Source organism: Pinisolibacter sp. DMC100 (assembly GCF_056313705.1).
This window is the reverse complement of record NZ_JBQUZT010000001.1, coordinates 760085-815697: the sequence shown is the minus strand read 5'-3', so window position 1 is coordinate 815697 and position 55613 is coordinate 760085. Positions and strand designations below refer to the sequence as shown.

The window sequence follows — 55613 nt, the reverse complement described above, 5'->3', positions numbered from 1 at the left end:
CCTCTGCCCCGGTTGTCGGAGCGCGGGCACGGCGTCGAGACGACCTTCCGGCAGAGCCGGGCACGCCCGCCGCAGACGCGACCGGTGCGTCCCGAGGGCCCGTTCGACCGGCTGCGGCGCTCCCCCCTGCCGCCGCCCCGGTCGAACGGGCCGCCGGATCGCCCGGCCGACGCCCCGCCGTCACGGCCGGGTGACGCCGCTCCGGGCAAGGTGACGGACCCGCGGCGCGACGCCGGAGGCCGGCCGACGGACGAGACATCGATCGCGCGATCACCGAAAGACCATCGAGGACGAGCATGGCCCGCAACGAGACCGCCCCCGGAACCGCCGGAACCCCGCCGCGACCGACGCACGAGACGATCGTGCCGCCGACGGGCGAGGCCGATGCCGCGTCCCGCCCGGCGAGCGCGACCGGCAAGGCCGGCACCGCCCATCCCGCGACCCGCTTCGCCGCCAACCGCAAGCGCCTGCTCCTCGCCGTCCTCGGCGTGGCGATCGGCGGCTTCGTGATCTGGAAGGTCGGCCATCACGTCATCGAGGGCCGGCACTGGGTCTCGACCGACGACGCCTACGTCAAGGCCGAGACGGTGACGATCGCTCCGCGCGTCACCGGTCACGTCGTCCGCGTCGCCGTCACCGACCTGCAGAAGGTCGCCGCCGGCGAACTGCTGGCCGAGATCGATCCGGGCGACGGACGGCTCGCCGTCCAGGCTGCCGAGGCGAAGCTCGCCACCCAGGACGCGACGCTCGGCCGGCTCGATGCCCAGATCGTCGCGGCGCGCGCCTCGATCGATCAGGCCGAGGCCAATCTCGCCGCCGTGCGCTCCGACGTCGACCGCACCCGCGCCGACTACGATCGCGCCGTGGCGCTCGCCAAGTCGAACGCCGGCACGCAGCAGCAGCTCGATCTCGCCCGTTCCAACCGCGACCGCACCCAGGCCAACGTCGCCGTGGCCGAGGCCGGTCTCGCCGGGGCGAAGGCGGCGCTCGCCGTCACCGAGGGTCAGCGCCGCGAGGCCGCCTCGGCGCGCGACGAACTCGCCGTGGCGCTCGACAAGGCCAAGCGCGATCTCTCCTTCACCGAGGTCCGCGCGCCCTTCGCCGGCACCGTCGGCAACAAGGCGGTGGCGCCGGGCATGTATGTCCAGCCGGGCACCCGCCTGATGGCGCTGGTGCCGCTCGACGAGGTCTATGTCGAGGCGAACTTCAAGGAGACCCAGGTCGCGGCGATCCGCCCCGGCGCGCGGGCGAAGATCTCGGTCGACGGGCTCGGCGGCCGTGTCGTCGAGGGTCGCGTCGTCGGTCTGTCGCCGGCGACGGGCTCGCAGTTCTCGCTGCTGCCGCCGGAGAACGCCACCGGCAACTTCACCAAGATCGTCCAGCGTCTGCCGGTCCGCATCGCGGTGCCGGCCGAGGTGGCGCGCGAGGGCGTGCTGCGCGCCGGCCTGTCGGTCGTCGCCGACGTCGACACCCGCGCGGCCGAGTGACGGCCATGGCGAAGGGCGCGACCACGACGGCGGCACCGGCGGGCGGCGAGAAGCCGCGCCCGAAGACCGTCGAGCCGAATTTCGAGCCGCGGCGCGTCTTCGCCTTCATGGCCATGGTCTTCGGCATGTTCATGGCGATCCTGGACATCCAGATCGTCTCGGCCTCGCTCTCGGAGATCCAGGCGGGTCTGTCGGCCTCGGCCGACGAGGTCGCCTGGGTGCAGACGAGCTATCTCATCGCCGAAGTGGTGATGATCCCGCTGTCGGGGACGCTGTCGCGGGTCTTGTCGACGCGGGTGATGTTCGCGATCTCGGCCGCCGGCTTCACGCTGATGTCCTTCGCCTGCGCCATGTCGTCGTCGATCGAGGAGATGATCGTCTGGCGGGCGCTGCAGGGCTTCATCGGCGGCGGCATGATCCCGACCGTCTTCGCCTCCGCCTACACGATCTTCCCGCGCGACAAGCAGCCGGTGATCTCGCCGATCATCGGCCTCGTGGCGACGCTCGCCCCGACCATCGGCCCGACGCTCGGCGGCTGGCTGACCGAGCTCTTCTCCTGGCACTGGCTGTTCCTGATCAACGTCGTGCCGGGCATCCTCGTCACCACCGCGACCTGGATCATGGTCGACTTCGACGAGCCGGATCATTCGCTCTTCCAGGACTTCGACTGGGCCGGCCTCGCCGGCATGGCGGTGTTCCTCGGCGCGCTGGAATATTTCCTCGAGGAGGGGCCGGCCAAGGGCTGGTTCGACGACGAGCTGATCGTCGCCACGGCGTTCGTCTCGATCGCCGGCGCGGTGCTGTTCTTCTGGCGCGCCTTCACGGCGAAGCGGCCGATCGTCGATCTCGGCGCCTTCCGCGACCGCAACTTCTGGACCGGCTCGCTCTTCAGCTTCGTGATGGGCATCGGTCTCTACGGGCTGACCTATCTCTATCCGGTCTATCTCGCCCGGGTGCGCGGCTATTCGGCGATGCAGATCGGCGAGACCATGGCGGTCACCGGCGTCTGCATGTTCATCGCCGCGCCGATCGTCGGGCGGATGGTGACCAAGGTCGATCCGCGCATCATGATCGCCTGCGGCTTCGCCGGCTTCGCGCTCGGCACGTACCAGGTCTCGCAAGTCACCAAGGACTGGGACTTCTGGGAACTGCTGGTGCCGCAGATGCTGCGCGGCTTCTCGCTGATGACCTGCATGGTGCCGATCAACAATCTGGCGCTCGGCACGCTGCCGCCGGAGCGGATCAAGAACGCCTCGGGCCTCTTCAACCTGACGCGCAACCTCGGCGGCGCGGTCGGCCTCGCGCTCATCAACACCCTGATGAACGACCGCATGGACCTCCACCTCGCGCGTCTGCACGAGCGGGTCGCCTGGGGCAACGTCAAGGCCGAGGAGATGCTCGCCTCGCTGACCGGCGCCATGGCGCCGCTGGGATCGAACGCCAGCCTCGCCGCGACGTCGAAGCTCGCCGGCATCGTGCGGCGCGAGGCGCAGGTCTGGGCGATCGGCGACGTGTTCCTGGCGCTGACCTTCCTCTTCGTGATGCTGGTCCTGCTCGCGCCCCTGATGCGGCGCCCGCGCGGCGCGACGGGGCCTGGCGGCAGCGGGCACTGAGATCGGGCGGAAGAGATACCGATCTCTGACCGTTGTTCGGCTTCACTCTGAGGTGCACGGCTGAAGGCCGTGCCTCGAAGAGCGAAGCCACGACGGGCGGTGCAACTCGGCCCTTCGCACTTCGAGGCCCGGCTACGCCGGGCACCTCAGTATGAAGGGCCTCCGCGAGCCGTCCGACGGAGTGAATCCGGCAAGCCTCGCGGCTCCTCTCACGCCTCCTCGAGCGCCTTCCTGATGCGGCGCATGACGACGGCGCGGGCGCGGTCGTCGGCGGCCTTTCCCAGCCGATGCTCGACGTCGAGCAGCAGCTCCTGCCAGTCGTTGTGCCAGTCGGGCCGGCCCGGACGGGCGCGATCGATGCGCGGCGGACGCGGCGGTGCGCCGAGCGGCACGGCGCGGGCGCCCTCGAGCACGTAGGTCTGGTCGAGTTCCGGCGCGATCACCCGGCCGCGGTCGACGATGCCGTCGAGGCGGTCGGTCAGGCCGGCGATCGCCGGTTCCTCGCCGTGGACGACGAAGACGGCGCCTTCGATCGGCCGGCGATGGCGGATCCACTCGGCGAGTTCGGGTCCGTCGGCATGGCCGGAATAGAGATCCAGCATGCGGATGCGGGCGCGCACCCTGATCGGGTCGCCCTGAATGCGAACCTCGGAGGCGCCGTCGAGCAGGATACGGCCGAGCGTGCCGGCGGCCTGATAGCCGACCATCAGCACCGTCGCCTCCTCGCGCCACAGCCAGTTCTTCAGCCGATGGCGGATGCGACCGGCCTCGCACATGCCGCTCGCCGCGATCACCACGTGGAAACCGCGGACGCGATCGAGCGCCATCGACTGTTCGACCGTCTCGGTGAAGCGGATGTCGCGACGCTCCAGCGCCCGGGTCAGCCGGCCGCCCTCCTCGAGGTCGCGGGCATGGCGGCGGAAGACCTGCGTCGCCTTCTCGGCGAGCGGGCTGTCGATGTGGATCGGGATCGAGGGAATGTCGCCGCGCTCCATCAGCAAGGCGAAGTCGGCCAGCAACTCCTGAGTCCGTTCGACGGCGAAGGAGGGGATGAGCAACACGCCGTCGGGCCGCATCGCCGCCTTGACCTCGGCCTTCAGCCGGGCGCGGCGGACCTCCTCGGAGACCTCGTCGCGCTCGGTGTCGCCGTAGGTCGCCTCGCAGATCACGTGGTCGAAGCCCTTGGGGGCGACGGGGTCGTGCTGCAGCAGCTTGTGGGCCGGGCCGATGTCGCCGGAGAAGAGCAGCCTTGTCGGGCGGTCGTCGGAGGCGTCGAGCGCGGCGATCTCCATCTCGACCGAGGCCGAGCCGAGCAGGTGGCCGGCGTTCCAGAAGCGGACGCGGATGCCCGACGCGGCCTCTCCCCAGGTCTCCAGCGGCAGCGGCTCCAGCAGGTCGAGCGCGGCGGCGGCATCGTCGGCGGTGTAGATCGGTTCGACGCGGTCGCGGCCGCGCCGATCGTTGCGGCGGTTGAGACGCTCGACCTCGACCTCCTGGATGTGGCCGCTGTCGGGCAGCATCACCGCGAGGAGGTCGCAGGTCGGCGGCGTCGCCAGGATGCGGCCGGCGAAGCCGTCCTTCGCCAGCTTCGGCAGCAGGCCGGAATGGTCGATGTGGGCGTGGGTCAGGACCACCGCGTCGATCGTCTTGGGATCGAAGGGGAAGGGGCGATAGTTCAGCTCCTTCTCCGTCTTCGAACCCTGGAACAGGCCGCAGTCGACCAGGACGCGCGCACCGCCGGCCTCCACCAGATGGCAGGAGCCGGTGACGGTGCGGGCGGCGCCGTGGAAGGTCAGGGTCGGGTGGTGATCGCGATCGGCCGGCATGGGACACCTCGCGCCGATCGGTCGCCCCCCGTCGCCGCCGGCTCTTCCCTGAAGCTAGGTCGCCCGACCGCTCCGGTCATCCCCGACCGAACACCTACCGACCGCGTCACGCCTCCTTCTCCTCCGCCGTCGCCTCGTCGACAGGAACGCGGCGCGAGCGGGTCAGCGGGTCGAGCAGCATGTAGACGACCGGCGTCAGGTAGAGCGTCAGGATCTGCGACACCAGCAGGCCGCCGACCACCGCGAGGCCGAGCGGCCGGCGCAACTCGGCGCCGGCGCCGAGGCCGAGGGCGATCGGCAGCGTGCCGAAGAGCGCGGCGAAGGTCGTCATCATGATCGGGCGGAAGCGCAGCAGACAGGCCTCGTGCACCGCATCGAGCGCCGAGGCACCGTTCGCCCGCCGCTCGACCGCGAAGTCGATGATCATGATGGCGTTCTTCTTGACGATGCCGATCAGCATGACGATGCCGATCATCGCGATGACCGACAGGTCGAGGCCGAAGAGCCGCAGCGTCAGCAGCGCACCGATGCCGGCGGCCGGGAGCCCCGAAAGGATCGTCAGCGGGTGGACGAAGCTCTCGTAGAGGATGCCGAGCACGATGTAGATCACCAGAACCGCGGCGAAGATCAGCACGCCCTGGCCGGCGACCGCGTCCTGGAACACCTGCGCCGAACCGGAGAAGCCGGTCTGCACCGTCGCCGGCAGGCCGATCTGCCGCTCGATCCCCTCGATCGCCGTGACCGCCTCCGACAGCGCCTTGCCGGGCGTCAGGTTGAAGGAGATCGTCACCGCCGGCAGCTGGCCCTTGTGGTTGACCAGCGTCGGCGCCGGCGCCTCGCGGATCGTCGCCACGGCGTCGAGCGGTACCGTCGTGCCCGACGGTGTGCGGATGGTGAGACGACGAAGTTTCTCGGCGTCGGTGGTGAATTCCTCCGCTGCCTCGAGGATCACCGAATAGGCGGCGGTGTCGGTGTAGATGGTCGAGACGATGCGCGAGCCGTAGGCCGAATAGAGCCGCGAGCGCAGCTGGTCGACGGTCAGGCCGACGCGGGCGGCGCGGTCGCGGTCGATGTCGACGATCGCCTGGCGGCCGCGGACCTGCAGGTCGGAGGAGACGTCGACGACACCGGGGATCTTGCGGATCTCGGCCTCGAGCTTGGGGGCGACGTCCTGCAGCTCGGCGAAGTTCACGGCCTGGACCGTGTACTGCCACTGCGCCCGCGTCGCCATGGTGCCGATGTTGATGTTCTGAACGTTCTGGAAATAGGCGGCGATGCCGGGCACCCGCGCGGTCGCCTTGCGCAGCCGGGCGATCACCTCGTCGGAGGAGACCTTGCGTTCGCCCCGCGGCTTCAGCGTCACGAAGAGGCGGCCGGCCGACGGGTTGGCGGCGACGCCGCCGGAGCCGACGGTGGAGAGCACCGAGGCGACGTCGGGGTCGGCGGCGACGATGGCGGCGATCTGCTTCTGCCGCTCGACCATGGCCGGGAAGGCGATGTCGTCGGGCCCCTGTGTCGAGCCGGTGAGGAAGCCGGTGTCCTCCTGCGGGAAGAAGCCCTTGGGCGCGGCACCGTAGAGATGGACGGTCCAGACGACCGTGCCGACGAGGACGGCGAGCATCAGCCACTTGGCGCGCAGCACCCAGTCGAGGGAGCGCGAATAGAAGGCGGTGACGAGGGCGAAGAGGCGATCGAAGCCACGCACGACGAAGTTCGGGCGGGCGTGGACATGGGCCTCGTCGATGATGCGGGCGGCGAGCATCGGCGTCAGCGTCAGCGACACGACGCCGGAGATCAGGATCGCCATCGCGATCGTCACGCCGAACTCGTAGAACATCCGGCCGACGACGCCGCCCATGAAGAGGACGGGGATGAAGACCGCCACCAGCGAGATCGTCATCGAGACGATGGTGAAGCCGACCTCCTTCGACCCGAGGAAGGCGGCGGTCATCGGTTTCTCGCCCATCTCGACGTGTCGCATGACGTTCTCGAGCATGACGATGGCGTCGTCGACGACGAAGCCGACGGCGAGCGTCAGGGCGAGCAGCGAGATGTTGTCGAGGCTGAAGCCGAAGAGATGCATGCCGGCGAAGGTGCCGATCAGCGACACCGGCAGGGCCAGCGCCGGGATGATGGTCGCCCGCGCCGACTTCAGGAACAGGTAGATCACGCCGATCACCAGCAGCATGGCGATGGCAAGCGAGACCTCGACGTCCTCGATCGAATCGCGGATCGAGCGGGAACGGTCCTGCATCACCTTGAGTTCGATCGTCGGCGGCAGGTCGGCGGAGATCTTGGGCAGCAGATTGCGGATGCGGTCGACCACCTCGACGGTGTTGGCGTCGGGCTGGCGCTGGATCGCCAGCATGATGGCGCGAGTGCCGTCGACCCAGGCGGCGACCTTGTCGTTCTCGACCCCGTCGCGGGCGGTCGCGACGTCGGCGAGGCGGACGGGGGCGCCGTTCTGGAAGGTGACGACCAGCGGCGCGTAGCCGGCGGCGCGGGTGATCGGCCCGGTCGCCTGCAGCGTCACCATGCGTTCGGGACCGGTCAGCGAGCCGACCGGCGAGTTGGTGTTGGCGGCGGAGATCGCGGTCTTGAGATCGTCGACGGTCAGGCCGCGGGCGGCGAGCGCGTCGAGATTGGCGGCGATGCGGACGGCGTATTTCTGGGCGCCGTAGACGTTGACCTGGGCGACGCCGGGCAAGGTCGAGAGGCGCTGGGCGATGTCGGTCTCGGCATAGTCGTCGACCTCCGACAGCGGCAGGACGTCGGACTTCAGCGCCACGAAGAGGATCGGCTGGTCGGCCGGATTGACCTTCCGGAAGCTCGGCGGGGCCGGCATCTCGATCGGCAGCTGGCGCTGCGCCGTGCCGATTGCCGCCTGGACGTCGAGGGCGGCGCCGTCGATGTCGCGGGCGAGGTCGAACTGCAGCGTGACGTTGGTCGAGCCGGTGACCGAGACCGACGACATGGCGGCGACGCCGGCGATGCCGGAGAACTGGCGCTCGAGCACCGCCGCGACCGAACTCGCCATGGTCTCGGGACTGGCGCCGGGCAGCGTCGCCGTCACCGAGATGGTGGGGAAGTCGACGCGCGGCACGGCGGCGACCGGCAGCTGGCGATAGCCGAAGAAGCCGGCGGCGAGAAAGGCGATCATCACCAGGATGGTGGCGACCGGGCGGCGGATGAAGGGCGCGGAGACGTTCATGGCCGTCACTTCGCCGGCTCGGCGGCGGGCTTGTCGCCCCCCTTGCCGCCGGCCTTGTCGGGGGCGGCCGGCAGGATCTCGAGCGGCGCGCCGGCGGCGACCCGCATGGCGCCGTCGGTGACGACGCGATCGCCGGCGGAAAGCCCCGAGGCGACCACGGCGCGGCCGTCGACGACGCGGTCGATCTCGACCGGGCGCATCTCGGCGGTGCCGTCGGCGGCGACGCGCCAGACGAAGGAGCCCTTCTGGCCGAGCTGGACGGCGGCGGTCGGCACCACCAGTGCGTTCGGATCGTCCCGCAGGCGAACGCGGACCTCGACGAACTCGCCAGGCAGCAGGCGCTCGTCGGCATTGGGCAGCAGGGCGACCACCTGCAGCGTGCCGGTGGTGGTGTCGAGCGTGTTCTCGAGGAAGGCGACGCGTCCCTCGATCGCCGGCCCCTTCGAACCCGGCAGTTTGACCTCGACCGGCAGGACGCCGGCGGCGAGCGCCTGCCGCAGACGGCCGACGGACGCCTGGGGCACGGCGAAGGCGACGTGGATCGGGTCGAGCTGGTTGATGGTGGCGAGCAGCGCCGAATCGGCGGCGCGCACCGACGAGCCGGGCTTCAGCGGCAGGGAGCCGACGCGGCCGTCGATCGGGCTCTTGATCTCGTACCAGGTGACCTGGACCTCGAGATTGCGCAGCGCCGCCTCGTCGGCGGCGATCGTCGCGTTCTGCGCGGCGACGAGCGTCTTGGCCGATTCGAGATCGCGCTCCGACTTGGTGCGCGAGGCGACGAGCTGCTTCGTCCGTTCGAGATCGGCTTCGACGAGGACGAGCTGGGCCTGATCGCGGGCGAGCACGGCGCGGGCCTGTTCGGCCTGGGCACGGACGGCGCGGGCATCGAGGGTGAAGATCACCTGCCCCGCCTTCACGCGGTCGCCCTCGGCGACGCCGACGCTCTCGATCTGGCTGTCGACGCGGGTCTTGACCGGGATCGAGGCGGCGGCACGGGTCGAGCCGACGAGGTCGAGCACCACCGGCACGTCGATCGTCCTGGCCTCGACCACACGCACCGGCGCGGGCGGGCGCTTGGGCTGGGTCTGGGCGGGCTCGTCGGCGGCGAAGACCGGAGGCGCGACGGCGAACGAGGCGGCGAACGAGATCAGGGCGACGGCGAAGAAGCGGCCGCGAACGGCCTTGGCCGAGCGAGAGCGCCGGGCCGCGTGGGCGAGCATGTCCATCCTCCGGACGGGGCCACCGACCCTTCGCGGGCGCGGCGGACGATCGCGCCATCAGACAGGAAGTCGGGCGCCGTTTCGAGAGGGCTTCGCTCGAGATTGCGCGAGGTGAACGATATTTAATGCGCGGCCTCGCCGGTCAGCGCCGCGAGGCGGCAGCTCTCCCAACCGAGGATGGTGCGCTTGCGCGGCAAGCCCCAGTGATACCCGGTCAGTGCCCCGGTACTACCGACCACGCGGTGGCAGGGCACCACGAAGGAGATCGGGTTGCGCCCGACCGCGGCGCCGACGGCGCGCGCCGCCTTCGGGCGACCGATCGCGTCGGCAACCTGCGAATAGGTCACGGCGCGGCCGAAGGGGATGGCGAGCAGCGTCCGCCAGACGCGAATCTCGAAGTCGGTGCCGATGAGGACGACCCGGAGCGGTCGATCCGGACACCATTCGGTCTCGTCGAAGATGCGGGCGGCGAGCGGCGCCGTCGCCGCCTGATCGGCGACATGGACCGCCGCCGGCCAACGCCGGACGAGGTCCTCGAGCGCCGCTTCTTCGCCGCCCGGATCGGCGAAGGCGAGACCGGCGATGCCGTGTTCCGTCGCAACGACGATCGCGATGCCGAAGGGCGAGGGATGGAAGCCGTGGCGCATGACGAGGCCGGCACCGCGCGCCTTCCAGGCGCCGGGCGGCATCGCCTCGTGGGCGACGAAGAGGTCGTGCAGCCGGCCGGGGCCGGAGAGCCCGACCTCGAGCGAGGTGTCGAGCACCGAGGCGGCGTCCTCGAGCAGGCGGCGGGCGGCGTCGAGCGTCGCGGCGGCGAGGAACTGCTTCGGTGTGATGCCGGCATGGCGGGCGAAGAGCCGCGTCAGCTGGACCGGCGAAAGCCCGATCGCCCGCGCCACGTCTTCGGTCGAGGGCTGGGCGACACGATTCTCCGAGATGTAGGCGATCGCCTCGCGCACCAGGGCGTAGTCGGCGACGCGATCGTGCGTTTCGGGGGCGTGGATCTCGGGCGAAGGCTGGGCAATGGTCATCGGGCATCCTCGGTCGATGGTGGAAGACTAGCGAGGCGGCGGCGGCGGCGACACCCGATTTCCGACAGGGGGCGCTCGTGATCGCGAACCGGGTGGTTCTGCCCGGTCGAAACATGGTCTAGGGATGGGGCAAGGAGACGATCCATGGCGACGCGACCGAAGACCTCGACCCCGAAGAAGCCCGCCACGAAGGCCCCGGCCAAACCGGCCGCCGGGCGCGTGGCGAAGGCACCCGCCCGCTCACTCTATTCGGCCGCCGAGATCGAGGCGCTGTTCCGCCGCTTCGCCGAGGCCGAGCCGGAGCCGAAGGGCGAGCTCTACGCGCTGAACACCTTCACGCTGCTGGTGGCGGTCGTCCTCTCGGCGCAGGCGACCGACGCCGGCGTCAACAAGGCGACACCGGAACTCTTCCGCCTCGCCGACACGCCCGAAAAGATGGTGGCGCTGGGCGAGGATCGCATCCGCGACCTGGTCAAGACCATCGGCCTCTTCAAGACCAAGGCGAAGAACGTCTTCCTCCTGTCGCAGCTCCTCGTCGAGCGCCACGGCGGCGAGGTGCCGGCCGACCGCGAGGCGCTGCAGGCGCTGCCCGGCGTCGGGCGCAAGACCGCCAACGTGGTGCTCAACATCGCCTTCGGCCAGCCGACGATCGCCGTCGACACCCACATCTTCCGCCTCGCCAACCGACTGGGTCTCGCGCCCGGCAAGACGCCGGAAGAGGTGGAGAAACGGCTCGAGGCGCTGATCCCCGAGCCCTACGTGCGCCATTCGCACCACTGGCTGATCCTGCACGGCCGCTACGTCTGCAAGGCACGCAAGCCGGAGTGCGAACGCTGCCTGATCTCGGACCTCTGCAAGTGGCCGGAGAAGACCGCGCAGGCCCCCGCGATGCCGGTCGCCTTCGGCGCGGCGGCGGTGGGCGAACGGGACGACTGAGGCGGGCGGGGAGATCGGTCGCTCCATGGGAGCCTCGCGGAGGTCCTTCACCCTGAGGTGCTCGCAACGCGAGCCTCGAAGGGCGAAGGGCCGAGTGGCACCGCCCGTCGGCGGCTTCGCACTTCGAGGCCCGGCCATTCGGCCGGGCACCTCAGTGTGAAGCCGAACAGAGATGGGTTCTTCCTACCACCCTCTCCCCTCAGCGGGCCGACCAGCCGCCGTCGACGGAGATCATCGCGCCGGTGATCGAGGCGGCGTCGGGCGAGGCGAGGAAGGCGGCGATGCCGGCGACCTCCTCCGGCTTGACGAAGCGCTTGGTCGGCTGGGCCTCGAGGATGACCTTCTTGATCACCTCTTCCTCGGTCATGTTGCGCGCCTTGGCGGTGTCGGGGATCTGCTTCTCGACCAGCGGCGTCAGCACGTAGCCGGGGCAGATGGCGTTGACCGTGATGCCGGCTTCCGCGACCTCGAGGGCCACCGTCTTGGTCAGGCCGGCGATGCCGTGCTTGGCGGCGACATAGGCCGACTTGAAGGGCGAGGCGATCAGCGCGTGGGCCGAGGCGACGTTGATGATCGTGCCGGCGCCCTTGGCCTTCATCGACGGCAGCGCCGCGCGGATGGTGTGGAACGACGAGGAGAGGTTGATCGCGATGATCGCGTCCCACTTCTCGATCGGGAAATCCTCCACCGGCGACACGAACTGAATGCCGGCGTTGTTGACCAGCACGTCGATGCCGCCGAAGCGGGCGATGGCGCGTTCGACCATGGCGGCGATCTCGGCCGGCTTCGACATGTCGGCGCCGTCGTAGACCACCGTGACGCCGTGAGCCGTCTCGAGGCCGGCGCGGATCTTCTCGATCTCGGCCGGATCACCGAAGCCGTTGATGACGAGGTCGGCGCCGAGCGAGGCGAAGCGGGTGGCGACGGCGAGACCGATGCCGCTGGTGGAACCCGTCACCAGGACGGTCTTGTCTTTGAAGCTCATGACGTTTCCTCGGATGGTCGCGGCGATCGGTCGAGCGGCGCGCGAGCGCGCCGATGGCGGGCGGCGCGGGAACGCGCCTCGGGTCGCGATTGTTCACCCGACACGACATCGGTCAAGACGTGCCTTTGGTCACATCGCCAAGATCGGCGGCCGCGATAGACAGACGAGGCTCCCGCACGGAGCGAGACGAGGTGACGATGTCGAATGTTCCCCTGCTGGGCGTCCCCCTGATGGACCGGGACCACCAGACGCTCGACGCGATGTTCGAGCGGCTCGCCGCGACCGCCGACGGCGACCTGCCGGCGCTCTTCGCCGCGATCGACGCCGAGACGCGGGCCCATTTCGCCCGCGAGGAGACGCTCTTCGCCGAGGTGCCGATCGCCCACTGTCACCTCGCGCAGCACGCGCTGGTGCTCGGCGAGTTCGACGCCGCCGCCGGCCGGATCGGAACGCTCGACGCCGCCGCACTCAGGACACTGATCGGCGTCACCCTGCGCGAGATGATCGCCGGTCACGTCGGCAGCGTCGATCTCGTCACGTCACAGTTCCTCGGCGGGCACATGACGGCGGACGCGACCGCCAACCTGCGCCTGCCCGAACGCGCCGTCTGAGAGATCCCATGGACACCGCCGTCGTCGCCCGGGCGATCCACGTCGCCGCCGTCGTCCATTGGATCGGCGGCGTCTGGTTCGTCACCTTCGTGATCCTGCCGGCGGTCGCCCGCATCGCCGAGCCCGAACGGCGGATCGCCCTGTTCGAGGCGGTCGAGGGACGATTCGCCTTCCAGGCGCGGATCTCGACGCTGGCGGCGGGCGCGGCCGGCTTCTGGCTGACCTGGAAGCTCGACGCCTTCGACCGCTTCCTCGCCCCGCGCGACTTCTGGTTCATGCATGCGATGGTCGGCCTCTGGGCGATCTTCACGCTGATGCTCTTCGTGCTCGAGCCGCTGGTGCTGCATCGCTGGTTCGAGAGGCGCGCGGCGCGCGATCCCGACGGCACCTTCCGCCTCGTCCTGACGCTCCACCGCATCCTGTCGGTCGTCGCGCTGGGCGTGGTCGGCGCTTCCGTCGCCGCGGTCCACGGCGGTTGGTGAGGAGACCCGCATCGCGGGGGAGTGCGGCCGGCGACGGACCGTGGTAAACGGGCCGAACGGGCGAGGCGAGGTGCTTCGCGCCGTCGATATCGGATTGCCGCGATCCATGACCATTCGTTTCCATCACGAAGACCTGCCGGACCTCGCGAACTATCGCGACAGCGTCGCCATCGACACCGAGACCATGGGCCTCATGCCCCACCGCGACCGGCTCTGCGTGGTGCAGCTGTCGCCGGGCGACGGCACCGTCGACGTCGTCAAGATCGCCAAGGGCCAGACGCGCGCGCCGAATCTCGAGCGCCTTCTTTCCGACCCGAAGATCGTCAAGATCTTCCACTATGCTCGGTTCGATCTCGCTGCGCTCGCCCATGCGTTCGGGGTCATGCCGGGACCGATCTTCTGCACCAAGATCGCCTCCAAGCTGGTGCGCACCTACACCGACCGGCACGGTCTCAAGGACCTGTGCCGCGACCTCCTGGGCGTGGAGCTTTCGAAGCAGCAGCAGAGTTCGGACTGGGGCGCGGAGAGCCTGAGCGACGCACAGCTCGCCTATGCCGCCTCCGACGTCCTCCACCTGCATGCGCTCGTCGAGAAGCTGACGCCGATCCTCGAGCGGGAAGGCCGCATGGAAATCGCCAGGGCCTGCTTCGAATTCCTGCCGACGCGGGCGAAGCTGGACCTGATGGGCTGGACCGAGAGCGACATTCTCGATCACTCCTGATCGAGACCGTCGCACGATCGCGGCGCGCCGAGGGTGCCGCCGCCGGGAGGACGCATGGACGAGGCAACGGCGATCGCGCGGCGACCGCGGGGTGACGACGGCGTCGTGCGCCCGCGCGTCGAGATCGCGCGCCCTGCCGCCCAGATCGCCGCCGACCGGCATTCCCGCCGCGTGCGGTTCTTCAAGGTCCTGCTGCCGGCGGTCGGCATCGCGGCACTGCTGCTCGTCGCCGGCCTGACCTGGGTGAAGATGCGGTTCGCCTCGGGCGTCGACGTGCGCAACGTGCTGTTCTCCAAGGACGGCCTGACCATGGTCGAGCCGCGCCTGACCGGCCGGTCGCAGGACCGCACCTACGACGTCACCGCCGCCCGTGCCTTCCAGAACGTCAGCGACCCGAAGGTCGTGCGGATGGAGGGCATCGAAGGGCGGGTTTCGCTCGACGACGGCAGCACGGTGAAGCTCGAATCGCCGCGCGGCACCTACGACGGCAACCGCGAGACGCTGCGGCTCGAGGGCGGGCTGACGCTGTCGTCCTCGAAGGGCTGGCGCGTAGAGGGCGCCACCGCCGACGTGGCGCTGACCGACGGCCGCGTGAACGGCCAGGACGGCGTGCGCATCACCGGTCCCGGTGCGACCATCGCCGCCGACCAGATCGACTTGACCGACAACGGGCATCGTGTCCTGTTCTCGGGCAAGGTCCGTTTGACCATCGTGCCCGGCGTAGCCGGGACGACGGCCGATCCCACCCCGTGAGACACCCGATGACGTCACGCCTCCACGCCTCGCTCGCCGCCGCCGCGCTGGTCTTCGCCTCGAGCGCCTGGGCCGCCACCACCGGCGGCATGTCCGACGCCTTCAAGGGCTTCGGCTCCAACGGCAAGGACCCGATCCAGATCGAGGCCGACAGCCTCGAGGTGCTGGACAAGGATCGCAATGCCGTCTTCAACGGCAACGTCCACGTGGTGCAGAAGGACACGGTGCTGAAGACCCAGCGCCTGCGCGTCTACTACGAGGGCAACGGCGCCACCGATCTCGCCAAGGCGGGGACCACCGGCGACAAGTCGCAGGCCATCCGCCGCTTCGAGGCCGAGGGCAAGGTTCTGATCATCCAGAAGGAGCAGAGCGTCACCGGCGACAGCGGATGGTTCGACATGCGCTCGCAGACCGCCCAGATCAACGGCCACGTCGTGCTCGCCCAGTGCACCAACGTCGCCCGCGGCGATCGGCTGTCGATCGATCTGAAGACCGGCCAGTACAAGCTCGAGAGCTCCGGCCGCGTCCAGCTGATCCTCGAATCGCAGGCCGGCCCCTGCGGCACCGCGACGCCCGCCAAGCCCTGATCCCGGCCCGCCGCCAGCCCCGGAGACCGCCCGTGAGAATCCTGCCGATCGTCCCGCGTTCGCCCGATGCCGCCCACGGCGGCACCATCCGGATCGGCGATACCGACGAGGGGCTGCGGGTCGAGGCGGTGGCCAAGGCCTACAAGAAGCGACGGGTGGTGGAGAGCGTCAGCCTCGACGTCCATCGCGGCGAGGCGGTCGGCCTGCTCGGACCCAACGGCGCCGGCAAGACCACCGTCTTCTACATGATCACCGGCCTGATTCGTCCGGACGCCGGCACCATCCGCCTCGACGGCTACGACATCACGCGGCTGCCGATGTATCGCCGCGCCCGCCTCGGCATCGGCTATCTGCCGCAGGAGGCCTCGATCTTCCGCGGTCTGTCGGTCGAGGACAACATCATGGCGGTGCTCGAGGTGGTCGAGCCCGACCGCGCCCGCCGGCGCGAGGCGCTCGACGAACTGCTCGGCGAGTTCCGCATCGAGCATCTGAGGAAGTCGCCGTCGATCGCGCTGTCGGGTGGTGAACGCCGGCGCTGCGAGATCGCCCGGGCGCTCGCCTCGCGCCCCTCCTTCATGCTGCTCGACGAGCCCTTCGCCGGCATCGACCCGATCGCCGTCGGCGACATCCAGGTGCTGGTGCGCCATCTGACCCAGCGCGGCATCGGCGTGCTGATCACCGACCACAATGTCCGCGAGACGCTGGGTCTGATCGATCGCGCCTTCATCATCGCCTCCGGCCACGTGCTGACGACCGGAAATCCGCGCGAAATCGTCGATCATCCCGACGTCCGCCGGCTGTATCTCGGCGAGCAGTTCAGCTTCTGAGAACGGCGTCCCGCACTTTCCTCCGCGCCCGGACGCTTTTTTGTTTGCCGTCGGCGGGGCTTGGGATAACACTATCGGGGTGAGGCAAGATCCGGACCACTTTGCGTGGACCGGAGATACGAGGGTTGTTGGAGGTCTATGGCGCTCAGCCCGAAACTGGAGCTCAGACAGAGCCAGTCTCTGGTGATGACGCCTCAGCTGATGCAGGCGATCAAGCTGCTGCAGCTGGGCAACCTCGATCTCGTGGCCTACGTCGAAGCCGAACTCGAGAGAAATCCGCTCCTGGAGCGCGACGAGGGCGAGGACCGCCCGGTCGCGGAGGCGAACGGCGCCGAGGCGCCGCGCACCGACACCGCCGGCGGCGACTTCGACGGTGCGGCCGAGGCGGCCTCGGACTTCTCGGACGGCGGCGACGGCGCCGACTTCGCCCCCGCCTCCTCCGGTCCCGACCTCGACACCGCCTTCGAGAACGCCTCGCCGGAGATCGGCGAGCGGCTCGACGCCGACTACACCAACGTCTTCCAGGACGACGGCCCGAGCGAGGCGATCGACCCGACGCGACTGGTCGGCGAGACCTGGAGCCAGACCTCGACCACGGGCAACGGCTCGGGCGGCGAGGACTACAATCTCGAGAGCTTCGTCGCCGCCGAGGTGTCGCTCGCCGATCACCTGACCGAACAGCTGATGCTCGCCGTCACCGACCCGATGCGGCGGATGATCGGCCGCCATCTGATCGACGGGGTCGACGAGGCGGGCTACCTGCGCGTCACCCTCGAGGACGTCGCCGAGAAGCTCGGCGCGCCGATGGCGATGGTCGAGGACGTGCTGGCGCTGCTGCAGAGCTTCGATCCGGCCGGCGTCTGCGCCCGGTCCCTCAGTGAGTGCCTGGCGCTGCAGCTCAAGGACCGCGACCGCTTCGACCCCGCGATGCAGGCGCTGGTCGCCAATCTCGAGCTTCTCGCCAAGCGCGACTTCGCGGCGCTGCGCCGCCTGACGCGGGTCGACGACGACGATCTCGCCGAGATGGTCACCGAGATCCGCGCGCTGAACCCCAAGCCCGGCAACGCCTTCGGCACCACCATGGTGCAGCCGATCGTGCCGGACGTGGTGGTGCGCCCCGGCCCGGACGGCGGCTGGCTGGTCGAACTGAATTCCGAGACCCTGCCGAAGGTCCTGGTCAACCAGACCTATTTCGCCTCGGTGGCGAAGACGGCGAAGGGCGACAAGGACAAGTCCTATCTCTCCGACTGCCTGCAGACCGCCAACTGGCTGGTCAAGAGCCTCGACCAGCGGGCCAAGACGATCCTGAAGGTGTCGAGCGAGATCGTGCGTCAGCAGGACGCCTTCCTGACGCACGGCATCCAGCACCTGAAGCCGCTCAACCTGCGCATGATCGCCGACGCGGTCGGCATGCACGAGAGCACGGTCAGCCGCGTCACCTCCAACAAATACATGGCCACCACCCGGGGCATCTTCGAGCTGAAGTATTTCTTCACCTCCTCGATCGCATCCTCGGAAGGCGGCGAAGCCCATTCCTCCGAGTCGGTGCGTCACCGCATCAAGGAGCTGATCGACAAGGAGACCGCGGACGACGTCCTGTCCGACGACACGATCGTCAAGATGCTCCGGGACACCGGCATCGACATCGCGCGCCGCACGGTCGCGAAGTACCGCGAAGCGATGAACATACCCTCTTCCGTCCAGCGTCGTCGCGAGAAGCAGGCGCTGGCGTGAAGCAGTCCCGCGGGTTTCGGCGCCTCGCCCGGAGCGCCGCCCGAGGGATCGACGAGCGTCCCCGACGGGGGTTGCGGTCCGGTGATCCGGTCCCCACATCCGTCGGAGGCAAGAAGCACAACACGGCCGCGCCGCCTTCGGGGGACGTGGCCCGACCGGGAGGTCGAACTCCATGACCCTCAGGGTTTCCGGCAAGAACGTCGACATCGGCGAATCGCTGCGCGGCCACGCGGAAACGCGCGTCGGCGAGGCTCTCGCCAAGTACTTCAACGGCACCTTCAAGGGCCACGCCACCGTGGAGAAGGAAGGCATCGGCTTCCGTACCGAATGCGCGCTTCATCTGGGCACCGGCATCACCGTTCAGGCGGTGGGAGCGGCGCAGGATCCCTATCTCAGTGTCGATCAGGCGATCGACCGCATCGAAAAGCAGCTCCGTCGCTACAAGCGCCGCCTGCGCGACCACAACAATGCCGCTGGTCGCGCGCACGAGGTGGAAACGGCCTATCGCGTCCTCGAGGCTCCGGCCGAGGACGAGGAGGTTCCGGTCGACTTCCACCCCGCGGTGATCGCGGAGAGCACCCGGCCGTTGAAGACCCTGTCGGTCGGCGACGCGGTCCAGGAACTGGACCTCACCGGCGCCACCTTCGTCATGTTCCGCAACACCACCAATGGTGGACTGAACGTGGTCTATCGTCGCGACGACGGCAACATCGGCTGGGTCGATCCGACCCTCGCCGCCGACGCCTGATCGCGCGTCCACGGAGGCGGGCGCCTCCGTAATGAACACCGGTTGCGCCGAGGGGCGGTTTGCACCACCTTCGGCGCAATTCCATGGGAGAGGTCCGCGGGAGCGTGACCTCGTGGGAATCGGGACGACCCGACGATGGACCTCGGCGATCTGATCGGCTTCGACGCCGTCATGCCGGCCTTGCGCCCGGCCAACAAGAAGCAGGTTCTCCAGGAGCTTGCGGCACGGGCGGCCCGGATCACCGGGCTCGACGAACGCGACGTGTTCGAACGCCTGGTGCAGCGCGAACGCCTCGGCTCGACCGGCGTCGGCCACGGCGTCGCCATTCCCCATGCCATGCTCGACGAGGTCGACCACACCATCGGCGTCTTCGCCCGGTTGGAGCGACCGATCGACTTCGAGGCGACCGACGGTCAGCCGGTCGATCTGGTGGTGACGTTGTTCTCGCCGACGCGGGCCGGGGCCGATCACCTGAAGGCGCTGGCGCGGGTCGCCCGTGCCATGCGCGACGCGCCCTTTGCCGCCAAACTGCGCGGCAGCCGCGATCCGCACGCGCTCTATGCGCTGCTCGCCCATTCGGTCGAGCCGTCGGCGGCCTGAGCGGCCGCCGCTTCTCTCCTCAGTGCAGCGACACCGGAACGAGGTCGTTCTCGAAGGCCGATTCGAGCGCGAGGCGCAGGTCGTCGGCGACCATGATCGGCTGGCCGGCGGCGCCGATCAGCGCCCAGAGCTTCAGGCCGGGCGGCAGTTCTGGACCGCCGGGGAAGGCGCGCGCGAGGTCTTCGGACGACATCTCGCGGACATAGGCGACGACGCCCTCGCCGAGATGGGCGAGCGCCTCGGGGGCGATGGTGAAGGGGTTTGAACGGGTCATGACGTCCTCCTCGACGGGCACGTCGGCACCCGTCCTCGATCGTTCCTTCGTGAAAGGCTCTCGGCTTTCGCCGTCTCACTCGCTGGCGGCGATGTCGATCCGGCGGATCACCCGTTCGGGCTCCGGGCGGGCGAGATCGATCGCCAGCAGGCCGTCCTTGAGCTCGGCACCCGCCACCTCGATGCCGTCGGCCAGCACGAAGACGCGCTGGAACTGACGCGCGGCGATGCCGCGATGGAGGTATTGGCGATTTCGGTCGTCGTCGGTCTGGCGACCGCGGATGACGAGCTGGCTGTCCTCGATCGTCACGTCGAGCTGGTCGCGGGTGAAGCCGGCGACGGCGAGCGTGATGCGCAGGACTTCGCGACCGCCGTCGCGCGCCGGTTCGAGGCGCTCGATGTTGTAGGGCGGATAACCGTCGTTGGTGGCCTTTGAGACGCGGTCGAGCACGCGCTCGATCTCGTCGAAGCCGAGGAGGAAGGGGCTGGAGAAGCCCGGAAAACGCGACATGTTCAGGCCCTTCTCGAGCGACCCATCGACCACCCGCGGGCCCCTGTCAGGAGAGGCGACCCGCGGCGACGGACCGAGCCCGTCCCGCCCAATATGGGGGGCCGACGATGGGCGTTCAAGTCGGGCGAAGCGACCGGTCGCTCAGCCCGCCGCCGCGATCAGCGCCAGCGCCTCTTTCGGGTCGAGGCGGCCGTCGTAGAGGGCGCGGCCGGTGATGGCGCCTTCCAGGATGCGGGCCTCCGGCGCCAGCATCGCACGGACGTCGTCGATCGAGGCGAGGCCGCCGGAGGCGATGACGGGGATCGACACGGCGCGGGCGAGTTCCAGCGTCGAGGGCATGTTGAGGCCCTTGAGGATGCCGTCGCGGTCGATGTCGGTGTAGACGATCGCCGCGACGCCGGCGTCCTCGAACTTCTTCGCCAGATCGATCGCCGTCAGTTCCGAACCCTCGGCCCAGCCCTCGACCGCGACGCGGCCGCCCTTGGCGTCGATGCCGACGACGACGCGGCCGGGGAAGAGCCGGCAGGCCTCCTTGACGAGGGCGGGATCACGCACCGCCACGGTGCCGAGGATGACGCGGGAGAGCCCCTTGGCGAGCCAGCCCTCGATCGCGGCGAGATCGCGGATGCCGCCGCCGAGCTGCACCTTCATGCGACCGGAGACCGCGGCGAGGATCGCCTCGACCGCCGCGCCGTTGACCGAGCGGCCGGCGAAGGCGCCGTTGAGGTCGACGACGTGGAGCCAGGGGAAGCCGAGGTCGGCGAAGGCGGTCGCCTGGGCGGCCGGATCGTCGTTGTAGACCGTCGCCTGATCCATCTCGCCGAGCTTCAGGCGAACGCACTGACCGTCCTTCAGGTCGATGGCGGGAAAGAGAATCATCTGTGCCTCGGAACCCGGCGCGGGAGCGCCATTACGTTGGAAGAGCGCCGCGCGGCGCCTGAAACGGGGAAAGGGCGCCTCAGGGCGCCCACTTCAGGAAGTTGGCGAGCAGCGCGAGACCGAGCGTCTGGCTCTTCTCGGGATGGAACTGGGTGCCCACCACGTTGTCCTTCGCCACGATCGCGGTGACCGGGCCGCCGTAGTCGGCGGTCGCCACCAGGTCGGCGCGATCGGCGACGTGGAAGGCGAAGGAGTGCAGGAAATAGGCGTGGAGCCCGTCGGCGCCGAGCCGGATGCCGTCGAGCACCGGGTGCGGATTGACGAGATCCATGGTGTTCCAGCCCATGTGCGGCACCTTGAGGTGGGCAGCGCCGGGCTCGATCGCCCGCACCTCGCCGCCGATCCAGCCGAAGCCGTCGGTCGTCTCGTGTTCGAGGCCGCGGGTGGCCAAGAGCTGCATGCCGACGCAGATGCCGAGGAAGGGGCGGCCCCTGACCTCGACGAACTCGGTGAGTGCTTCCTCCATGCCGTCGATCGCGGCGACGCCGCGGCGGCAGAAGGGGAAGGCGCCGTCGCCGGGAAGCACGACGCGGTCGGCGCGTGCCACGACGTCGGGATCGCGGGTCAGCACCACCTGCTGGCCGCGGCCGACTTCGGCGGCGACCCGTTCGAGGCCCTTTTCGGCGGAGCGCAGGTTGCCGGCGCCGTAGTCGATGAGCGCGACGGTCATTTCGCTTCTCTCCGGAGCACGCCCCAGCCGACCACGGCCGGCAGATCGGGCGTCATGATGGGACGAGTGGTCGAGGGCGCGGGCGCCGCGGCGGCGGCCGGCTCGACCACGTCGCCGAAGCGCGGACGGCGCGGATCGGCGAGACGGGCGACGAAACGGACGAGCGCCTCCTCGGCGTCGCGGGCCTCGACGACGCCGACGAGACGGGCGCCGCGACGCTCCCAGGTCCAGCGGGCGAGGTCGTTGGCGGCGAGCGCGAACCAGACGGCGAAGCCGACCGAGACGATCGTGGCGAGCGAGGCGGAGACGTGGCCGGCGACCACTTCGATCGCCACCGTCACGACGATCCAGCCGGCGAAGACCCACCACAGCCGCTTCCACGGCGCCCACAGGAAGGGCACGAAGAAGGCGGTGAAGGACGCCTTTTCCGGCAGCAGGACCAGACGATCGGCGCGAGCGTCCGCTTCCGCGTCGCCCGTCGGCGCATGCACCGTGAAGGTGGTCATGTCAGTCTCCCAGCGAACCCTTGGTCGAGGGGATGGTGCCGGCGCGGCGCGGATCGACGGCGAAGGCCGCCTCGAAGGCGCGGGCCGTGGCCTTGAAGGCGCTTTCGATCATGTGGTGGTTGTTGACGCCGTAGAGCGTCTCGACGTGCAGCGTCAGCCCGGCGTTGAAGGCGAGCGCGCGGAAGAACTCCTCGAAGAGCTCGGTGTCGAAGTCGCCGATCTTGTCGCGCGAGAACGGGATCCGGAACACCAGGAACGGCCGGCCGGAGACGTCGAGCGCGGCGCGCGTCAGCGTCTCGTCCATCGGCAGATGGACGTCCGAGTAGCGGCGGATGCCCTTGAGGTCGCCGAGCGCCTTGCGGATGGCGAGGCCGAGCGCGATGCCGACGTCCTCCACCGTGTGGTGCTGGTCGATGTGGAGATCGCCCGAGGCGCGGATCGTCATGTCGATCAGCGAGTGGCGCGAGAGCTGCTCCAGCATGTGGTCGAAGAAGCCGACGCCGGTGGAGACGTCGTAGGTGCCGGAACCATCGAGGTTCACGGTCACGGAGACGTCGGTTTCCTTCGTCTTGCGCTCGACGGAGGCGGTGCGCATGGGGATGCCCTCGGCTGGCTTGTCGGTGCCCGCCTTTTAGCAGGCGAAACGGCCGAGGTCCAAGCCCAAGCCGGAAAATGGTGGACGACCGCACCCGTGCCCGCACTCAGGCTTCCGGGCCGTAGCCGTGGAGCCCGGCGCCATGGAGCTTCAGCCAGCGGCGGCCGGCGTCCATCTCGGGGCAGGTGTCGCGCACCAGCCGCCAGAAACGGCGGGAATGGTTCATCTCGCGCAGATGCGCCACCTCGTGGGCGGCGAGATAGTCGAGCACGAAGGGCGGCGCCATCACCACCCGCCAGGAGAAGGACAACTCGCCGTCCGCGGTGCAGGAGCCCCAGCGCGAGCGGGTGTCCTTGATGCGGATGCGCGGATTGCGGATCTCGATCGAAAGCCGCGCCGCATGGGTCGCGACCGCCGGGGTCAGATCGGCCTTGGCGGTGCGGACGAGGAAGTCGCGCAGGCGGCGGGGGAGATGCTCGGCGCCGCCGGCGACGACGAGGCGCGGCTCGCCCTCCGTCTCCGCCTCGCGCCACACCGTGCCGCGCGCCTCGGCGCGATGATCGACGCGGTGCATCTCGCCGCGGAAGGGCAGGAGCACGCCGGGAGCGAAGGCGACGCGATCGGGCCGTCGCGCCAGCCGTTCGGCGAGCCAGCCGCGATGGCGCTCGAGGAAGGCCTCGGCATCGGGAAGCCGCGTCCCCTCCGGCACCGTCATCACCGGCGCGCCGACGCCGAGCCGCAGGGTGAAGCGCGTCGCCCGCGGCGAGACGCGCAGGTCGACGGCGACGGTGCGGTCGGGGAGCGACACCGTCAGGCTGTCGGGCAGTGCGGGCAGGCGGCGGCGCGGCGCGAAGAACAAGGGGTGGGCTCCGCGTCAGGCGGTCGGCACGTCGGCGCCGCCCTCGGGGCGGCCGGCGCGGTCGGCGGCGCGATCGGCCCCGCGATCGGAATTCGGCGCGGCGCAGGAGGCGTCGTGGCGGGTGTCGTAGTACCAGGCGGCCGGCCCGCAGCAGCAGGCGCCGCCCTTGCCGAGCCCGTTCGAGAGCCCCTCGAAGAAGGCATCGGCCCGGACGCGCCAGCCGAGCCGCTCGCCATAGAGGGCGAAGACCGCCATCGCCACGCCGAAGGGCCAGGCGAAGGCGAAACCGGCGATCGTCAGCACGACGACCAGCGGCCGCAGGTCGACGCCGGCGGCGCGCAGGCGGGCGGCGAGACGGGAGGTGGAGATGCGATCGGCCATGCGTCTCTCCCCGTCGGTCGAATCGATGCCGGAGCGGCATCGCGGTCGGTGGTCGATCGGGCGAGATTGCCCGATCGCGCGCGACATGCAAGGGCCGCCATCCTCGTGCGGGGGGTGTCAGCCCTCGGCGGCCGAACGAACCGGCTTCTCGGCCAGCACGGCGTCGAAGGTGGCGCGGTCGGGGGCGGTGCGCAGGCGCGACAGCCAGACGGCATGGGCGCGGCGCTCGGCCTCGAAGCGGCGGATCTCGGCGTCGGTGCGGTCGAGGACCGACGCACGATAGGCCTCGAAGGCGGGATCGCCGGACTGGGCGTAGGAGGCGAAGCCGGTGAAGCGCGAGAAGGCCTGCGGATCGAAGCGGACGCCGGCGCGAGCGAGCCCGTCGCGCAGGCCGGACATGAAGCTCTCGACGCGGGCGCGCCAGCCGAAGCGTTCGCCCCACAACGCGTAGGCGAGCACCAGCAGGCCGAGCGGCCAGGCGATCAGGAAGCCGATCACCATGGCGGCGATCGTCGCGGGCGTGAAGCCGGTGGTCGAGGTCGAGCCGAAGTTCATTCCAACCCTCCGAACGACCCGCGTCCCGCGCCGCCGAAGGGCGCGCGCGATCGGGTCATGGTCGGGAGATGGCCCCTCGGCCCCCGCGTTTCAAGCGCGGGGGATCAGCTCTTCCTGGCGCGGCGTGTCGGCTTGGCGTCGGTGGCCGGTGCGACACCGACCGCGCCGCGGGCGTGGCGGCGGACGAAGTCGGCCATGCGCGGCTGGATGTTGGCGCGGAACTTCGAACCGTTGAAGACGCCGTAGTGGCCGACGCCGGGCTGGACATAGTCCGTCTGCTTGTCGGCGGCGAGGTTGGAGCACAGCGTGTGCGCCGCCTGGGTCTGGCCCATGCCGGTGATGTCGTCGAGCTCGCCCTCGACCGTCAGCAGCGCGGTGTTGCGGATCGCCGACGGCCGGACCGGCCGGCCGCGATGCATCATCTTGCCCTCGGGCAGGTCGTGGTCGAGGAAGACGGTGCGGATGGTCTGGAGATAGAACTCCTTGGTGAGGTCCATCACCGCCATGTACTCGTCGTAGAAGTCGCGGTGCTTCTCGGCGCTCTCGCCGTCGCCCTCGACGAGGTGCTGGAAGAACTCCTTGTGGGCGGAGACGTGGCGGTCGAGGTTCATCGACATGAAGCCGCCGAGCTGCAGGAAGCCCGGATAGACCTCGCGGAAGGCGCCGGCATGCGGGAAGGGCACCCGCATGATGACGTTGCGCTCGAACCAGCCGAGGCCCTTGTCGTGGGCGACCTTGTTGACCGCGGTCGGCGAGATGCGGGTGTCGATCGGCCCGCCCATCAGGATCATCGTCGCCGGCGACAGCGGATCGCCGTCCTCCTCCATCAGCGACACGGCGGCGAGCACCGGCACCGAGGGCTGGCAGACGGCGACGATGTTCACCCCGGCGCCGAGGTGGTGGATCATCTCGATCACGTAGTCGATGTAGTCGTCGAGATCGAAGGTACCGGCGGCGAGCGGCACCATGCGGGCGTCGATCCAGTCGGTGATGTAGACCTCGTGGGCCGGCAGCATGGCCTCGACGGTGCCGCGCAGCAGCGTGGCGTAGTGGCCCGACATCGGCGCGACGATCAGCACCTTGGGATCGGCGGCGCGCCCCTCCGGCAGCTCGCGGCGGAAGTGCAGCAGGTTGCAGAAGGGCTTCGACCAGACGAACTCTTCCGTGACCGGGACTTCCGCCCCGTCGACCACGGTGGTCGGCAGATCGAAGGCGGGCTTGCCGTAGCGCCGGGTCGAGCGTTCGAAGACCTCGAAGCCGGCGGCGAGCGAGCGGCCGAGCGCGGTGCCGGCGAGCGGATTGAAGGGGCTGCGGAAGGCCCAGCGGCCGACCTCGGCCGCGACGCGCATCGGTCGGAGCGCGGCGTGGTTCAACTCGTAGAGCTGGTAGAACATCGGTTCGGTTTCCGTCCCCTCGGACCGATCGGAGGTTCCGTCGGCCTCTCGTATTCTTTCGGTCGATCACTATGCGGCCGAGAACCGCGCGCACCAAGGCCGGCGCGGTCGGCAATTGGTCTTAGCGGTATCTGACCCAACGTCAGCCGACGACGGTCTCGTCATTCGCCCTGCTGCACCAGCGATCCGGCGCGGCGCGCGCTGTCGAGCAGGCGCGAGAAGGCGAGGATGCCGGCGGCGAGCCACAGCAGGTTCAGCCCTATCGCCGAGGCGAGCAGGTCGGCGCGGAAGGTGTGGTCGACCAGGACGGCGCGCAGGCCCTCGAAGACGTGGGTCGGCGGCAGCGCCCAGGCGACCGGCTGCAGCCAGACCGGCAGGGTGGAGACCGGATAGTAGACGCAGGTGATCGGCATCAGCACGAACATCAGCGACCAGGACAGCGCCTCCGCCCCCAGACCGTGGCGCAGCAGGATGCCGACGATGACGAAGGCGAGCGCCCAGCCGGTCGCCACCAGATTGGCGAAGAAGCCGACCAGCGCCAGGCCGAGGCCCCAGATGTTGAAGCCGAAGAAGGGGATGGCGATCAGCGTCACCGGGATCATGCCGATCGCCAGCCGGATCATCGACACGACCATCAGCGCGACGACGAATTCCGAGGTCTTGAGCGGGCTCATCAGCAGGTTGCCGAGATTGCGCGACCACATCTCCTCGAGAAAGGCGAAGGCGAAGCCCTGCTGAGACCTCAGCAGCACGTCCCACAGCAGCAGCGCCGCGACGAAGAGACCGCCGGCGCCGGCGAAATAGGGCGACTTCGACGTGACGTAGGACTGGACGAAGCCCCAGGTCAGCATCTGCACCGTCGGCCAGTAGATCAGCTCCACCGTACGCGGCCAGGAGTTGGAGATGAGGTACCACGAGCGCAGCACCAGCGCGCCGACGCGGGAGACCGAAAAACCCGAAGCCGCACTCATGGCGTCTCCTCCACGATACCGGCGCGGGCGCGCTCCTCGGCCGTGCCGCGACCGCGGGCGACGTCGAGGAAGACCTCCTCCAGCCGATCGCGACCGAATCGCTCCATCAGTTCGGCCGGCGTGCCGCGCGCCGCGATCTTGCCGGCCGAGAGGATGACGACGTCGTCGCAGAGCCGTTCGACCTCGTCCATGTTGTGCGAGGCGAGCAGCAGCGAGGCGCCGGTCTCGGCACGGAAGGCCTCGAGGCGCGAGCGCACCCAGTCGGCGGTGTCGGGGTCGAGCGAGGCGGTCGGCTCGTCGAGGAGCAGCAGGCTCGGCCGGTTGAGCAGCGCCTTGGCGAGCGCGACGCGGGTCTTCTGCCCGGCCGAGAGCGCGCCGGCGCGGCGGTCGAGAAAGGGATCGAGGGCGAAGGCCTCTGCCAGTTCGGCGATGCGGCCCTCGGCATCGGCGACGCCGTAGAGCCGGGCGAAGACCCTGAGGTTCTGTCGGACGGTGAGCCGGTGGGGCATGTCGACATAAGGACTCTCGAAGTTCATCCGCGCGAGCAGGCCGGAACGGTCCTCGGCGAGTTCGGAGCCGAGCACGCGGATGGTGCCGCCGTCGGGGCGCACCAGACCCATGATCATGCCGATCGTCGTCGTCTTGCCGGCGCCGTTGCCGCCGAGCAGGCCGAGCGTGCGGCCGGCGGGCAGGCGAAAGGAGATGCCGTCGACCGCGCGGACCGGGCCGAAGGTCTTCACGAGGTCGACGACTTCGAGGGCCGGGGGAACGGGAGAGGATGTTGCGGATTCGGACAACGCAAATTCGATCCTTCGTACGCTTCTCGGGTTGCCGTACGATCGTATAGGCTGACGACGGCGTACGTAAGACGCCTTGTCGGAGAAGACGGGAATGTTGGGGGTACTGGCCGATTTCGGCGACAGTTCGGTGCGCTCGCTCAGGCTCGACACGCTGGTCAGGCTGCGCTGGCTGGCGGTGGCGGGCCAGACCGTGGCGATCCTCTTCGTGCGCTTCGGACTCGGCTTCCATCTGCCGATCGTCGCCTGCCTCGCCTTCGTCGCCGCTTCGGCCGGGCTCAATCTGACGCTCCGCTCGCATTTCTCGTCGATCTACCGGCTCGACGGCATCCATGCGACGCTGCTGCTCGGCTGGGACGCGCTGCAGCTGACCGGCCTCCTGTGGCTGACCGGCGGGCTCGAGAACCCCTTCGCCTGCCTGCTGCTGGCGCCGGTGCTGGTGTCGTCGGCGTCGCTGCCGCCGCGCTCGACGGCGCTGCTCGGCGTCTTCGTCGCGGTCGCCGCCACCGTGCTCGCGGCCTGGCACGCGCCGCTGCCCTGGGGCACCGACACGCCGCCCAACCTGCCGGTGCTCTACGTGCTCGGCCAGTGGCTGGCGCTGATCCTCACCCTCTCCTTCTCGGCGCTCTACGCCTTCCGCGTCGCCGACGAGAGCCGTCGCCTCGCCGAGGCGATCAAGGCGACCGAGCTGACCCTCCAGCGCGAGAGCCATCTCGTGGCGCTCGACGGGCTCGCCGCCGCCGCCGCCCACGAGCTGGGCACGCCGCTCGGCACCATCACCGTCGTCGTCCGCGAGATGGAGCGCGAACTGCCGCCGGGCTCGCCGCTCGCCGAGGACGTGGCGCTGCTCAGGAGCCAGGCGGAACGCTGCCGCGAGATCCTGCGCAAACTGTCGTCGATGGGCGAGGACCCGGACGCCTTCTTCGCCCGCCAGTCGCTCGGCGAGGTGGTCGACGAGGTGCTCGAGCCGTTCCGCGATCTCGGCACCGAGCTCGAGGTGATCGAGCGCGGCGAGGGGCCGGAACCGATCGCGCGGCGCAGCCCGGCGATCCTCTACGGTCTCGGCAACATCGTCGAGAACGCCGTCGACTTCGCCGAGACCCGCGTCGTCGTCGCCCTGGCGTGGGACGAACGCGAGGTCACCGTGATCGTCTCGGACGACGGGCCGGGCTTCTCGCCGGGGGTGCTGGAGCGCCTCGGCGAACCCTGGGTGACGACGCGCGAGCAGTCGCTCGACGAAGACCCCGACGAGGGCGGCCGCGCCGACGGCGAGACCGGCGGCGGGCTCGGCCTCGGCTTCTTCATCGCCCAGACCTTCCTGATGCGCTCGGGCGCGCGGGTGACCTTCGAGAACAAGCGCTTTCCCGCCCATGGCGCGGAAATCCACATCCAGTGGCCGCGCACGCTGTGGCCGCTCGCCGAGGAGGGTCTCGGGTCGTCGAACTTCGCGTCCGTCGAGGACGAGACGCCGCATGGACGCGAATGAGACCGGGTCGCGGGAACCTGCGCGCGGGACGTGTGCCGCGCCGATTACCGCGTCAGGATTTCGTTGATCCGTCAATCGCGTATCGGCTCCCGTATCGGGGTGCCAACGTATTGTAGAATTGGAATTCCACTCATAAACTCGCCGCCCAATCGGGTGTCGGGGTGCCCGCAAAGAGAACAACGGTGACGATCATGACGGACGTGTCGCAGGCCCTCGCGGCCGATGCGGAGAAGAGCCTGCTCATCGTCGACGACGACAAGGCCTTTCTGCAGCGCCTGGCTCGCGCGATGGAACTGCGTGGTTTCGAGGTGGAGACGGCGTCGACGGTGGCCGAAGGACGTGCCCGGGTCGACGCCCGCTCGCCCGCCTTCGCTGTGGTCGACATGCGGCTCGCCGACGGCAACGGGCTCGACGTCGTCGAGCACCTGCGCGAGAAGCGCCCGGAGGCGCGCATCGTCGTGCTGACCGGTTACGGCAACATCGCCACCGCGGTGTCGGCGGTGAAGCTCGGGGCGACCGACTATCTCTCCAAGCCGGCCGACGCCGACGAGGTGATGCGCGCCCTGCTGCGGTCGACCGACGAACGGGCCGAACCGCCGGAGAACCCGATGTCGGCCGACCGGGTGCGGTGGGAACACATCCAGCGGGTCTACGAGCTGTGCGAGCGCAACGTGTCGGAGACGGCGCGTCGGCTCAACATGCATCGCCGCACGCTGCAGCGCATCCTCGCCAAGCGCGCGCCGCGCTGAGACGCGGGCGTCGGAGCCGATCGACCGATCACGCCGCACCCGGGTGCGGCGTGATCTTCGTCGTGTTCAGATCTCGATCTCGACATTGCCGAGCAGTCCCGGCTCGAGGAAGCCGAAGAGCCGGGCCGCAGCGGCGCGCGCGAAGCGCAGCGTCGTCGCCTTGCGGGTGGCGGCGGCCAGGCGATGTTCCGGCGCCTCGCGCAGGATGTCGGCGCCGTGGGCATCCGCCAACATCAGGCCGCAGTCCTCGGGAAAGATGTCGAGCGGCACGCGCGGGCTGGTGGCGAAGAACAGCCGGTCGCAGTGCGCCCGGTAGAACGGCCACTTGCGATCGACCCGGAAGTCCTCGACCGACGACTTGACCTCGACGATCCAGATCTCGCCGGAGGCCGAGAGCCCCATCACGTCGGCGCGTCGACCCGAGGCGAGCGGCAGTTCCTCGACCACCGCGAAGCCGAGGCGGACGAGATGACGCCGGACCCCGCGGGTGACCAGGAGCGTCTCCTCCGGACGGGAGGGGGCGGGCAGGTCGCCTTCCGGGTCGAGCGGGCCGTCCATCATTTCCACCAGGGGAAGAACACCACGGTGACGAGGCCGAAGAGCGGCAAGAGGATGCCGCCCGACCACAGGAGATAGCCGAAGAACGACGGCATCTTCACGCGGCTCTCCTCGGCGATCGCCTTGACCATGAAGTTGGGCGCGTTGCCGATGTAGGAGTTCGCCCCCATGAAGACGGCGCCGCAGGAGATGGCGAGCAGCGTCCAGGGGATGTCGTTCATCAGGTGCTGCGGGTCGCCGCCGGCGAGGTTGAAGAACACCAGATAGGTCGGCGCATTGTCGAGGAACGACGACAGGATGCCGGTCAGCCAGAAATACATGGCGTTGTTCGGCGTGCCGTCCGCCTGGGTGACCATGGCGACGAGCGGCGCGAAGGCACCCTTCTCCGCCGCCTTGAGCATGGCGATGACGGGGATGATCGTCACGAAGATGCCGGCGAAGAGCTTGGCGACCTCGAGGATCGGCCCCCAGGAGAACTCGTTGGCGGCGCGCACCGCCTTGGGCGTGATCGCCAGGCTGACGAGGCCGGCGGCGATCAGGATCAGGTCGCGGGCGAGGTTCTGGAGCTCGACCGCGACGCCGCCGACGTCGAAGACGATACCCGGCTTCCACGAGCCCGACAGCAGCACGCCGGCGACCACCACGCCGAGGAGCGCGATGTTGGGCAGGCCGACGAGACCGATGTGGGCGGTCTCCGGGGTGGGATCGAAGCGCGCCTTGAAGGCCTCGTCGACGTGGTAGAGCCGCCGGTCGAGGAAGAAGAAGACCGTCAACAGGACCGCTGCGCAGAAGAACGTCTCCTCCAGCATGTGCAGCGTCGTCCAGAAGAAGCCGACGCCCTTCAGATAGCCGAGGAACAGCGGCGGATCGCCGAGCGGCGTCAGCGAGCCGCCGATGTTGGAGACGAGGAAGATGAAGAAGATCACGACGTGGACGTTGTGACGGCGTTCGTCGTTGGCTCTGAGCAGCGGGCGAATCAGCACCATCGAGGCACCGGTGGTGCCGATCAGCGAGGCGAGCAGGGTGCCGCCAGCGAGGATCGCGGTGTTGAGCCGCGGGTGACCGTGCAGGTTGCCGGTCACCAGAATGCCGCCCGAGATGGTGAAGAGCGACCACAACAGGATCACGAAGGGAATGTACTCGGCGAGCGCGACGTGCAGGATCTCGCCGCCGGCAACCGCCGCCCCATGGCCGATCGCGAAGGGCGCGGCGAAGGCGAGACCCCAGGCGGCGGCGACCTTGCCGAAGTGGTGATGCCAGAAGTGCGGCGCGGCGAGCGGCATGATCGCGATCGACAGAAGGATGCCGACGAAGGGGGCCGCCCACCAGACGGAAAGGGTCGCGCCGTCGATGCCGTGCGCCTCGGCCGCCCGGGCCGGGCCGACCACGAGCGACACGAGACCGATGGCCACCACTGTCGAGACGGCGTTCCGCGCGAACCGAACCATGCATTCCCCCCTGCTTCTTGCGCGCCAGATTAGCGGCTCCGACGGGAATGCCAACCGCATCCGTCGCGAGACGACGACACGTGGCGGGAGAGCCCCGTCCTTCCCCCGCGGAGCGTGAAGGGATCCGAAAGGCGGACGCGAGAGATCTCTCGACGGACCGCGGCCTTCGAGGGATCACGCGCCGTTCGCCGCTTCCGCGCCTGCCCTCCTCCTCCACCCCCGCGGACGCCTTCTTCCGCGCAGGGGAGAAGGGAGGAGGCTCCCCGACGCCCTGCACCGCGAGCCGCACGCCGCCGCCTTTCGGCCTCGGCCACCGCCTCGGCACCCCGCACCCGCCTCCCAACCATCCCCGAACCACCCCCACGTCCGCCCCAACCGCAATCCCGAAACCGCCCCCACCCCCTCTTGCACCCCGCCCGGTTTCGTGTCACACGTATTGAACGTTGTTCAAAACAAATCCACGATCCGTGCTCTTTCGGGATTGCGTCCGGCGAAGAAGCGGTGAGGATCGGCGAAAACCGAATTCAGGGCGCAGGAAACGAACCCGATGTCGCGATCCCTCCTCACGACCCGCCGTTTCGCGGGCCTCTTCTGGTGTCAGTTCTTTTCGGCGCTGAACGACAACTTCCTGAAGAACGCCCTGGTTTTCCTGATTCTCTGGCGGTTGGGGGCGGAAGCGGCGGGGCCGCTGGTGGCGCTCGCGGCGGCGACGCTGATGGCGCCGTTCTTCTTCTTCTCGGCGCTGGGCGGCGAGATCGCCGACCGTTTCGACAAGGCGCTGGTGGCGCGGCGGCTGAAGCTCGCCGAACTGCCGGTGGCGGGACTCGCGGTCGCCGGCTTCGCGCTCCACTCGATCCCGACGCTCTTCGCCGCCCTCCTCGGCTTCGGCATCATCGCCGCGCTGTTCGGGCCGGTGAAGTACGGCATCCTCCCCGACCAGCTCGACAAGGGCGAGCTGCCGGCCGGCAACGCGCTGATCGAGGCGGCGACCTTCCTCGCCATCCTGATCGGCACGGTGATCGGCGGCTGGGCGGCCTCCGAGGGCGGCGATCCGCTCAGCCTCGCCTTCATCATGATCGTCTTCGCGGTCGGCTCGGTCGTCGCCGCCTACACGATGCCGATGACCGGCCGCGGCGTGCCGGGCCTGCCGATCCGCGCCAACATCTTCGCCTCGACCCTCGGCCTGCTGCGCGATCTCGCCGCCGACCGGCGTCTGCTGTGGGCCGGTCTCGCCTCGAGCTGGTTCTGGGCGGTCGGCGCGGTGGCGCTCGCCCTGTTGCCGACCGTGGTCAAGGGACCGCTCGGCGGCGCCGACGAGCTCGTCACGCTGCTGCTCGCGGTCTTCGCGATCGCCATCGCCATCGGCTCCGGCCTCGCCGCCTGGCTGTCGGGCCATCGCACCGTGCTGGTGACGACGCCGCTCGCCGGACTGGTCATCGCCGGCGCCGCGCTCGATGCCGCCTGGACACTCGCGCACGTGGCGCCGCGCAACGGCGTGCTCGGCGTCGCCGGCGCATTCGCCGATCCGACGACGCGGCGCTTCGCCGTCGACATGTTCGTGCTGGCGGTCGCCGGCGGTCTGTGGATCGTCCCGGTCTTCGCCGCGCTGCAGGGCTGGGCGCCGGAAGCGGCGCGCGCCCGGGTCGTCGCCGCCGTCAACGTGCTCAACGCCGCGATTATGACGGTCTCCGCGCTCGCGGTGGCCGCGGCGCAGGCCGCCGGCGCGAGCTTCCCGGCGGTGTGGATCGCGGTCGGCGTGGTTGGCCTCGTCGTCTCGGTCGTGACCTGGCGGACGCTGCCGTCGCACCCGATGCGCGACGCACTCTTCCTGATCTACCGCATCTTCTTCCGGCTGGAGGTCGAGGGCGCCGAGCATCTCGAGAAGCTCGGACCGCGCACCGTGGTGGCGCTGAACCACGTCTCCTTCCTCGACGCGGGCCTCGCCCTCGCCCTGATGGAGCGCGAGCCGGTCTTCGCCATCGACAGCGGCATCGCCCGCAAGTGGTGGGTGAAGCCCTTCCTCAAGGTCGCGCGCGCCATGCCACTCGATCCCTTGAAGCCGATGGCGACGCGCACGCTGATCCACGGCGTGGAGAGCGGCGATCCGCTGGTGATCTTCCCGGAAGGCCGCCTCACCGTCACCGGCTCGCTGATGAAGGTCTACGACGGCGCCGGCCTCGTCGCCTCCAAGACCGGCGCGGACGTCATCCCGGTCCGCATCGAGGGACTGGAACAGACCTTCCTCACCCGCCTCGACGGCTCGCTGGTGCGCCGTCGACTGTTCCCCAAGGTGCGGGTGACCGTGCTGCCGGGCCGGCCGCTCAGCCTCGACCCGACGCTCGCCGGCCGTGCGCGCCGCCGCGCCGCTGGCTCGGCGCTCTACGACGTGATGTCGGACCTGCTCTATCGCACCGCCCACGTCGACCGCTCGGTGATCGACGCGCTGATCGACGCCGCCCTGCACGAGGGTCCGTCGCGGGTGGCGCTGGAGGACCCGGTCTCGGGCACCCTCACCTATCGCAAGCTGCTGATCGGCGCCCGCGTGCTCGGCGAGAAGCTCGCCGCACTCGCCCCGGTCGACGGCGCGGTCGGCCTGATGATGCCCAACGCCAATGCCGCGGTCGCCGCCTTCTTCGGCATCCATTCGGCCGGGCGCGTGCCGGCGATGATCAACTTCACCGCGGGTGCCGCCAACATCGGCGCGGCGGTGAAGGCGGCCGAGATCGGCACCATCGTCACCTCGCGCGCCTTCGTCGAGAAGGCCCGTCTGGCGCCCCTCCTCGAGGCGCTGTCGGGGCAGGTCGCCTTCCTCTTCCTCGAGGACGTGCGCGGCACCATCGGCACGTTCGACAAGCTCCGCGCCCTGCTGTTCTGGAAGCGGCCGATCGTGCGGCGTGGCCCCGACGACCGGGTGGCGGTGCTCTTCACCTCGGGTTCGGAGGGCACGCCCAAGGGCGTCGTGCTGTCGTCGCGCAACATGCTGGCCAACACCGCCCAGGCGGCGGCCCGCATCGACTTCGGCCGCGCCGACAAGGTGCTCGACGTGCTGCCGATCTTCCATTCCTTCGGCCTGACGGCGGGTCTGGTGCTGCCGTTGGTCTCCGGCGTGCCGGTGTTCCTCTATCCCTCGCCGCTGCACTACCGGGTGGTGCCGGAACTGGTCTACGGCTTCAACGCCACGATCCTCTTCGGCACCGACACGTTCCTCGCCGGCTATGCCCGCGCCGCGCACCCTTACGACTTCCGCTCGCTGCGCTACGTCGTGGCCGGTGCCGAGCCGGTGAAGGAGACGACGCGGCGGACCTGGATGGAGAAGTTCGGCCTGCGCATCCTCGAGGGCTACGGCGTCACCGAGACGGCGCCGGTCGTCGCCCTCAACACGCCGATGTTCAACCGCTTCGGCACGGTCGGCCGGCTGCTGCCGGGCATGGTGCCGACGCTGGAGCCGGTGCCGGGCGTCGCGGTCGGCGGACGCCTCCATCTCGAAGGGCCGAACGTCATGCTCGGCTACCTCCGGGCCGAGGCGCCGGGCGTGCTGGAGCCGCCGGCGAACGGCCGTCACGACACCGGCGACATCGTCTCGATCGACGCCGACGGTTTCGTCACCATCCTCGGCCGCGCCAAGCGCTTCGCCAAGCTCGGCGGCGAGATGGTGTCACTCGCGGCGATCGAGAAGCTCGCGGCGATCGCCTGGCCCGATGCCCCGGCCTCGGCCGCCTCGGTGCCGGACCCGAAGAAGGGCGAACGGGTGATCCTGGTCACGACCCAGGCCAACGCCTCCCGCGCCGACATCCAGACGGCGGCGCGCTCGATCGGCGCGTCGGAGCTGATGATCCCGTCAGAAGTCGTCGTCTGGGAGACCATGCCGCTGCTCGGCACCGGCAAGACCGACCATCTCACCGTCACCCGCATGGTGCGCGAGAACGCGGCCGCGAAGACGGCGGAGGGCTGATCGGCGAGATACGCCGCCGGCCTCAGGCGAGGCCGGCGAGGGCGCGGTAGTCGTCGAGGCGGGCGTGCGGCGAGACGATGCGGGCGAGAAGGCTCGGCGCCTCGACCGCCAGATCCTCGGCGAAGATCCGCACCATGCGGCTCCACCTGGTCTCCGCCCCCGGTTCGATCATGGTTCGGGTCTCCGCCCCTCCGGCTCCCGCCGCGACCGCGCCTCGGGTCAGGAGGGCGCCGCCGAGCGCGAGGCCGAAGAGGCGGAGATGGATCTGGGCGACGAGGAGGCGATCGGCGTCCTTCGTCTCGCCCGAAAGAAGATGCGCCGTCGCCGTCTCCAGCGCGTCGAGCGCCGCGTCGAGACGGGCGGCGGATGCCCCGAGGATCGCCCGGCCGGCCTCGACGTCGCCGCGTGCCTCGGCGATCAGGCGGGCGTCGTCGGCGCCGCCGTCACGGCCGATCTTGCGCATCACGAGGTCGATCGCCTGGATGGCGTTGGTGCCCTCGTAGATCGGGGCGATGCGGATGTCGCGGAAGAGCTGGGCGGCGCCGGTTTCCTCGACGAAGCCCATGCCGCCGTGGATCTGCACGCCGAGCGAGGCGACCTCGCAGCCGACGTCGGTCGCAAACGCCTTGACGATCGGGGTCAGCAGCCCGGCGCGGAGATCCGCCGCGGCGCGGGCTTCCGCCGTCGGGGCCGCGTGGGCGCGATCGATGGCGGTCGCGGCGCAATAGGCGATCGACCGCGCCGCCACGGTCAGCGCCTGCATCCGGGAAAGCGTGCGGGCGACGTCCGGGTGGGCGGCGATCGGCGCCGGGGCGGGGAAGCCCTCGGCACGGCCCTGCCGTCGCTCGAGGGCATAGGCCCGCGCCTTCTGCGTCGCCTTCTCGGCGATGGCGACGCCCTGGAGCCCGGTCGCGAGCCGCGCCTTGTTCATCATCGTGAACATGCAGGCGAGCCCCTCGTTCTCACGGCCGATCAGCCAGCCGATCGCCCCGCCGCGGTCACCAAAGACCATGGTGCAGGTGGGCGACCCCTTGATGCCGAGCTTGTGCTCGATGCCGGCGCAGCGCACGTCGTTCTCGGCCCCGAGCGAACCGTCGTCGCCGACGAAGCGCTTCGGCACCAGGAAGAGCGAGATGCCCTTCACGCCCGCCGGCGCATCGGGCAGCCGTGCCAGCACCAGATGGAGGATGTTCTCCGCCAGATCGTGCTCGCCGAAGGTGATGAAGATCTTTTGGCCGGTGATCCGATAGGTGCCGTCGCCGGCGGGCACCGCCTTCGTCCGCAGCAGCGCGAGGTCGGAGCCCGCCTGCGGCTCGGTCAGGTTCATCGTGCCGGTCCAGGTTCCGGCGACGAGATTGGGCAGGTATTTCGCCCTGATCTCTTCCGATGCATGGGCCTCGAGCGCGTCGGCAGCGCCCTGGCTCAGCACCGGCAGGGTCGACAGCGCCATGCAGGCCGAGGTCAGCATCTCCATCGTCGCGGTGCCGACCGCCGTCGGCAGGCCCGAGCCGCCGAAGGCCTCCGGTTGCGCGACCCCGTTCCAACCGGCCGCCGCCCAGTCGGCATAGGCCTCGCGGAAGCCCGGCGGCGTGGCGACGCGGCCGTCGGACCATGCGGCGCCGACCGTGTCGGAGACGCGGTCGAGCGGATCGATCCGGTCTTCGCAGAACTTCGCCGCCTCCTCGAGGATGGCGACGAGGTCGTCGCGGTCCATCGCCGGTTCGCCGCCGGGGCCGGGGGCGATGGCGGTCAGGGTGAAGAGGATGTCTTCGACGGGCGCGCGCCAGCTCATGGGCGTCTCCTCTGCCGGCTCAGTGGAAGCCGAGGTAGCTTTCGACGATGCGGTCGTCGCGGGCGAGATCCGCGGCGGGGCCGGAGGCGATCGCCTCGCCGAGTTCCATCACGTGGGCGTGGTCGGCGCTCGCGAGTGCCGCCCGCGCGTTCTGCTCGACGAGCAGGATCGCGACGCCCGAGGCCCTGAGATCGGCGACGATGCGGAAGATGTCGGCGACGATGCGCGGCGCGAGGCCGAGGCTCGGCTCGTCGAGCATCAGCAGCTTCGGCCGGCTCATCAGGGCGCGGCCCATCGCCAGCATCTGGCGTTCGCCGCCCGACATGGTGCCGGCGAGCTGGTCGCGGCGCTCCTTCAGACGCGGGAAGCGGTCGTAGACCTCGGCGATCGTGTCGCGGGCGACGGCGCGCGGCACGCGGAAGCCGCCGAGCACCAGATTGTCCTCGACCGTCATGGTGGAGAAGAGTTCGCGCCGCTCCGGCACCAGACAGAGGCCGAGGGCGACGCGTTCCTCGACGCCGAGGCGGCCGACGTCCTGCCCGGCGAAGCGGATCGACCCGGATGCGAGCGGCAGCGCGCCCATCGTGGCGTTGAGCAGCGTCGACTTGCCGGCGCCGTTGGCGCCGATCACCGTGACGATCTCGCCGGCGCGGACCGCGAGCGAGACGCCGCGCACCGCCTGAACCTTGCCGTAGGCGACGGCGGCGGACGAGACTTCGAGCAGCGCGTCGTTCATGCCGCACCTCCGAGATAGGCTTCGAGCACCGCCGGATGGGTCTTGATGACCTCGGGCGGGCCCTCGGCGATCTTGGTGCCGAAGTCGAGCACCACGATGTGGTCGGTCAGCCCCATGACGAAGCCCATGTCGTGCTCGACCAGCAGCACGCTCATGCCCTCGGCGCGCAGCTTCTTCAGCAGGTCCGCCAGCGCCTCCTTCTCGAAGTGGCGCAGGCCTGCGGCGGGTTCGTCGAGCAGCAGCAGTTCGGGATCCATGGCGAGCGCCCGGGCGATCTCGACGACGCGCTGCTGGCCGAGCGCCAGCGATCCCGCCGGCTTGGTCATGTGCTCGGCGAGGCCGACGCGTTCGATCTGGGTCGCCGCTTCCTTGAGCAGCCGCGCCTCGTCGCGCCGATCGAGGCGCAGCAGCGTGGCGAGGAGCCCGGCCCGGCCGCGCAGATGCGCGCCCATGGCGACGTTCTCGAGCACGGTCATCTCGGGCTCGAGCTTGACGTGCTGGAAGGTGCGGGCGACGCCGCGGCCGGCGATCGCCTGCGGTCCGGTGCCGGAGATGGTCGCGCCGTCGAAGGCGACGCGGCCGGCGGTCAGCCGGGTCACGCCGGTGATGAGGTTGAAGGTCGTGCTCTTGCCGGCGCCGTTGGGGCCGATCAGCGCGACGATCTCGCCGCGGCCGACGCGGAACGACACGTCGTTGACCGCGGTCAGGCCGCCGTACTGTTTGCGCGCCGCCTCGAGCACCAGGAGCGGCGTCCTGCGGGCGCGGTCGATTGTGCGGCGGGCGAGCGGATCGGCGGTCTCGGGGGCGGTCTTCGGGCGCTGGTCGAGGAGCTTCGCCAGATGCGGCCAGACGCCGTCGCGGGCGACCTGGAGGAGGACGACGAGGACGAGGCCGAAGACGACGCCCTCGAGCTGCATCGACGTGCCGAAGACCGCGGGCACGAGGCGCTGCAGCGCCTCCTTCAGCAGCGTCACCAGACCGGCGCCGACCACCGCGCCCCAGATCTGGCCGGAGCCGCCGACCACCGCCATGAAGAGATATTCGATGCCGGCATTGAGCCCGAAGGGCGAGGGCGTCACCGTGCGCTGGACATGGGCGTAGAGCCAGCCCGAGAGGCCGGCGAGCAGCGCCGCCCAGACGAAGACGACGAGTTTGGTGCGGCTCGCGTCGATGCCGAAGGCCTCGGCCGCGATCTGGCCCTTGCGCAGGGCGCGGATGCCTCGGCCGATGCGGCCGTCGAGGAGATGCGTCGTCAGGATCGCCGCGCCGATCACCGCGCCCCAGATCACGAAGTGGACGGCGCGCGGATCGGTCAGCGCATGGCCGGCGATCTCCAGCGGCGGGATGCCGGAAATGCCGTCGTGGCGGCCGAGGAGCTCGATCTTGCCGAAGAGGTAATAGAGCGAGAGGCCCCAGGCGAGCGTGCCGAGCGGCAGAAAGTGACCGGAGAGCCGCACGGTGATCAGCCCCAGCACCCAGGCGACGGCGCCGGAGACCATGAGCGACACCGGCAGGCCGGCCCAGGGCGACCAACCGTACCGCGTGGTGAGCACCGCGGTCGCATAGGCACCGAAGCCGCAGAAGGCGGCCTGGCCGAAGGAGGTCATGCCGCCGACGCCGGTCAGCAGCACCAGCCCCATGGCGACGAGGGCGGCGAGACCGACGTTGCCCAGGAGCCCGATCCAGAAGACCGGCACGAAGGGCATGAGCGGCACGACGACGAGGAAGCCGACGAAGGCGAGAAAGACGTGGCGCGGGTTCATGGCCTCAATCCTCCTCCTCGACGTGGGGCTGCCCGAAGGAGCGCCACAGCAGCACCGGGATCACCAGCATGAAGACGACGATCTCCTTCATGTCGGAGGCGAAGAAGGAGGCGAGCGCCTCGACGATGCCGACGCCCAGCGCCGCGGCGGCGGTCAGCGGATGGCTGACCAGCCCGCCGACGATCGCCGCGACGAAGCCCTTGAGACCGATGATGAAACCGGTGTCGTAGTAGATCGTGGCGAGCGGCGCGACGAGGATGCCGGAGAGCGCGCCGATCAGCGCGGCCAGCGCGAAGGCGAGCTTGCCGGCAAAGGACGTGCGGATGCCGACGAGGCGGGCGCCGAGGCGGTTGACCGCCGTGGCGCGCAGGGCCTTGCCCCACAGCGACCTCTCGAAGAACAGCCAGAGCGCGACGATGGTGACGGCGGTGAGGGCATAGACCGCGATCGACTGACCGGTGATCAGGAGCGGCCCGGCCGTCACCATGGCGTCGGAGATCGGCGGGGCGCGCAGGCCCTCGGCGCCGAAGAAGACGAGGCCGAGGCCGACCAGCGCCAGATGGACGCCGACGGCCGTGATCATCAGCGTCAGCACCGAGGCGCCGGCGATCGGCATGAAGACGACGCGGTAGAGCAGCGGCCCGAGCGGCGTGACGAGGGCGAGCGTCAGGGCGAAATGCACCGCCGGTCCGTAGCCCCGGCCGGCGATCGCGAAGGCCGCCGCGACGACGGCGCCGGGCAGCGCCAGGTCGAAGAGGACGGCGGGCAGGAGGCGGCGGCCGATCGCGCCCTCGCGCGCCGCGGCGACCATGTCGAAGACGAAGGCGGCGACGCCGAAGCCGGCGAGCAGCCAGACCGTGCCCGGCAGCTTGCCGGCCTCGAGCAGGGCCTGCGTCAGGGCGCCGAAGGCGACGAATTCCCCCTGCGGGATGAAGACGACGCGCGTGACCGCGAAGACCAGCACCAGGGCGAGGCCCAGGAGCGCGTAGATCGCCCCGTTCGTGATACCGTCCTGCAGAAGGAAGAGCAGAATCGTGCCGTCCACCGGCTTCGCCCCCTCGTGATTCATCCCGCACGGGACCGTCTCCACGAAGCGAAGGCCTCGTGAATCGGCGGATTCTCGCGATGTCCGGGGACGAGACGTCCCTCCCGATGTTCTCGTTCTAATTTGATATACAGCATAACTATTATCCCGTATAAGAGCAAGACGAGACATGACGGAAAGATCGGACGACGCGTCCGAGAGGCCTTCGATGAGCATGCGAGAGACCGCCCCCCGCCCCGTCGAGGGCGCCGCAAAGGCACGCCGACCGCGGCGCGTGCCGGCGCGCGCCACGATCGACGAGATCGAGGAGACGGGGGATACGAACGCGGCCGCGGGCGATCTCGACCTGTCGGGGCTCGACGGCGTGATCGGCTACACGCTCAGGCGGGCGCAGCTCGCGGTCTTCGAGGACTTCGCACGGCGTTTCGCCCGGCTCGATCTGAAGCCGGCGCAATATTCGGTGCTGTTGGTGATCGGCGACAATCCGGGCCGCAAACAGTCGGAGATCGCGGCGGCGCTGGGCATCCAGCGGCCGAACTTCGTCGCCATGCTCGACGAACTCGAGCGTCGTGGTCTGGCGGAGCGCACGCGCTCGACCACCGATCGGCGCAGTCATGCGGTCGTGCTGACGGAAGCCGGCGAGAAGCTCCTGGCGACCGCCCGCGCCGAACAGGCGCAACAGGAGATCGACCTCGGCGCCTTCCTCGGCGACGGTGGCCGCGAAGCTCTGGTCGGCATGCTCCGACGCCTCGCCCGGATCGACTGATCGTCTTCATCGAACATCGCAGAACCGGCGAACCGGCGGCGAGGGAGCCTCCTCGCCGCCGGCTGGCCGTCGTCGCATCTCACGCCCGGGTCGGGATCCAGGGGGGGAACGGGCGGAGGGCGGACGGATTGCGATGCTTCGGCGTCAGTCGACCGCGACGACCGTCGAGGGCGGGCCGCCCTTGTCGGTCCGCCAGACGATCGTGCAGGCGGAGGGCGGGCAGGAATCGGTCGTCAGCAGGGACGACCCGGCGCGATCACCCGGCATCGGCGCCTCGTCCCGTGCGACGGCGAGTGCGGACACGCCGACCACGGCGAGAGCGGAGAGGAGGGCGACAGACTTCGAGGTCCTGTTCATTGGCCACCTCCATGGGGTCTCTCGGCCAGAGGGAGATCATGCTTCGAATCGATTTAAGCGTCTCCCCGGAGTTGGTCAGATGGTTGACGAATCGTAAATGAACAGTCCGGATGTGATCACGTTTGCGTGCGGGCGCGTGCGTTGTCGTGTACCGCATCCCCGAAGTGGCGGAGACGATCGGAAATGCCGCTCCCGCGGCGACGCAAGACGATTGTTCGCGCCGCCGGGTCGACAGCGGCGCTTCGTCATGCGAGGGAGCGGCTCCGACATTTCGAGAGGCCAAACATGTCCGAAACCCGCGATTCCAACGGCAACGTCCTCAAGGACGGCGACAGCGTCACCCTGATCAAGGATCTCAAGGTCAAGGGCACCTCGGTCACGCTGAAGCGCGGCACGCTGGTCAAGAACATCCGCCTGACCGACGACACCGACCTGATCGAGTGCAACGCCGAGAAGGTGAAGGGCCTCGTCCTGCGCGTCGAGTTCCTCAAGAAGGCGTGAGCCGCGCGCGGAGACGGTCGCCTGCCGAACACGTCAGGCTCTTGACGGGCAGGGCACGCCCGAGGCGATGATGGCGGCGGCGCGACGATGCGCCGCCGACCGGAGCCCGCGATGACCACGCCGATCCTCGACGCCTATCCCGTCCGCGCCTTCGACAAGCTGCGCTACGGCGACACCGACCGTCAGGGCCACGTCAACAACGCCGTCTTCGCCACCTTCCTCGAGACCGGCCGGGTCGAGCTGATCCTCGACGCCGACAAGGGGCTGCTCGCGCCCGGGCGCTCCTTCGTGCTGGCGCGGCTCGAGATCGATCTCGTCGCCGAGATCCACTGGCCGGGCACGGTCGAGATCGGCACGGCGGTGACGAAGGTCGGCCGCTCGTCGATCGCGCTGGAACAGGGCATCTTCCAGGACGGTCTGCTCTGCGCCCGCGGCGTCTCGGTCGTCGTGCTGGTCGACGACGCGACGCGGCGTTCGACGGCGCTGCCGGAGGACGCCGTCGCCCGGCTCGAGGGGCTTCGTCGCCGCGAGGGGTGAGGGACGATTGGCGTCGCGCGCGTGCATCGGCTATGGTCCGGCGCACCAACGGAGCCAGTCCATGTCGCACGATCCCGCCGCCGCCGCCGCCACCCCGAACCGCGCCGCCGCCGAAGGGCCGGCGATCGGCGAGACGGGCGGAACGGGGGGCGGCTCCACCGCCTCCTTCGGCTTCCGCGAAGTGCCGCTCGAGGAGAAGCAGCACCTCGTCGACGACGTCTTCCACAAGGTCGCCACCCGCTACGACATCATGAACGACGTCATGTCGGGCGGCCTGCACCGGCTGTGGAAGGACGCGATGGTGTCGAAACTGTCGCCGCCGAAGATCGGCCGGCGCCCGTGGGAATCGCTCGACATGGCCGGCGGCACCGGCGACATCGCCTTCCGCATCGTCGAGAAGTCCGACCGCAAGGCCAAGGTCACCGTCTCCGACATCAACGGCTCGATGCTGGGTGTCGGCCGCGAGCGCGCCGAGAAGCGCGGGCTCTCCGACAATCTCGACTTCGTCGAGGCCAATGCCGAGGAACTGCCCTTCGAGGCGAACCGCTTCGACGCCTATACGATCGCCTTCGGCATCCGCAACGTGCCGCGCATCGACAAGGCGCTGTCGGAAGCCTACCGCGTGCTGAAGCCGGGTGGACGCATCCTGGTGCTCGAGTTCTCCCAGGTGGTGATCCCCGGCCTCGACAAGATCTACGACGCCTTCTCCTTCAATCTGATCCCGCTGATGGGCAAGGTGATCGCCGGCGACGGCGAGCCCTATCGCTATCTGGTGGAATCGATCCGGCGTTTCCCGACCCAGGAGAAGTTCGCCGAGATGATCCGCGACGCCGGCTTCGCGCGCGTCGACTATCAGAACCTCACCGGCGGCATCGCCGCGATCCATTCCGGCTGGAAGATCTGACGCGATGGCTCGGGTGATCGGATCGCTGTTCCTGCTCGCGCGCGCCGGCTGGGTGCTGGCCCGCGAGGGCGTCGTCACCGCCGTCGCCCCGCCCGATCCGCCGCCGCTCGCCCGCCTCGGGCTGTGGGCCGTCTCCCTCGTCGAACGCCGCGACGCCGAGGGCGTCTCGCGCGGCCAACGCGCCAGCCGCGCGCTGAACCGGCTGGGTCCGTCGTGGATCAAGCTCGGCCAGTTCCTCGCCACCCGGCCCGACGTGATCGGCCGGACGCTCGCCGACGATCTCGAGGCGCTGCAGGACCGGGTCGAGGCCTTCCCCTCCGACGAGGCGCGCGCGATCGTCGCGAAGGCCGTCGGCAAGCCGATCTCCGAGGCCTTCCTCGCCTTCGGCGACGTGGTCGCCGCCGCTTCGATCGCGCAGGTCCACAAGGCCCGCATCCGCGGCCGCGACGGGGTCGAGCGCGACGTCGCCGTCAAGGTGCTGCGCCCCGACGTCGAGGCGCGCTTCCGGCGTGATCTCGCCGCCTTCTATCTCGCCGCCCGGCTGATCGAGACCGTCGCGCCCTTCACCCGGCGGCTGCGGCCGATCGCGATCGTCGACACGCTCGCCCGCTCGGTGCGGCTCGAGATGGACCTCCGCCTCGAGGCGGCGGCGCTGTCGGAAATGGCGGAGAACACCGCCACCGACCCGGACTTCCGGGTGCCGACGGTCGACTGGGAACGCACCCGGCGCAACGTGCTGGTGCTCGAGTGGATCGACGGGCTGAAGCTCGGCGAGCCGCAGGCGATGGCCGCGGCGGGGCATGACCCGATCCGCCTGTCCAAGGTGGTGATGCAGTCCTTCCTGCGTCACGCCATGCGCGACGGCTTCTTCCACGCCGACATGCACCAGGGCAACCTGTTCGTCGACGCGAAGGGCGATCTCGTCGCCGTCGACTACGGCATCACCGGGCGGCTCGCGCCCTCCGAGCGGCGCTTCCTCGCCGAGATCCTCTACGGCTTCATCACCCGCGACTACATGCGGGTGGCGCGCGTCCACTTCGAGGCCGGCTACGTGCCGGCGTCGCAGGAGCTCGAGGTCTTCGCCCAGGCGCTGCGCGCCGTCGGCGAGCCCTTGCGCGACCGTCCGCCGAGCGAGATCTCGATGGCGGGCCTGCTCGGTCAGCTCTTCGAATATACAGACGTCTTCGACATGAAGACGCAGCCGCGGCTGATCCTGCTGCAGAAGACGATGGTGGTGGTCGAGGGCGTCGCGCGCGTGCTCGATCCCGACCTCGACATCTGGGCGGTCAGCGAGCCCGTCGTGCGCGAATGGGTCGAGAAGAACCTCGGTCCGACCGCCCGGATCGCCGACGTCGCCTCCTCCGCCGGCGCCGCCGGCCGGCTGGCGCTGGCGCTGCCGCGCCTCGCCGAACGGCTGGAGACGGTGTCGGACGCCGCCGCGCGCTGGGCCGACGGCGGCATTCGGCTGGATGCCGAGACGGTCGAGGCGATCGCCCGTGCCGACCGCCGCCACGGCCGAGTCGAACGTTTCGCCCTCGTCGTCGGCGCCGTCTCGCTCGCCGTCCTCGCGCTCGCCCTCTTCGTCTGACCGCCGCGCGGTCTCGGGAAAGGACCCCGCCCTTGACGACCAACGCTCCCGCCGACCGGCTCGCCGCCGTCTTCGCCCGGATCGATGCCGAGAACGCGCAGGATCCGACCACGATCGACGATGCCGGCACGCTGCGGCCGCAGGCCCTCGTCTACGGCGAGCGGATGACGGCGCGGCTCGAGACGCTCGCGCCGGAGGCCTCCGATCTCGTGCGGATCGCGGCGCGCGCCCAGCACGTCCGCCGTTTCGACATGCCGCGCGGGTCGTACCCGATGGACAAGCCGGGCTATTTCGCCTGGCGCAACGCCTTGAAGATCCACCATGCCGCGGTGGTCGGCCAGCTGATGGCCGAGACCGGCTGGAGCGAGGACGAGATCGCCCGCGTCGGCTCGATCGTCCGCAAGGAACGGCTGAAGCGCGATCCGGACGCCCAGACGATCGAGGACTGCGCCGCGCTGGTCTTCCTCGAGCACGAGTTCGCCGCCTTCGGCGCCAAATACACCGACGAGAAGATCGTCGACATCGTCGCCAAGACCTGGGCGAAGATGTCGGAGACCGGCCACGCGGCGGCGCTGGAGCTGGTGCCGGCGCTGCCGGAACGGCTGCGGGCGCTGACGGTGACGGCTGTCACCGGGGCGTGACGCCGTCGATTCGACCGGCGTGATTTGTCCGTGCGCGATGCTTCGAGACGGGCGACCGGCGGTCGCCCGTCTCAGCATGAGGCGTCTTTTTTCTTATTTCGATACAAACACATACGCCTCATGCTGAGGAGGCGTGCGAAGAACGCCGTCTCGAAGCATCGCGCACCCGTGCACCGACCTCGCCGTCCCGCCTCAGCCCGCCGCGAGCCGCGCCACCACGCCCTCGCCCGCCGCGCGTCCCGTCGAGAAACAGGCCTGCAGCAGGTAGCCGCCGGTCGGCGCCTCCCAGTCGAGCATCTCGCCGCAGACGAAGACGCCCGGCTGCTTCTTCAGCATGAAACGGGCGTCGACCTCGTCGAAGCGGATACCGCCGGCCGAGGAGATCGCCTTGTCGAGCGGCGCCATGCCGGAGATGCGGATCGGCACCGCCTTGACCAACGCGGCGAGATCGTCCGGCGCGCTCGGCAACTTGCCGCCGGCGCCTTCGCGCAGGAGACCCGCGGCGACGGGCGCGAGGCCAGCGTTCTTGCGCAGGACGTTGGCCATGCTGTCGCCCTTGCGGGCATCGCCGATCGAGCGGGCGATCTCCTCCACCGCGACGCCGGGGCGCAGATCGAAGACCACCGTCGCCGAGCCTTCGGCGGCGATGCGGTCGCGGATCGCCGCGGACAGCGGATAGATCGCCCCACCCTCGAGGCCGCGGCGCGTCACCATCGCCTCGCCGATCGAGACCTCGTCGTCGAACCGGATCGCCACACGCTTCAGCGGCGCGCCCTCGAAACGGTCGCGGAAGATGTCGGTCCAGGCGACGTCGAAGCCGCAGTTGGTGGGTGCGAGCGGCGCCACCGCGATGCCGAGGTCCTCGAGGATCGTCGTCCAGCCACCGTCGGAACCGAGGCGCGGCCAGCTCGCGCCGCCGAGCGCCAGGACCACGGCGTCGGCGGCCAGTCGCTCCTCGTTGCCCGCGGCGTCGCGGAAGACGGGCACGCCGTCGACGAAGCCGGTCCAGCGCAGGCGGGTGCGGCTCTCCACGCCGAGATCGGCGAGGCGCCTGCCCCAGGCGCGCAGCAGCGGCGAGGCCTTGAACGACTTCGGAAAGACGCGGCCGGACGAGCCGACGAAGGTCTCCTGGCCGAGATCGGCGGCGAAGGCGCGCAGCGCCTCGGGCGGGAAGGCGAGGATGGCGCCGCGCAGGCGGAACACCGCCTCGCCGTAGCGCGTCAGCAGCCGGTCGAGCGGCTCGGAATGGGTGAGGTTCAGCCCACCGCGTCCGGCCATCAGGAGCTTGCGGCCGAAGGAGGGCATCCGATCGACGATGGTGACGCGATGGCCCGCCGTCGCGATCACGTCCGCCGCCATCAAACCCGCCGGCCCGCCGCCGATCACCACCACGTCGCTCATTCCGATCCCTCCGGCACGGTCCGGACCGAACCGATTCCGGAGACCGCGAGGGCTTGATCCCCCATCGGAGCCGTCGACGCAAGCACCGACGACGAAACGTCATCGTTTCCTATCGTCGAACGATCCATTCGCCGACCCGGGGATGGGCATCGCGGAGGACCTAAGTCATTCTCCCGATCGAGCCGCGGGCTCCCGCTCCGCGACGACACGGTTCCCCCTCGAAGACGGCGCGATGCGCCCCGGAGATTCCCATGACCAAGGTCCTCGTTCTCTACTATTCCTCCTACGGCCACCTCGAGACGATGGCGAACGCGGTCGCCGAGGGCGCCCGTTCGGCCGGCGCCGAAGCCGTGGTGAAGCGCGTGCCGGAGACCGTTCCGGAAGAGGTCGCCAAGGGCGCCCACTTCAAGCTCGACCAGGCCGCGCCGATCGCCACCGTCGAGGAACTGCCGGACTACGACGCGATCATCTTCGGTGCGCCGACCCGCTTCGGCACCGTCGCCTCGCAGATGCGCGCCTTCATCGACCAGACCGGCGGCCATTGGTTCACCGGCAAGCTGATCGGCAAGGTCGGCTCGGTCTTCACGTCGTCGGCGACCCAGCACGGCGGTCAGGAATCGACCATCCTCGGCTTCATGCCGACCCTGCTGCATCACGGCATGGTGGTCGTCGGCCTGCCCTATTCCTTCGCCGGCCAGATGGGCGTCGACGAGATCAAGGGCGGCTCGCCCTACGGCGCCTCCACCATCTCCGACGGCGACGGCTCGCGTCAGCCCTCCAAGATCGAGCTCGACGCCGCCCGCTTCCAGGGCCGTCACGTCGCCGAGATCGCCGGCAAGCTGGCGAAGTGATGCGGCTCCCGGCGGCCCGCGCCGCCGGACGGCCCCCCATGAAAAATGCCCCGCGTCGGGAAACCGGCGCGGGGCAGTTTCGTCTCGGGGGGAGAGCCCTCGCCTTCCGGCGAGGGACGAGGATCACTTCACGATCGCCCAGTTGCCGTCCTTCACGGTGATCAGGATGCGGCCGCGATCGTCGACGCCGTAGTGGTTGGCGGCGGTGTAGTTGTAGACCGCCTGGCTCGCGGCGAGTTCCTTCTCGCTCTCGAGCGCGGCGCGGATCGCCTCGCGGAACTCCTGCGTGCCGGGCTTGGCGGTCTTCAGAGCGACCGGGACGACGCGCTTCAGGAGTTCGAAGACGTCGTTCATGTGGGCGCCGAACTGGGTCACGGAGCCGGCGCCGAACTTCGCCTCATAGGCCGTGGTGTAGGCGACGCCCGGCGCCTTCGTCAGGGCGGAAGCCTCCTGCGCGTCGGCGGCGACGACCGGGCCGGCGGTGAAGATCACGCCCTCGGCCGACTTGCCGGCGATGCGCATGAAGTCGCGGGTGACGGCGCCGTGGGTCTGGTAGATCGGCCCGGTGAAGCCGCGTTCGCGCAGGCCGATGACCGGCAACGCCGCGGCGGTACCGGAAGCACCGACCAGCACCGCGTCGGGACGCGAGGCGACCAGCTTCAGCACCTGGCCTGCGACCGAGGTGTCGGCGCGGGCGTAGCGCTCGTCGGCGACCATCTCGAGGCCCATGGGCTCGGCCGAGGCCTTGAACTCCTTGACCCAGAGATCGCCCCAGCTGTCGGAGAAGCCGATGATGCCGACGCGCTTGACGCCCTTGGCCTTCATGTTCTCGAATAGGCCCTTGGCCATCAGCGGCACCGGCTGCGGCATGACGAAGGTCCATTTCTCGCGGCCCGGCTGGAAGGGCATCGGCGAGAGGGCGAAATGCGGCAGCGCCGCCTCGAAGGCAACGCCGGCCACCGCGATGGTGGCGGGGGTGACCGACGAGCCGATCAGGATGTCGACCTTGTCCTCGGTGGCGAGGCGGCGGGCATTGGTGGTGGCGTTGGTCGGATCGCCGGCGTCGTCGAGCTGGACGATCTCCAGCTTCGCCCCGCCGTAGTCCTTGGCGACGACCTCGAGCGTGTTCTTCTCGGGAATGCCGAGGGCGGCGCCCTGGCCGGTCGTCGAGATGGTCACGCCGACCCTGATGACCGGCGCGTCGGCGAGCGCCGGAGCGGCGAGGCCGACGGCGAAGACGGCGCCCAGCAGGGCCCGTCGCGAGAACTGCGACATGCGATCGGTCACGGGAGTTCCTCCTCTTTCGCGTTTCCTCGAGGGGCGCCGGCATCTTCTCGCGCCGGTCGCCCGAATGCGTCCGCCGGCCGGTCAGCCGTTCGGGGTCGAGAGCCGGCGGATCACCTCGTCCGGGATCGCCTTCGGCTTCATCTTCTTGGGATCGTCGGGATCGCGGCCGGCCCAGACGCGGATCTCGCGCGCTTCGATGGCGACGATCTCGCCGCCGTCGGGGCCGGGTCGCAGCAGGCGGTGGGCGATCTCGAAGCTCGAGCGGCCGAACTTCACCACCCGGGTCTCGATCACCACGTCGTCGCCGAAGGACGAGGGCACGGAGAACTTCGCGCCGGTATCGACCATCGGGTAGCCGATGATGTCGAAGTCGGCGATGAGATCGCGCTTCTTCCAGCCGACCGCCTCGAAGAGGTGATGGGTGGAACTGTCGAACATCGCGAAATAGCGCGGATAGAAGACGATGCCGGCGGCGTCGCAGTCGGCCCATTCGATCCGCACGGTGCGTCGGTTGACGAACATCGGCCTCACCGCGGCTGCATGCGAAGGGCGCCGTCGAGGCGGACCACTTCGCCGTTGAGATAGGCGTTCTCGGCCATGGCGACCGCGAGCGCCGCGAATTCCGACGGCTCGCCGAGGCGTGCCGGGAAGGGGATCGAGCGGCCGAGCGAGGCGCGCGCCTCCTCCGGCAGCCCGAGCAGCAGCGGCGTCAGGAAGAGACCGGGGGCGATGGCGTTGACGCGGATGCCGAACTGGGCGAGCTCGCGGGCGATCGGCAGCGTCATCGAGACGATGCCGCCCTTCGAGGCCGCATAAGCGGCCTGTCCGATCTGGCCCTCGAAGGCGGCGACGGAGGCGGTGTTGATCACCACGCCGCGCTCGCCGGTGTCCAGAGGCTCCAGCCGGCTCATCGCGGCGGTGGCGAGCCGAAGCATGTTGAAGGAGCCGAGGAGATTCACCCGGATCACCGTCTCGAAATCGGCGAGCGCCTGCGGGCCCTCCTTGCCGAGCACCCGCTTGGCGATGCCGATGCCGGCGCAGTTGACGAGAATGCGGGCGGCGCCCAGCTCGCGCTCGATACGGGCGAAGGCGGCCTCGGCCGCCGTGGCATCGGCCACGTCGAGGGCGATCGCCAGACCGCCGAGCGCGGAGGCCACCTCGGTCGCCGCCGCCTCGTTGCGGTCGACGATCACGACCTTCGCGCCCTTGGCCGCCAGTGCCTCGGCGGTTGCCCGGCCGAGGCCGGAGCCGCCGCCCGTGACGACGGCGATCGAACCTTCGATCTTCATGAGCGCTCTCCCATCGCTTCCGGGTTCTCGACGAGGACGGCGATGCCCTGACCGCCGCCGATGCAGGCCGAGGCGATGCCCCACCTGAGGCCGCGGCGCCGCAGTTCGCGGGCGACGGTCAGCGTCAGGCGCACGCCGGTCGCCCCGAGCGGGTGACCGATGGCGATGGCACCGCCGTTGACGTCGAGCTTCTCCTCGTCGAGGCCGAGTTCGATGGCGCAGGCCATGACCTGGGCGCCGAAGGCCTCGTTGATCTCGACGCGGTCGACCTCGCCGACGGCGATGCCGGCCTTGGCGCAGACCGCGCGGATCGCCGGCACCGGGCCGATGCCCATGTGGTCGGGCGCGACGCCGACGGAGGCCGCAGCCACCACGCGGGCGAGCGGGCGACGGCCCTCGGCGCGGACGCGCTTGCCCGAGGCGAGCACCACGGCGGCGGCGCCGTCGACGATCGCCGAAGAGTTGCCGCCGGTCTGGACGCCGCCGAAGGCGGGACGGATCTTCGCCAGCATCTCGATCGGCGAGGGGCGGACGTGGTCGTCCTCGCGGACGACGTCGCCCTTCTTCGGCAGCCGGATCGCGCGGGGATCGAAGCCGTCGCGTTCGAAGGTCTCGTCGGTGACCGCGACGATCTCGTCGTCGAAGAAGCCCTCTTCACGCGCCTTCAGCGCACGGGCGAAGGAGCGGGCGGCGAAGGCGTCGACCGCCTCGCGACCGATCCCGTGCTTCTTCGCCAGGTTCTCCGCCGTGCCGCCCATGGTGGTGTGGCAGGCGGTGTCGAGCAGGCTCTCCCACAGGAAGTCCTTGAACTCGATCTGACCCAGGCGGAAGCCGTTTCGATGGGTATAGGCGGCGACCGGATTGCGGCTCATCGACTCGGTGCCGACGGCGAGAGCCGCCTCGACCCGGCCGAGCGAGATCGCGTCGGCTGCCTGAGCCACCGCCTCGACGCCGGTGCCGCAGATGCGCTGGACGAGATGGGCGGGCACCTCCACCGGCACGCCGCAGTAGAGGCCGACGTGGCGGGGCAGGAAATAGGCGTCGAAACTCGCCTGCGCCATGTTGCCGGCGACGACCGTGCCGATGGTCGCGGGATCGACGGCGGCGCGGCTCAAGGCCTCGCGGCCGACCTTGATGGCGAGATCGGTCGGCGACACGGTCGAGAGCCGGCCGTTGTAGTCGCAGAAGGGGGTGCGCACGCCGTCGAGGATGAAGACGTCGTCGAAGGCGAGCGCGACGGCGCCCGGAACGGTGGTCATGGTCGGTCCCTCAGATGCGGACGACATGGGGCGCGGCGTCGGGGGCGTAGAGCGCCTCGACGTCGGCGGCACGGTTGGCGAGCACGGCGCGCTGGTTGAGCGAACCCTTGTCGGTCGCCTCGCCGAGGTCGATCGACGGCGGCGTGGCGAGCAGCGCCAACCGGGTGACGCGGGTCGACGACCCCGTCGCCTCGCGGGCGAGTTCGGCGAGCCTTTCCTGGAAGACGTCCTTGACCATCTGGTCGCAGAGGACCTCGTCGAAGGGCGTTTCGGGCGCGAGATGCGGCGCGAGCTTCCGTGTCTCGACCTCGTCGGGGAAGACCAGCATGCCGACGTGGTCGCGGTCGTGGCCGGTGACGGCGGCGTCCTTGACCAACGGGTCGAAGCGGCCGACGAACTCGGTGCGGAGCGGTCCGACCGAGACCCAGGTGCCGGTCGCCAGCTTGAAGTCCTCGGCGACGCGGCCGTCGAACTCGAAACCGGCGGCGAAGTTGTTGGGCTCGGCGAGGCGCAGCGCGTCGCCCATCAGATAGAAGCCCTCGGCATCGAAGACCCCCTGCGTCAGGTCGGGGCGGCGCCAGTAGCCGGGCGTGATGTTGGGGCCGCGCAGGCGGGCCTCGAGCTTGCCGGCGTTGGGCACCAGCTTCAGCTCGACGCCGCGATGAGGCACGCCGACGATGCCGGGGCGATCGGCGTCGCGCACGCCGATGAGGGCGCCGGGCGCGGTCTCGGTCGACCCCAGCGAGGTGGTGAAGGCGATCGGCCGGCCGACCGTCTCGATCGCCAGCTCGCGGTAGGCGTCCCAGATCGGCTTGGAGAGGCCGGCGCCGGCATAGAACATCAGCTTCAGCCGCGAGAAGAACTGCCGGCGCAGATCGGCGTCGGCGCGCAGATGCGGCAGCAGCGCCTCGAAGCCCTTGGGGACGTTGAAATAGATGGTCGGGGCGATCTCGCGCAGATTGGCGATGGTGGCGCCGATGCCGGCCGGGATCGGCTTGCCCTCGTCGATGTAGAGCGTGCCGCCGTTGTAGAGGGCGATGCCGAAGTTGTGGTTCGAGCCGAAGGTGTGGGCCCAGGGCAGCCAGTCGACCAGCACCGGCGGCTCGTCCTTGAGGAAGGCCAGCGCCTCGGCGAGCATCGCCTGATTGGCGCAGAGCATGCGCTGGGTGTTGGTCACCGCCTTCGGATAGCCGGTCGAACCGGACGTCAGCAGGAACTTGGCGATCGTGTCGGGACCGACCTCCGAGCGCGCCGAGACGACGGCCGACGAGATCGGCCGGTCGAGCAGGCTCGAGAAGCGGGTGGCGCCGAGCTCGGCGGCGGTGTCGTCGGAGACGACGATCTCGATGCCGCGGCTCCGCGCCAGCCTCAGAGCGCGGCCGAAGGTGACGCCGTCGGAGGCGAAGACCAGGCGCGGGGTCAGGAGATCGATCGCATAGGCGAGTTTGCCGAGATCCTGCGAGATGGTCGAATAGGCCGTCGACATCGGGCAGGTCGGCACGCCGACCGCCATGCCGGCGAGGGAGAGCAGCGCGTGGTCGATGCCGTTGCCCGACAGGATCAGCACCGGCTCGTCGACCGAGAGGTCGCGGGCGAGCAGCGCAGCACCGATGTGCAGGATCTGTTCGAAGGCGGCACCGTAGGTCAGTTCGCGCCAGCCGCCGGTCTGGTCGCGCTCGGCCAGGAACACCCGATGCGGCGTGACCTTGGCCCAGTGTTCGAGCCGATCGACCAGCGAGGCTGAATAGTGCGGCAGCGGCTTGGCGGAGCGCACGACGATGATGCCGTCGGGGCGGCTCTCGACGACGGGGTCGAGCCTGCCGAAGAGACGCATCGGCGCGATCGCCGGTATCATGGCGTTCATGGTTCCCTCCCCGGAGCGCGCGGGTCCCCGCGTCGGCTCCTCGTTTCCTCGTGCCCCGGTTCGGGCGTCGACGGCCGGTTCGTCCGGCTCGTCGGGTGTTCCTCCGCGCCCGGTCAGTCCGGGCGGGAAACCTTGGCGGCGCGCTTCTCGAGGAAGTCGCGAACGCGGCTCTTGGCCTCGCGGTCGCCCTGGGCGACGGCGGAGACGAGACTTTCCATGAGATAGCCGACGCGCGGATCGGCATCGGCGATGCGCGGCAGGGCCTGGATCACCGAGAAGTTGGTGAGGGGGGCGTTGGCGCACATCTTGGTCGCGAGTTCGAGCCCGCGCTCGAAGCCCTCGCCGTCCTCGACGAGATACTGCGAGAAGCCGAGCGGCACGCCTTCGGCCGCCGAATAGGTGCGGCCGGTCAGCATCATGTCGGCCATGCGGGCGACGCCGATCAGCTTGGGCAGGCGTACCGAACCGCCGCCGCCGACGAAGATGCCGCGCTGGCCCTCGGGCAAGGCGTAGAAGGCGTTCTTCTCGGCGACGCGGACATGGGCGGCGCAGGCGAGTTCGAGGCCGCCGCCGATCACCGCGCCCCGGAGCACGGCGACCACCGGCACACGGCCGAATTCGATCTTCTCGAAGCAGCGATGCCAGGCGCGCGAATGGAACACGCCCTCGGTGACGTCGCGCTCGGAGATCTCGGAGAGATCGAGGCCGGCGGAGAAGTTCGGCCCGATGCCGTGGATCACCACCGAACGGACGTCGGGCGGAATCGTCGAGAAGGTCTCGTCGAGCGCCTCGATGGTCTCGTCGTTGATGGCGTTGCGTTTGGCGGGGCGATCGAGCCCGACGACGAGCACGTCGCCGCGCCGCTCGACCACGATCGGCGATCCGGCAGCGACCGCCGCTGCCGCGGAGGACTGGGACACGGGCATCTCGCTCCTCGATGTTCATTTTTGTAATAGTTATTTTCTATAACAATCTCGCGCTGTCAAGCGATCCGTCGCGGCAAAATGCGGAGAAAC

The 55613-nt window shown here is 69.9% G+C and carries 53 protein-coding genes; 22 read left to right on the top strand and 31 right to left on the bottom strand.

The annotated features are described in order from the left end of the window. The first annotated feature begins 296 nt into the window (after positions 1–296). Together ACT541_RS03800 and ACT541_RS03795 are read left to right on the top strand one after the other, a co-directional pair. Positions 297–1487 carry an HlyD family secretion protein gene (locus tag ACT541_RS03800; protein WP_476134391.1) on the top strand — a complete coding sequence of 397 codons (1191 nt, stop codon included), beginning with the start codon at positions 297–299 and terminating at the stop codon, positions 1485–1487. Positions 1488–1492: 5 nt separating this feature from the next. Continuing rightward, positions 1493–3100, top strand: a complete 1608-nt coding sequence (locus ACT541_RS03795; protein ID WP_476134390.1) for a DHA2 family efflux MFS transporter permease subunit — start codon at positions 1493–1495, stop codon at positions 3098–3100. A gap of 209 nt (positions 3101–3309) precedes the next feature. Here ACT541_RS03795 and ACT541_RS03790 read toward each other — a convergent pair whose 3' ends face one another. The 4 genes from ACT541_RS03790 to ACT541_RS03775 all read right to left on the bottom strand — a co-directional run bounded on the left by ACT541_RS03790 (position 3310) and on the right by ACT541_RS03775 (position 10388). After that, entirely contained in the window at positions 3310–4926 is a 1617-nt protein-coding gene (locus ACT541_RS03790) for an MBL fold metallo-hydrolase (RefSeq protein ID WP_476134388.1), read from the bottom strand. Positions 4927–5032: 106 nt separating this feature from the next. Beyond that, positions 5033–8137: an efflux RND transporter permease subunit gene (locus ACT541_RS03785; RefSeq protein ID WP_476134386.1), complete on the bottom strand. Its 3105-nt coding sequence runs from the start codon at positions 8135–8137 to the stop codon at positions 5033–5035. A 5-nt stretch (positions 8138–8142) separates the two neighbouring features. Next, positions 8143–9357 (bottom strand): efflux RND transporter periplasmic adaptor subunit, encoded by a 1215-nt coding sequence (locus ACT541_RS03780; protein WP_476134384.1) that lies wholly within the window; start codon positions 9355–9357, stop codon positions 8143–8145. A gap of 122 nt (positions 9358–9479) precedes the next feature. Next, positions 9480–10388, bottom strand: coding sequence for a methylated-DNA--[protein]-cysteine S-methyltransferase (locus tag ACT541_RS03775; protein WP_476134382.1), 909 nt, complete (start codon positions 10386–10388; stop codon positions 9480–9482). Between the two features lie 144 nt (positions 10389–10532). On the opposite strand from ACT541_RS03775, the gene nth reads away from it, so the two are divergent. Then, positions 10533–11324 (top strand): endonuclease III, encoded by a 792-nt coding sequence (nth, locus tag ACT541_RS03770; protein WP_476134380.1) that lies wholly within the window; start codon positions 10533–10535, stop codon positions 11322–11324. A 199-nt stretch (positions 11325–11523) separates the two neighbouring features. Here the strand turns inward: nth and ACT541_RS03765 are convergent, their stop codons facing one another. Further along, positions 11524–12309, bottom strand: coding sequence for a 3-hydroxybutyrate dehydrogenase (locus tag ACT541_RS03765; RefSeq protein WP_476134378.1), 786 nt, complete (start codon positions 12307–12309; stop codon positions 11524–11526). Between the two features lie 197 nt (positions 12310–12506). Here ACT541_RS03765 and ACT541_RS03760 point away from each other — a divergent pair, with 197 nt between their 5' ends. The 9 genes from ACT541_RS03760 to ACT541_RS03720 all read left to right on the top strand — a co-directional run bounded on the left by ACT541_RS03760 (position 12507) and on the right by ACT541_RS03720 (position 19372). Beyond that, the gene (locus ACT541_RS03760; RefSeq protein WP_476134376.1) at positions 12507–12920 is read left to right on the top strand and encodes a bacteriohemerythrin; all 414 of its coding nucleotides are present in this window, start codon (positions 12507–12509) and stop codon (positions 12918–12920) included. A gap of 8 nt (positions 12921–12928) precedes the next feature. Beyond that, positions 12929–13402 (top strand): hypothetical protein, encoded by a 474-nt coding sequence (locus ACT541_RS03755; protein ID WP_476134375.1) that lies wholly within the window; start codon positions 12929–12931, stop codon positions 13400–13402. A 106-nt stretch (positions 13403–13508) separates the two neighbouring features. Next, positions 13509–14123, top strand: coding sequence for a ribonuclease D (locus tag ACT541_RS03750; RefSeq protein ID WP_476134373.1), 615 nt, complete (start codon positions 13509–13511; stop codon positions 14121–14123). Between the two features lie 54 nt (positions 14124–14177). Continuing rightward, the gene (locus ACT541_RS03745; RefSeq protein ID WP_476134371.1) at positions 14178–14876 is read left to right on the top strand and encodes a hypothetical protein; all 699 of its coding nucleotides are present in this window, start codon (positions 14178–14180) and stop codon (positions 14874–14876) included. A gap of 8 nt (positions 14877–14884) precedes the next feature. After that, positions 14885–15463 carry an LptA/OstA family protein gene (locus tag ACT541_RS03740; RefSeq protein WP_476134369.1) on the top strand — a complete coding sequence of 193 codons (579 nt, stop codon included), beginning with the start codon at positions 14885–14887 and terminating at the stop codon, positions 15461–15463. A gap of 92 nt (positions 15464–15555) precedes the next feature. Continuing rightward, complete coding sequence (lptB, locus tag ACT541_RS03735; protein ID WP_476136023.1) at positions 15556–16290, top strand: LPS export ABC transporter ATP-binding protein; 735 nt, start codon at positions 15556–15558, stop codon at positions 16288–16290. 138 nt (positions 16291–16428) lie between these two features. Further along, positions 16429–18024, top strand: a complete 1596-nt coding sequence (gene rpoN, locus ACT541_RS03730) for an RNA polymerase factor sigma-54 (protein WP_476134367.1) — start codon at positions 16429–16431, stop codon at positions 18022–18024. Between the two features lie 172 nt (positions 18025–18196). Next, a complete protein-coding gene (gene hpf / locus ACT541_RS03725; RefSeq protein ID WP_476134365.1) occupies positions 18197–18772 on the top strand; it encodes a ribosome hibernation-promoting factor, HPF/YfiA family in 576 nt (191 codons plus the stop codon). Between the two features lie 135 nt (positions 18773–18907). Continuing rightward, positions 18908–19372: a PTS sugar transporter subunit IIA gene (locus ACT541_RS03720; RefSeq protein ID WP_476134363.1), complete on the top strand. Its 465-nt coding sequence runs from the start codon at positions 18908–18910 to the stop codon at positions 19370–19372. A gap of 19 nt (positions 19373–19391) precedes the next feature. Here the strand turns inward: ACT541_RS03720 and ACT541_RS03715 are convergent, their stop codons facing one another. The 12 genes from ACT541_RS03715 to ACT541_RS03660 form a co-directional block, all read right to left on the bottom strand. Continuing rightward, a complete protein-coding gene (locus ACT541_RS03715; protein ID WP_476134361.1) occupies positions 19392–19646 on the bottom strand; it encodes a BQ00720 family protein in 255 nt (84 codons plus the stop codon). 75 nt (positions 19647–19721) lie between these two features. Beyond that, the gene (locus ACT541_RS03710) at positions 19722–20156 is read right to left on the bottom strand and encodes an Hsp20 family protein (RefSeq protein ID WP_476134360.1); all 435 of its coding nucleotides are present in this window, start codon (positions 20154–20156) and stop codon (positions 19722–19724) included. A 141-nt stretch (positions 20157–20297) separates the two neighbouring features. Next, positions 20298–21035 (bottom strand): 1-(5-phosphoribosyl)-5-[(5-phosphoribosylamino)methylideneamino]imidazole-4-carboxamide isomerase, encoded by a 738-nt coding sequence (gene hisA / locus ACT541_RS03705; RefSeq protein ID WP_476134358.1) that lies wholly within the window; start codon positions 21033–21035, stop codon positions 20298–20300. Positions 21036–21114: 79 nt separating this feature from the next. Then, on the bottom strand, positions 21115–21765 hold the full coding sequence (hisH, locus tag ACT541_RS03700; protein ID WP_476134356.1) for an imidazole glycerol phosphate synthase subunit HisH: 651 nt from the start codon (positions 21763–21765) through the stop codon (positions 21115–21117). Then, a complete protein-coding gene (locus ACT541_RS03695) occupies positions 21762–22271 on the bottom strand; it encodes a DUF2628 domain-containing protein (RefSeq protein WP_476134354.1) in 510 nt (169 codons plus the stop codon). Before ACT541_RS03695 ends, hisH begins: the two co-directional genes overlap by 4 nt. Position 22272: 1 nt before the next feature. Then, on the bottom strand, positions 22273–22866 hold the full coding sequence (gene hisB, locus ACT541_RS03690) for an imidazoleglycerol-phosphate dehydratase HisB (protein ID WP_476134353.1): 594 nt from the start codon (positions 22864–22866) through the stop codon (positions 22273–22275). 106 nt (positions 22867–22972) lie between these two features. Beyond that, on the bottom strand, positions 22973–23725 hold the full coding sequence (locus ACT541_RS03685) for a M48 family metallopeptidase (RefSeq protein ID WP_476134352.1): 753 nt from the start codon (positions 23723–23725) through the stop codon (positions 22973–22975). A gap of 15 nt (positions 23726–23740) precedes the next feature. Next, the gene (locus ACT541_RS03680; protein WP_476134350.1) at positions 23741–24106 is read right to left on the bottom strand and encodes a DUF2852 domain-containing protein; all 366 of its coding nucleotides are present in this window, start codon (positions 24104–24106) and stop codon (positions 23741–23743) included. Positions 24107–24223: 117 nt separating this feature from the next. After that, positions 24224–24661, bottom strand: coding sequence for a DUF2852 domain-containing protein (locus tag ACT541_RS03675; RefSeq protein WP_476134349.1), 438 nt, complete (start codon positions 24659–24661; stop codon positions 24224–24226). Between the two features lie 104 nt (positions 24662–24765). Beyond that, positions 24766–26055, bottom strand: coding sequence for a polyhydroxyalkanoate depolymerase (locus ACT541_RS03670; protein ID WP_476134347.1), 1290 nt, complete (start codon positions 26053–26055; stop codon positions 24766–24768). A gap of 161 nt (positions 26056–26216) precedes the next feature. Further along, a complete protein-coding gene (locus tag ACT541_RS03665; RefSeq protein WP_476134346.1) occupies positions 26217–27026 on the bottom strand; it encodes an ABC transporter permease in 810 nt (269 codons plus the stop codon). Next, positions 27023–27766, bottom strand: a complete 744-nt coding sequence (locus ACT541_RS03660) for an ABC transporter ATP-binding protein (RefSeq protein WP_476134345.1) — start codon at positions 27764–27766, stop codon at positions 27023–27025. Before ACT541_RS03660 ends, ACT541_RS03665 begins: the two co-directional genes overlap by 4 nt. 151 nt (positions 27767–27917) lie before the next feature. On the opposite strand from ACT541_RS03660, the gene ACT541_RS03655 reads away from it, so the two are divergent. Next, complete coding sequence (locus tag ACT541_RS03655) at positions 27918–29309, top strand: ActS/PrrB/RegB family redox-sensitive histidine kinase (protein ID WP_476134344.1); 1392 nt, start codon at positions 27918–27920, stop codon at positions 29307–29309. Between the two features lie 191 nt (positions 29310–29500). After that, the gene (locus tag ACT541_RS03650; RefSeq protein ID WP_476136021.1) at positions 29501–30058 is read left to right on the top strand and encodes an ActR/PrrA/RegA family redox response regulator transcription factor; all 558 of its coding nucleotides are present in this window, start codon (positions 29501–29503) and stop codon (positions 30056–30058) included. Positions 30059–30124: 66 nt separating this feature from the next. Here the strand turns inward: ACT541_RS03650 and ACT541_RS03645 are convergent, their stop codons facing one another. Then, positions 30125–30616 (bottom strand): MmcB family DNA repair protein, encoded by a 492-nt coding sequence (locus ACT541_RS03645; RefSeq protein ID WP_476134342.1) that lies wholly within the window; start codon positions 30614–30616, stop codon positions 30125–30127. Then, positions 30616–32064 carry a sodium:proton antiporter gene (locus tag ACT541_RS03640; protein ID WP_476134341.1) on the bottom strand — a complete coding sequence of 483 codons (1449 nt, stop codon included), beginning with the start codon at positions 32062–32064 and terminating at the stop codon, positions 30616–30618. The genes ACT541_RS03645 and ACT541_RS03640 overlap by 1 nt, the downstream gene beginning before the upstream one ends. A 547-nt stretch (positions 32065–32611) precedes the next feature. Here ACT541_RS03640 and ACT541_RS03635 point away from each other — a divergent pair. Next, positions 32612–36016 (top strand): acyl-[ACP]--phospholipid O-acyltransferase, encoded by a 3405-nt coding sequence (locus ACT541_RS03635; protein ID WP_476134339.1) that lies wholly within the window; start codon positions 32612–32614, stop codon positions 36014–36016. 22 nt (positions 36017–36038) lie between these two features. On the opposite strand, the gene ACT541_RS03630 is transcribed toward ACT541_RS03635, so the two are convergent. The 4 genes from ACT541_RS03630 to ACT541_RS03615 are packed head-to-tail and all read right to left on the bottom strand — an operon-like array spanning position 36039 to position 41352. Further along, positions 36039–37808 (bottom strand): acyl-CoA dehydrogenase family protein, encoded by a 1770-nt coding sequence (locus ACT541_RS03630; RefSeq protein ID WP_476134338.1) that lies wholly within the window; start codon positions 37806–37808, stop codon positions 36039–36041. A 19-nt stretch (positions 37809–37827) separates the two neighbouring features. Beyond that, positions 37828–38544, bottom strand: coding sequence for an ABC transporter ATP-binding protein (locus ACT541_RS03625; RefSeq protein ID WP_476134337.1), 717 nt, complete (start codon positions 38542–38544; stop codon positions 37828–37830). Then, a complete protein-coding gene (locus ACT541_RS03620) occupies positions 38541–40307 on the bottom strand; it encodes a branched-chain amino acid ABC transporter ATP-binding protein/permease (protein ID WP_476134336.1) in 1767 nt (588 codons plus the stop codon). Before ACT541_RS03620 ends, ACT541_RS03625 begins: the two co-directional genes overlap by 4 nt. Positions 40308–40311: 4 nt before the next feature. Beyond that, positions 40312–41352, bottom strand: a complete 1041-nt coding sequence (locus tag ACT541_RS03615; RefSeq protein WP_476134334.1) for a branched-chain amino acid ABC transporter permease — start codon at positions 41350–41352, stop codon at positions 40312–40314. 208 nt (positions 41353–41560) lie between these two features. On the opposite strand from ACT541_RS03615, the gene ACT541_RS03610 reads away from it, so the two are divergent. After that, complete coding sequence (locus ACT541_RS03610) at positions 41561–42118, top strand: MarR family winged helix-turn-helix transcriptional regulator (RefSeq protein ID WP_476134333.1); 558 nt, start codon at positions 41561–41563, stop codon at positions 42116–42118. A gap of 144 nt (positions 42119–42262) precedes the next feature. On the opposite strand, the gene ACT541_RS03605 is transcribed toward ACT541_RS03610, so the two are convergent. Beyond that, positions 42263–42475, bottom strand: a complete 213-nt coding sequence (locus ACT541_RS03605; protein ID WP_476134332.1) for a hypothetical protein — start codon at positions 42473–42475, stop codon at positions 42263–42265. A 285-nt stretch (positions 42476–42760) separates the two neighbouring features. On the opposite strand from ACT541_RS03605, the gene ACT541_RS03600 reads away from it, so the two are divergent. The 5 genes from ACT541_RS03600 (at position 42761) to ACT541_RS03580 (ending at position 46646) form a co-directional block, all read left to right on the top strand. Continuing rightward, the gene (locus ACT541_RS03600; RefSeq protein WP_476134330.1) at positions 42761–42976 is read left to right on the top strand and encodes an alkylphosphonate utilization protein; all 216 of its coding nucleotides are present in this window, start codon (positions 42761–42763) and stop codon (positions 42974–42976) included. 111 nt (positions 42977–43087) lie between these two features. Then, on the top strand, positions 43088–43513 hold the full coding sequence (locus ACT541_RS03595) for an acyl-CoA thioesterase (protein ID WP_476134328.1): 426 nt from the start codon (positions 43088–43090) through the stop codon (positions 43511–43513). Positions 43514–43574: 61 nt separating this feature from the next. Next, positions 43575–44417 (top strand): bifunctional demethylmenaquinone methyltransferase/2-methoxy-6-polyprenyl-1,4-benzoquinol methylase UbiE, encoded by an 843-nt coding sequence (ubiE, locus tag ACT541_RS03590; RefSeq protein ID WP_476134327.1) that lies wholly within the window; start codon positions 43575–43577, stop codon positions 44415–44417. Positions 44418–44421: 4 nt separating this feature from the next. Next, entirely contained in the window at positions 44422–46005 is a 1584-nt protein-coding gene (ubiB, locus tag ACT541_RS03585; RefSeq protein WP_476134325.1) for a 2-polyprenylphenol 6-hydroxylase, read from the top strand. Positions 46006–46037: 32 nt separating this feature from the next. Further along, positions 46038–46646 carry a DUF4202 domain-containing protein gene (locus tag ACT541_RS03580; protein ID WP_476134323.1) on the top strand — a complete coding sequence of 203 codons (609 nt, stop codon included), beginning with the start codon at positions 46038–46040 and terminating at the stop codon, positions 46644–46646. A 192-nt stretch (positions 46647–46838) separates the two neighbouring features. Here ACT541_RS03580 and ACT541_RS03575 read toward each other — a convergent pair whose 3' ends face one another. Beyond that, entirely contained in the window at positions 46839–48047 is a 1209-nt protein-coding gene (locus tag ACT541_RS03575) for a TIGR03862 family flavoprotein (RefSeq protein ID WP_476134321.1), read from the bottom strand. 251 nt (positions 48048–48298) lie between these two features. Between ACT541_RS03575 and wrbA the strand changes: the two genes are divergently transcribed. Next, positions 48299–48898, top strand: coding sequence for an NAD(P)H:quinone oxidoreductase type IV (gene wrbA / locus ACT541_RS03570; protein ID WP_476134319.1), 600 nt, complete (start codon positions 48299–48301; stop codon positions 48896–48898). 123 nt (positions 48899–49021) lie between these two features. On the opposite strand, the gene ACT541_RS03565 is transcribed toward wrbA, so the two are convergent. From ACT541_RS03565 to ACT541_RS03540, 6 genes are all read right to left on the bottom strand, one after another. Next, positions 49022–50173, bottom strand: coding sequence for an ABC transporter substrate-binding protein (locus ACT541_RS03565; RefSeq protein WP_476136019.1), 1152 nt, complete (start codon positions 50171–50173; stop codon positions 49022–49024). A 93-nt stretch (positions 50174–50266) separates the two neighbouring features. Continuing rightward, positions 50267–50707 (bottom strand): acyl-CoA thioesterase, encoded by a 441-nt coding sequence (locus ACT541_RS03560; RefSeq protein ID WP_476134318.1) that lies wholly within the window; start codon positions 50705–50707, stop codon positions 50267–50269. A gap of 5 nt (positions 50708–50712) precedes the next feature. Beyond that, positions 50713–51474 (bottom strand): SDR family NAD(P)-dependent oxidoreductase, encoded by a 762-nt coding sequence (locus tag ACT541_RS03555; RefSeq protein ID WP_476134316.1) that lies wholly within the window; start codon positions 51472–51474, stop codon positions 50713–50715. Next, positions 51471–52733, bottom strand: a complete 1263-nt coding sequence (locus ACT541_RS03550; protein WP_476134315.1) for a thiolase family protein — start codon at positions 52731–52733, stop codon at positions 51471–51473. The genes ACT541_RS03555 and ACT541_RS03550 overlap by 4 nt, the downstream gene beginning before the upstream one ends. 10 nt (positions 52734–52743) lie before the next feature. Then, on the bottom strand, positions 52744–54597 hold the full coding sequence (locus tag ACT541_RS03545) for a feruloyl-CoA synthase (RefSeq protein WP_476134313.1): 1854 nt from the start codon (positions 54595–54597) through the stop codon (positions 52744–52746). Between the two features lie 113 nt (positions 54598–54710). Beyond that, the gene (locus ACT541_RS03540; RefSeq protein WP_476134312.1) at positions 54711–55517 is read right to left on the bottom strand and encodes a crotonase/enoyl-CoA hydratase family protein; all 807 of its coding nucleotides are present in this window, start codon (positions 55515–55517) and stop codon (positions 54711–54713) included. Positions 55518–55613: the final 96 nt, after the last annotated feature.

Coding starts and splice junctions, on each gene's coding strand:
- ACT541_RS03775 (WP_476134382.1), bottom strand. CDS start 10,388: ATGACCATTGCCCAGCCTTCGCCCGAGATCCACGCCCCCGAAACGCAC.
- hisH (WP_476134356.1), bottom strand. CDS start 21,765: ATGACCGTCGCGCTCATCGACTACGGCGCCGGCAACCTGCGCTCCGCC.
- ACT541_RS03655 (WP_476134344.1), top strand. CDS start 27,918: ATGTTGGGGGTACTGGCCGATTTCGGCGACAGTTCGGTGCGCTCGCTC.
- ACT541_RS03745 (WP_476134371.1), top strand. CDS start 14,178: ATGGACGAGGCAACGGCGATCGCGCGGCGACCGCGGGGTGACGACGGC.
- ACT541_RS03625 (WP_476134337.1), bottom strand. CDS start 38,544: ATGAACGACGCGCTGCTCGAAGTCTCGTCCGCCGCCGTCGCCTACGGC.
- ACT541_RS03640 (WP_476134341.1), bottom strand. CDS start 32,064: ATGGTTCGGTTCGCGCGGAACGCCGTCTCGACAGTGGTGGCCATCGGT.
- ACT541_RS03790 (WP_476134388.1), bottom strand. CDS start 4,926: ATGCCGGCCGATCGCGATCACCACCCGACCCTGACCTTCCACGGCGCC.
- nth (WP_476134380.1), top strand. CDS start 10,533: ATGGCGACGCGACCGAAGACCTCGACCCCGAAGAAGCCCGCCACGAAG.
- ubiE (WP_476134327.1), top strand. CDS start 43,575: ATGTCGCACGATCCCGCCGCCGCCGCCGCCACCCCGAACCGCGCCGCC.
- ACT541_RS03720 (WP_476134363.1), top strand. CDS start 18,908: ATGGACCTCGGCGATCTGATCGGCTTCGACGCCGTCATGCCGGCCTTG.
- ACT541_RS03605 (WP_476134332.1), bottom strand. CDS start 42,475: ATGAACAGGACCTCGAAGTCTGTCGCCCTCCTCTCCGCTCTCGCCGTG.
- ACT541_RS03665 (WP_476134346.1), bottom strand. CDS start 27,026: ATGAGTGCGGCTTCGGGTTTTTCGGTCTCCCGCGTCGGCGCGCTGGTG.
- ACT541_RS03670 (WP_476134347.1), bottom strand. CDS start 26,055: ATGTTCTACCAGCTCTACGAGTTGAACCACGCCGCGCTCCGACCGATG.
- ACT541_RS03760 (WP_476134376.1), top strand. CDS start 12,507: ATGTCGAATGTTCCCCTGCTGGGCGTCCCCCTGATGGACCGGGACCAC.
- ACT541_RS03675 (WP_476134349.1), bottom strand. CDS start 24,661: ATGAACTTCGGCTCGACCTCGACCACCGGCTTCACGCCCGCGACGATC.
- ACT541_RS03610 (WP_476134333.1), top strand. CDS start 41,561: ATGAGCATGCGAGAGACCGCCCCCCGCCCCGTCGAGGGCGCCGCAAAG.
- wrbA (WP_476134319.1), top strand. CDS start 48,299: ATGACCAAGGTCCTCGTTCTCTACTATTCCTCCTACGGCCACCTCGAG.
- ACT541_RS03765 (WP_476134378.1), bottom strand. CDS start 12,309: ATGAGCTTCAAAGACAAGACCGTCCTGGTGACGGGTTCCACCAGCGGC.
- ACT541_RS03645 (WP_476134342.1), bottom strand. CDS start 30,616: ATGGACGGCCCGCTCGACCCGGAAGGCGACCTGCCCGCCCCCTCCCGT.
- ACT541_RS03575 (WP_476134321.1), bottom strand. CDS start 48,047: ATGAGCGACGTGGTGGTGATCGGCGGCGGGCCGGCGGGTTTGATGGCG.
- ACT541_RS03650 (WP_476136021.1), top strand. CDS start 29,501: ATGACGGACGTGTCGCAGGCCCTCGCGGCCGATGCGGAGAAGAGCCTG.
- ACT541_RS03755 (WP_476134375.1), top strand. CDS start 12,929: ATGGACACCGCCGTCGTCGCCCGGGCGATCCACGTCGCCGCCGTCGTC.
- ACT541_RS03555 (WP_476134316.1), bottom strand. CDS start 51,474: ATGAAGATCGAAGGTTCGATCGCCGTCGTCACGGGCGGCGGCTCCGGC.
- ACT541_RS03680 (WP_476134350.1), bottom strand. CDS start 24,106: ATGGCCGATCGCATCTCCACCTCCCGTCTCGCCGCCCGCCTGCGCGCC.
- ACT541_RS03560 (WP_476134318.1), bottom strand. CDS start 50,707: ATGTTCGTCAACCGACGCACCGTGCGGATCGAATGGGCCGACTGCGAC.
- ACT541_RS03695 (WP_476134354.1), bottom strand. CDS start 22,271: ATGACCACCTTCACGGTGCATGCGCCGACGGGCGACGCGGAAGCGGAC.
- ACT541_RS03780 (WP_476134384.1), bottom strand. CDS start 9,357: ATGCTCGCCCACGCGGCCCGGCGCTCTCGCTCGGCCAAGGCCGTTCGC.
- ACT541_RS03620 (WP_476134336.1), bottom strand. CDS start 40,307: ATGAACCCGCGCCACGTCTTTCTCGCCTTCGTCGGCTTCCTCGTCGTC.
- ACT541_RS03795 (WP_476134390.1), top strand. CDS start 1,493: ATGGCGAAGGGCGCGACCACGACGGCGGCACCGGCGGGCGGCGAGAAG.
- hpf (WP_476134365.1), top strand. CDS start 18,197: ATGACCCTCAGGGTTTCCGGCAAGAACGTCGACATCGGCGAATCGCTG.
- hisB (WP_476134353.1), bottom strand. CDS start 22,866: ATGCGCACCGCCTCCGTCGAGCGCAAGACGAAGGAAACCGACGTCTCC.
- ACT541_RS03595 (WP_476134328.1), top strand. CDS start 43,088: ATGACCACGCCGATCCTCGACGCCTATCCCGTCCGCGCCTTCGACAAG.
- ACT541_RS03710 (WP_476134360.1), bottom strand. CDS start 20,156: ATGTCGCGTTTTCCGGGCTTCTCCAGCCCCTTCCTCCTCGGCTTCGAC.
- ACT541_RS03715 (WP_476134361.1), bottom strand. CDS start 19,646: ATGACCCGTTCAAACCCCTTCACCATCGCCCCCGAGGCGCTCGCCCAT.
- ACT541_RS03600 (WP_476134330.1), top strand. CDS start 42,761: ATGTCCGAAACCCGCGATTCCAACGGCAACGTCCTCAAGGACGGCGAC.
- ACT541_RS03565 (WP_476136019.1), bottom strand. CDS start 50,173: ATGTCGCAGTTCTCGCGACGGGCCCTGCTGGGCGCCGTCTTCGCCGTC.
- ACT541_RS03635 (WP_476134339.1), top strand. CDS start 32,612: ATGTCGCGATCCCTCCTCACGACCCGCCGTTTCGCGGGCCTCTTCTGG.
- rpoN (WP_476134367.1), top strand. CDS start 16,429: ATGGCGCTCAGCCCGAAACTGGAGCTCAGACAGAGCCAGTCTCTGGTG.
- ACT541_RS03750 (WP_476134373.1), top strand. CDS start 13,509: ATGACCATTCGTTTCCATCACGAAGACCTGCCGGACCTCGCGAACTAT.
- ACT541_RS03545 (WP_476134313.1), bottom strand. CDS start 54,597: ATGAACGCCATGATACCGGCGATCGCGCCGATGCGTCTCTTCGGCAGG.
- ACT541_RS03740 (WP_476134369.1), top strand. CDS start 14,885: ATGACGTCACGCCTCCACGCCTCGCTCGCCGCCGCCGCGCTGGTCTTC.
- ACT541_RS03785 (WP_476134386.1), bottom strand. CDS start 8,137: ATGAACGTCTCCGCGCCCTTCATCCGCCGCCCGGTCGCCACCATCCTG.
- ACT541_RS03800 (WP_476134391.1), top strand. CDS start 297: ATGGCCCGCAACGAGACCGCCCCCGGAACCGCCGGAACCCCGCCGCGA.
- ubiB (WP_476134325.1), top strand. CDS start 44,422: ATGGCTCGGGTGATCGGATCGCTGTTCCTGCTCGCGCGCGCCGGCTGG.
- ACT541_RS03630 (WP_476134338.1), bottom strand. CDS start 37,808: ATGAGCTGGCGCGCGCCCGTCGAAGACATCCTCTTCACCCTGACCGCC.
- hisA (WP_476134358.1), bottom strand. CDS start 21,035: ATGATTCTCTTTCCCGCCATCGACCTGAAGGACGGTCAGTGCGTTCGC.
- ACT541_RS03550 (WP_476134315.1), bottom strand. CDS start 52,733: ATGACCACCGTTCCGGGCGCCGTCGCGCTCGCCTTCGACGACGTCTTC.